The organism is Cupriavidus mimosae (assembly GCF_023952485.1).
GTDB lineage: Bacteria > Pseudomonadota > Gammaproteobacteria > Burkholderiales > Burkholderiaceae > Cupriavidus > Cupriavidus taiwanensis_C.
The window spans coordinates 278,881-334,984 of sequence record NZ_JALHRY010000005.1 but is presented as its reverse complement, the minus strand read 5'-3'; the positions used below and the strand labels follow the sequence as shown (position 1 = coordinate 334,984).

52 protein-coding genes and 1 tRNA gene (2 of these 53 running past the window's edge) are annotated in these 56,104 nt (G+C 68.7%); 28 read left to right on the top strand and 25 right to left on the bottom strand.

Annotated features, from left to right (window positions below; all coding sequences use genetic code 11):
- Window positions 1–313, top strand: the end of a protein-coding gene (locus MKD50_RS12220; protein WP_252667223.1) for an efflux transporter outer membrane subunit. Its footprint begins 1,187 nt before the window's first position; 313 of the gene's 1,500 nt are visible here — the last part of the coding sequence; the start codon falls outside the window, past its left edge; the stop codon is at window positions 311–313.
- Here the strand turns inward: MKD50_RS12220 and MKD50_RS12215 are convergent.
- Window positions 310–1,212, bottom strand: coding sequence for a LysR family transcriptional regulator (locus tag MKD50_RS12215; protein ID WP_252667222.1), 903 nt, complete (start codon window positions 1,210–1,212; stop codon window positions 310–312). The two genes, MKD50_RS12220 and MKD50_RS12215, sit on opposite strands and share 4 nt — an antisense overlap.
- A gap of 108 nt (window positions 1,213–1,320) precedes the next feature.
- Between MKD50_RS12215 and MKD50_RS12210 the strand changes: the two genes are divergently transcribed.
- The 7 genes from MKD50_RS12210 to MKD50_RS12180 all read left to right on the top strand — a co-directional run bounded on the left by MKD50_RS12210 (window position 1,321) and on the right by MKD50_RS12180 (window position 8,053).
- Window positions 1,321–1,785: a PACE efflux transporter gene (locus MKD50_RS12210; protein WP_240073784.1), complete on the top strand. Its 465-nt coding sequence runs from the start codon at window positions 1,321–1,323 to the stop codon at window positions 1,783–1,785.
- A gap of 223 nt (window positions 1,786–2,008) precedes the next feature.
- Window positions 2,009–3,262 carry a flavin-dependent oxidoreductase gene (locus tag MKD50_RS12205; protein WP_252667221.1) on the top strand — a complete coding sequence of 418 codons (1,254 nt, stop codon included), beginning with the start codon at window positions 2,009–2,011 and terminating at the stop codon, window positions 3,260–3,262.
- A 43-nt stretch (window positions 3,263–3,305) separates the two neighbouring features.
- Window positions 3,306–4,457: an ABC transporter substrate-binding protein gene (locus MKD50_RS12200; RefSeq protein ID WP_115706038.1), complete on the top strand. Its 1,152-nt coding sequence runs from the start codon at window positions 3,306–3,308 to the stop codon at window positions 4,455–4,457.
- Complete coding sequence (locus tag MKD50_RS12195; protein ID WP_115706037.1) at window positions 4,454–5,041, top strand: MarR family winged helix-turn-helix transcriptional regulator; 588 nt, start codon at window positions 4,454–4,456, stop codon at window positions 5,039–5,041. The genes MKD50_RS12200 and MKD50_RS12195 overlap by 4 nt, the downstream gene beginning before the upstream one ends.
- 51 nt (window positions 5,042–5,092) lie before the next feature.
- On the top strand, window positions 5,093–6,706 hold the full coding sequence (gene dacB, locus MKD50_RS12190) for a D-alanyl-D-alanine carboxypeptidase/D-alanyl-D-alanine endopeptidase (protein ID WP_252667220.1): 1,614 nt from the start codon (window positions 5,093–5,095) through the stop codon (window positions 6,704–6,706).
- Window positions 6,707–6,893: 187 nt separating this feature from the next.
- The gene (locus MKD50_RS12185; protein WP_115706035.1) at window positions 6,894–7,730 is read left to right on the top strand and encodes an AzlC family ABC transporter permease; all 837 of its coding nucleotides are present in this window, start codon (window positions 6,894–6,896) and stop codon (window positions 7,728–7,730) included.
- Window positions 7,727–8,053, top strand: coding sequence for an AzlD domain-containing protein (locus MKD50_RS12180; RefSeq protein WP_115706034.1), 327 nt, complete (start codon window positions 7,727–7,729; stop codon window positions 8,051–8,053). Before MKD50_RS12185 ends, MKD50_RS12180 begins: the two co-directional genes overlap by 4 nt.
- Window positions 8,054–8,101: 48 nt before the next feature.
- Here the strand turns inward: MKD50_RS12180 and MKD50_RS12175 are convergent, their stop codons facing one another.
- The 7 genes from MKD50_RS12175 to MKD50_RS12145 form a co-directional block, all read right to left on the bottom strand.
- Window positions 8,102–9,091 carry an L-threonylcarbamoyladenylate synthase gene (locus MKD50_RS12175; RefSeq protein ID WP_115706033.1) on the bottom strand — a complete coding sequence of 330 codons (990 nt, stop codon included), beginning with the start codon at window positions 9,089–9,091 and terminating at the stop codon, window positions 8,102–8,104.
- Window positions 9,092–9,130: 39 nt separating this feature from the next.
- Complete coding sequence (locus MKD50_RS12170; protein ID WP_252667219.1) at window positions 9,131–10,375, bottom strand: 5-(carboxyamino)imidazole ribonucleotide synthase; 1,245 nt, start codon at window positions 10,373–10,375, stop codon at window positions 9,131–9,133.
- A 41-nt stretch (window positions 10,376–10,416) separates the two neighbouring features.
- On the bottom strand, window positions 10,417–10,914 hold the full coding sequence (gene purE / locus MKD50_RS12165; protein WP_115708286.1) for a 5-(carboxyamino)imidazole ribonucleotide mutase: 498 nt from the start codon (window positions 10,912–10,914) through the stop codon (window positions 10,417–10,419).
- Window positions 10,915–11,081: 167 nt separating this feature from the next.
- On the bottom strand, window positions 11,082–11,990 hold the full coding sequence (locus MKD50_RS12160; RefSeq protein WP_115706028.1) for a phosphoribosylaminoimidazolesuccinocarboxamide synthase: 909 nt from the start codon (window positions 11,988–11,990) through the stop codon (window positions 11,082–11,084).
- Between the two features lie 163 nt (window positions 11,991–12,153).
- Complete coding sequence (fba, locus tag MKD50_RS12155; RefSeq protein WP_018008879.1) at window positions 12,154–13,218, bottom strand: class II fructose-bisphosphate aldolase; 1,065 nt, start codon at window positions 13,216–13,218, stop codon at window positions 12,154–12,156.
- 50 nt (window positions 13,219–13,268) lie between these two features.
- Window positions 13,269–14,705 (bottom strand): pyruvate kinase, encoded by a 1,437-nt coding sequence (pyk, locus tag MKD50_RS12150; RefSeq protein ID WP_115706026.1) that lies wholly within the window; start codon window positions 14,703–14,705, stop codon window positions 13,269–13,271.
- A gap of 91 nt (window positions 14,706–14,796) precedes the next feature.
- On the bottom strand, window positions 14,797–15,993 hold the full coding sequence (locus MKD50_RS12145; protein ID WP_252667218.1) for a phosphoglycerate kinase: 1,197 nt from the start codon (window positions 15,991–15,993) through the stop codon (window positions 14,797–14,799).
- Between the two features lie 413 nt (window positions 15,994–16,406).
- On the opposite strand from MKD50_RS12145, the gene MKD50_RS12140 reads away from it, so the two are divergent.
- Both MKD50_RS12140 and MKD50_RS12135 read left to right on the top strand, forming a co-directional pair.
- On the top strand, window positions 16,407–17,510 hold the full coding sequence (locus MKD50_RS12140; protein ID WP_115706022.1) for a helix-turn-helix transcriptional regulator: 1,104 nt from the start codon (window positions 16,407–16,409) through the stop codon (window positions 17,508–17,510).
- Window positions 17,511–17,609: 99 nt separating this feature from the next.
- Window positions 17,610–18,749 carry a helix-turn-helix transcriptional regulator gene (locus tag MKD50_RS12135; protein ID WP_252667217.1) on the top strand — a complete coding sequence of 380 codons (1,140 nt, stop codon included), beginning with the start codon at window positions 17,610–17,612 and terminating at the stop codon, window positions 18,747–18,749.
- A gap of 28 nt (window positions 18,750–18,777) precedes the next feature.
- Here the strand turns inward: MKD50_RS12135 and MKD50_RS12130 are convergent, their stop codons facing one another.
- A complete protein-coding gene (locus MKD50_RS12130; protein WP_252667216.1) occupies window positions 18,778–19,794 on the bottom strand; it encodes a Bug family tripartite tricarboxylate transporter substrate binding protein in 1,017 nt (338 codons plus the stop codon).
- 183 nt (window positions 19,795–19,977) lie between these two features.
- Window positions 19,978–22,974, bottom strand: coding sequence for a DEAD/DEAH box helicase (locus tag MKD50_RS12125; RefSeq protein WP_252667215.1), 2,997 nt, complete (start codon window positions 22,972–22,974; stop codon window positions 19,978–19,980).
- A 196-nt stretch (window positions 22,975–23,170) separates the two neighbouring features.
- Between MKD50_RS12125 and MKD50_RS12120 the strand changes: the two genes are divergently transcribed.
- The 6 genes from MKD50_RS12120 (at window position 23,171) to MKD50_RS12095 (ending at window position 27,744) form a co-directional block, all read left to right on the top strand.
- Window positions 23,171–24,091, top strand: a complete 921-nt coding sequence (locus MKD50_RS12120) for a branched-chain amino acid transaminase (RefSeq protein ID WP_111518487.1) — start codon at window positions 23,171–23,173, stop codon at window positions 24,089–24,091.
- A gap of 95 nt (window positions 24,092–24,186) precedes the next feature.
- Entirely contained in the window at window positions 24,187–24,381 is a 195-nt protein-coding gene (locus MKD50_RS12115; RefSeq protein WP_010812205.1) for a zinc-finger domain-containing protein, read from the top strand.
- A gap of 118 nt (window positions 24,382–24,499) precedes the next feature.
- The gene (gene waaF / locus MKD50_RS12110) at window positions 24,500–25,522 is read left to right on the top strand and encodes a lipopolysaccharide heptosyltransferase II (protein ID WP_115706016.1); all 1,023 of its coding nucleotides are present in this window, start codon (window positions 24,500–24,502) and stop codon (window positions 25,520–25,522) included.
- Between the two features lie 31 nt (window positions 25,523–25,553).
- Complete coding sequence (locus MKD50_RS12105; protein WP_012351840.1) at window positions 25,554–25,994, top strand: YybH family protein; 441 nt, start codon at window positions 25,554–25,556, stop codon at window positions 25,992–25,994.
- 40 nt (window positions 25,995–26,034) lie between these two features.
- The gene (locus MKD50_RS12100) at window positions 26,035–27,114 is read left to right on the top strand and encodes a YheT family hydrolase (protein ID WP_115706015.1); all 1,080 of its coding nucleotides are present in this window, start codon (window positions 26,035–26,037) and stop codon (window positions 27,112–27,114) included.
- Between the two features lie 39 nt (window positions 27,115–27,153).
- Complete coding sequence (locus MKD50_RS12095; protein ID WP_115706013.1) at window positions 27,154–27,744, top strand: DUF2946 family protein; 591 nt, start codon at window positions 27,154–27,156, stop codon at window positions 27,742–27,744.
- Between the two features lie 11 nt (window positions 27,745–27,755).
- Here the strand turns inward: MKD50_RS12095 and MKD50_RS12090 are convergent, their stop codons facing one another.
- Window positions 27,756–29,579 (bottom strand): beta-barrel assembly-enhancing protease, encoded by a 1,824-nt coding sequence (locus tag MKD50_RS12090; RefSeq protein ID WP_252667214.1) that lies wholly within the window; start codon window positions 29,577–29,579, stop codon window positions 27,756–27,758.
- Between the two features lie 118 nt (window positions 29,580–29,697).
- On the opposite strand from MKD50_RS12090, the gene moaC reads away from it, so the two are divergent.
- The 3 genes from moaC (at window position 29,698) to MKD50_RS12075 (ending at window position 31,375) form a co-directional block, all read left to right on the top strand.
- Window positions 29,698–30,177, top strand: coding sequence for a cyclic pyranopterin monophosphate synthase MoaC (gene moaC, locus MKD50_RS12085; protein WP_252667213.1), 480 nt, complete (start codon window positions 29,698–29,700; stop codon window positions 30,175–30,177).
- 233 nt (window positions 30,178–30,410) lie between these two features.
- Window positions 30,411–30,845 (top strand): hypothetical protein, encoded by a 435-nt coding sequence (locus MKD50_RS12080; RefSeq protein ID WP_252667212.1) that lies wholly within the window; start codon window positions 30,411–30,413, stop codon window positions 30,843–30,845.
- Window positions 30,846–30,859: 14 nt separating this feature from the next.
- The gene (locus tag MKD50_RS12075; protein ID WP_115706007.1) at window positions 30,860–31,375 is read left to right on the top strand and encodes a hypothetical protein; all 516 of its coding nucleotides are present in this window, start codon (window positions 30,860–30,862) and stop codon (window positions 31,373–31,375) included.
- A gap of 1 nt (window position 31,376) precedes the next feature.
- On the opposite strand, the gene MKD50_RS12070 is transcribed toward MKD50_RS12075, so the two are convergent.
- The 8 genes from MKD50_RS12070 to recA form a co-directional block, all read right to left on the bottom strand.
- Window positions 31,377–33,194 carry a PglL family O-oligosaccharyltransferase gene (locus MKD50_RS12070; RefSeq protein ID WP_252667211.1) on the bottom strand — a complete coding sequence of 606 codons (1,818 nt, stop codon included), beginning with the start codon at window positions 33,192–33,194 and terminating at the stop codon, window positions 31,377–31,379.
- Between the two features lie 93 nt (window positions 33,195–33,287).
- On the bottom strand, window positions 33,288–33,803 hold the full coding sequence (locus MKD50_RS12065) for a pilin (protein ID WP_115679445.1): 516 nt from the start codon (window positions 33,801–33,803) through the stop codon (window positions 33,288–33,290).
- Window positions 33,804–34,120: 317 nt separating this feature from the next.
- Complete coding sequence (locus MKD50_RS12060) at window positions 34,121–34,816, bottom strand: TerC family protein (RefSeq protein ID WP_252667210.1); 696 nt, start codon at window positions 34,814–34,816, stop codon at window positions 34,121–34,123.
- Window positions 34,817–35,052: 236 nt separating this feature from the next.
- Window positions 35,053–35,934 (bottom strand): succinate--CoA ligase subunit alpha, encoded by an 882-nt coding sequence (sucD, locus tag MKD50_RS12055; protein WP_062796940.1) that lies wholly within the window; start codon window positions 35,932–35,934, stop codon window positions 35,053–35,055.
- Between the two features lie 88 nt (window positions 35,935–36,022).
- Complete coding sequence (gene sucC / locus MKD50_RS12050; protein WP_115706001.1) at window positions 36,023–37,189, bottom strand: ADP-forming succinate--CoA ligase subunit beta; 1,167 nt, start codon at window positions 37,187–37,189, stop codon at window positions 36,023–36,025.
- Between the two features lie 89 nt (window positions 37,190–37,278).
- A complete protein-coding gene (locus MKD50_RS12045) occupies window positions 37,279–37,986 on the bottom strand; it encodes a DUF2889 domain-containing protein (RefSeq protein ID WP_240073767.1) in 708 nt (235 codons plus the stop codon).
- Window positions 37,987–38,305: 319 nt separating this feature from the next.
- Window positions 38,306–38,773, bottom strand: coding sequence for a recombination regulator RecX (recX, locus tag MKD50_RS12040; protein WP_252667209.1), 468 nt, complete (start codon window positions 38,771–38,773; stop codon window positions 38,306–38,308).
- A gap of 107 nt (window positions 38,774–38,880) precedes the next feature.
- Window positions 38,881–39,945, bottom strand: a complete 1,065-nt coding sequence (gene recA, locus MKD50_RS12035; RefSeq protein WP_252667208.1) for a recombinase RecA — start codon at window positions 39,943–39,945, stop codon at window positions 38,881–38,883.
- A 236-nt stretch (window positions 39,946–40,181) separates the two neighbouring features.
- Here recA and MKD50_RS12030 point away from each other — a divergent pair, with 236 nt between their 5' ends.
- From MKD50_RS12030 to MKD50_RS12010, 5 genes are all read left to right on the top strand, one after another.
- Window positions 40,182–40,871 (top strand): response regulator, encoded by a 690-nt coding sequence (locus MKD50_RS12030; protein WP_012351826.1) that lies wholly within the window; start codon window positions 40,182–40,184, stop codon window positions 40,869–40,871.
- A gap of 48 nt (window positions 40,872–40,919) precedes the next feature.
- Entirely contained in the window at window positions 40,920–42,464 is a 1,545-nt protein-coding gene (locus tag MKD50_RS12025) for a sensor histidine kinase (RefSeq protein WP_252667207.1), read from the top strand.
- Window positions 42,461–42,799, top strand: a complete 339-nt coding sequence (locus MKD50_RS12020; protein WP_115705993.1) for a DUF4212 domain-containing protein — start codon at window positions 42,461–42,463, stop codon at window positions 42,797–42,799. Before MKD50_RS12025 ends, MKD50_RS12020 begins: the two co-directional genes overlap by 4 nt.
- A gap of 246 nt (window positions 42,800–43,045) precedes the next feature.
- Entirely contained in the window at window positions 43,046–44,743 is a 1,698-nt protein-coding gene (locus MKD50_RS12015) for an MFS transporter (protein ID WP_115705991.1), read from the top strand.
- 133 nt (window positions 44,744–44,876) lie between these two features.
- Window positions 44,877–44,953, top strand: a tRNA-Met gene (locus MKD50_RS12010).
- Window positions 44,954–45,071: 118 nt separating this feature from the next.
- On the opposite strand, the gene mepK is transcribed toward MKD50_RS12010, so the two are convergent.
- The 4 genes from mepK to MKD50_RS11990 form a co-directional block, all read right to left on the bottom strand.
- Window positions 45,072–45,659, bottom strand: a complete 588-nt coding sequence (gene mepK, locus MKD50_RS12005) for a peptidoglycan L,D-endopeptidase MepK (protein ID WP_252667206.1) — start codon at window positions 45,657–45,659, stop codon at window positions 45,072–45,074.
- Between the two features lie 32 nt (window positions 45,660–45,691).
- The gene (locus MKD50_RS12000) at window positions 45,692–47,281 is read right to left on the bottom strand and encodes a L,D-transpeptidase family protein (RefSeq protein WP_252667205.1); all 1,590 of its coding nucleotides are present in this window, start codon (window positions 47,279–47,281) and stop codon (window positions 45,692–45,694) included.
- Window positions 47,282–47,383: 102 nt separating this feature from the next.
- A complete protein-coding gene (locus MKD50_RS11995) occupies window positions 47,384–48,010 on the bottom strand; it encodes a response regulator transcription factor (RefSeq protein WP_115705985.1) in 627 nt (208 codons plus the stop codon).
- 189 nt (window positions 48,011–48,199) lie between these two features.
- Complete coding sequence (locus MKD50_RS11990) at window positions 48,200–49,267, bottom strand: CaiB/BaiF CoA transferase family protein (RefSeq protein WP_115705983.1); 1,068 nt, start codon at window positions 49,265–49,267, stop codon at window positions 48,200–48,202.
- Window positions 49,268–49,615: 348 nt separating this feature from the next.
- Here MKD50_RS11990 and MKD50_RS11985 point away from each other — a divergent pair, with 348 nt between their 5' ends.
- Entirely contained in the window at window positions 49,616–50,056 is a 441-nt protein-coding gene (locus MKD50_RS11985; protein ID WP_115705981.1) for a universal stress protein, read from the top strand.
- A gap of 46 nt (window positions 50,057–50,102) precedes the next feature.
- Here the strand turns inward: MKD50_RS11985 and MKD50_RS11980 are convergent, their stop codons facing one another.
- Together MKD50_RS11980 and MKD50_RS11975 are read right to left on the bottom strand one after the other, a co-directional pair.
- The gene (locus MKD50_RS11980) at window positions 50,103–51,161 is read right to left on the bottom strand and encodes a serine/threonine protein kinase (protein WP_252667204.1); all 1,059 of its coding nucleotides are present in this window, start codon (window positions 51,159–51,161) and stop codon (window positions 50,103–50,105) included.
- A gap of 18 nt (window positions 51,162–51,179) precedes the next feature.
- The gene (locus tag MKD50_RS11975) at window positions 51,180–52,727 is read right to left on the bottom strand and encodes a DEAD/DEAH box helicase (RefSeq protein ID WP_252667203.1); all 1,548 of its coding nucleotides are present in this window, start codon (window positions 52,725–52,727) and stop codon (window positions 51,180–51,182) included.
- A gap of 309 nt (window positions 52,728–53,036) precedes the next feature.
- On the opposite strand from MKD50_RS11975, the gene MKD50_RS11970 reads away from it, so the two are divergent.
- From MKD50_RS11970 to miaB, 3 genes are all read left to right on the top strand, one after another.
- A complete protein-coding gene (locus MKD50_RS11970; RefSeq protein ID WP_252667202.1) occupies window positions 53,037–54,722 on the top strand; it encodes a ClcB-like voltage-gated chloride channel protein in 1,686 nt (561 codons plus the stop codon).
- Between the two features lie 131 nt (window positions 54,723–54,853).
- Complete coding sequence (locus MKD50_RS11965) at window positions 54,854–55,249, top strand: hypothetical protein (protein WP_252667201.1); 396 nt, start codon at window positions 54,854–54,856, stop codon at window positions 55,247–55,249.
- 91 nt (window positions 55,250–55,340) lie between these two features.
- A protein-coding gene (gene miaB / locus MKD50_RS11960; protein ID WP_252667200.1) for a tRNA (N6-isopentenyl adenosine(37)-C2)-methylthiotransferase MiaB crosses the window boundary here: on the top strand, window positions 55,341–56,104 show its 5' portion. The gene runs 589 nt beyond the window's last position; the window shows 764 of its 1,353 coding nt (coding positions 1–764); its start codon is at window positions 55,341–55,343; the stop codon falls past the right edge of the window.

The window sequence follows — 56,104 nt, the reverse complement described above, 5'->3', positions numbered from 1 at the left end:
CGCCGCGCAGCGGTTGCTGGAACAGGAGGCGGTGGTGCAGAACGACGCGCTGCGCTCGGCGCGCGAGGCGCTGGCGCTGGTGAACAACCGCTACCGCGCCGGCACCGCCGGCCTGCTCGACGTGCTGACGGCGCAGACCAGCGCCTACACCGCCGAGCGCACCGCGCTGTCGATCACCGGCCGGCAGTACACCGCGGCGGTGGTGCTGATCAAGGCGCTGGGCGGCGGCTGGCACGCGCAGCCCGCAGATAGTAGCGGCAGCGCGAATACCAGCGTGCCAGCCGCCGCCCCCGCCACCGTCGGCCAGCGCTAGGCGCCGCGCTGCGGCGCATTCGGCAGCGGCTGCGCGCAGATGCGTTCGCGCAGCCAGGTGGCGGCCTTGCCCAGCGGCCGCTGCTTGTGCCACACCAGTTCCATCGCCACCGGCCAGTCCTGCTGCTGGAACGCCAGCGGCGGCGACACCAGCTGTGCCGCCGCCGGCGAATTGGCGACCACGTGCCAGGGCACGAAGGCCCAGCCCAGGCCGCGTTTGACCAGCTCGACGATCACCCACTGGCTTTCCACCCACCACACGTCGGCGGCCACGCGCAGGCGCATCTTTTCCTCGCTGTCGGTGCGGGTCGCGACCATCAGCTGGCGGTAACGCTTGAGCTCTTCCCAATCCACCCGCTGCGACGCCAGCGGATGGTCGGGCGCGCACAGGATCTGCATCGGCATCCAGCCGAGCGCATGGAAGCCCAGCTCCGGCGGCAGCACCTCCTGGCGCCACATGATGCCGAGGTCGGCGCCGCCCTCCAGCACCAGCCGGCTGACGTCCTCCATCAGCGGGAACAGCAGTTCCAGCTCCACCGCCGGGAAGCGCCCGGAAAACTCCACCAGCAGCGCGCCCAGCGTTTCTTCCGGATAGAGCTCGTCGACCGCCAGCACCAGCCGCGTCTCGACGCCCTCGCCCAGGCTCTTGGCGACGCCGCGGAAATGCTCGCAGCGCTCCAGGATCACGCGCGCCTCGGCCAGCAGGCGCTCGCCGGCCGGGGTCAGCACCGGGTAGCGGCCGCTGCGGTTGAACAGCGCGTTGCCGGCATCGATCTCGAGGTTGGACACGGCCGCGCTGACCACCGACTGGGCTTTGCCAAGCCGGCGCGCGGCGGCCGAGAACGAGCCGGTGTCAGCCGCCGCGACAAAGGCCTGCAACTGCTCCAAAGAGAGACTCATACGTAACCCCACCCCTACATCCATCTATTAGGGCGATAGTATCCAACTTGGCAATCCCTGCCCAGCAGATAGACTAGGCCCCATCGTCTTTGCCCGCAAGGAGAAACCATGCGCAAAACCTGGGACCGGATCCGCCATGCCGTTGGCTTCGAGGTGGTCGGCCTGCTGATCTTCGCCCCGCTGGCGAGCTGGGCCTTCGGCTATGAACTGCACCAGATGGGGCTGATCGGCGCGGTCGCCTCGCTGATCGCCACCGGCTGGAACTACCTGTACAACGTGCTGTTCGACAAGGGCATGCTGCGTATCACCGGCCAGCTGCGCAAGTCGGTGCCGGTGCGCGTGCTGCACGCGCTGCTGTTCGAACTGGGCCTGCTGGTGGTGTTCCTGCCGTCGCTGGCGTGGTACCTCGATATCAGCCTGGTCGACGCGCTCATCATGGACATCGCCGTGGCCGGCTTCTACATGGTCTACGCGCTGGTCTACAACTGGCTGTACGACATCGTGTTCCCGGTGCCGGCGCTCAAGGCGCAGTCCGCGGCCCCGGCCAATCCGGAAAACGCCGCGCTGGGCTGAGCACGGGTTTTTTCACTACCCTGACACGTCGTTCCCGCCTTCGCGGGAATGACGGTAGTGATTGGCACGCTACCTGTACTTCCTATCAAACCCGCTCCCCGCGGGTTTTTCCTTATCTGCAGGGTATTCGGTCGAATTGTTATACTCAATAACAAATTCAATTCGACCGGATGCAAAGCGCCCGCGCTTGCGTACCGGCGCGACCTGCACGCGGGGAGACACCATGAAGATCGCAATCGCCGGGGGTGGCATCGGCGGCCTGACGCTGGCGCTGCTGTGCCACCGCCACGGCATCGAGGCCGAGGTCTGGGAGGCCAGCGAAACGCTGCGCCCGCTGGGCGTGGGCATCAACCTGCTGCCGCACGCCGTGCGCGTGCTGTCCGAGCTGGGCCTGCGCGATGCGCTGGCCGCGATCGCCGTCGAGACCTCGTCGCTGTCGTACTACAACAAGCTGGGCCAGCGCATCTGGCATGAGCCGCGCGGGCTGGCCGCCGGCTATGACTGGCCGCAGTTCTCGATCCATCGCGGCGAATTCCAGATGCTGCTGCACCGCACCGTGGTCGAGCGCCTTGGCGCCGGCGCGGTCCATACCGGCCACAGCTTCGAGTCCGTGCTGGATACCGGCGCGCGCGGCCAGGCGCGCTTCGTGCTGCGCCGCCGCGCCGACAACGCCGCGGTCGAGTCGGGCGCCGACGTGCTGGTCGGTGCCGACGGCATCCATTCGGCGGTGCGCCGCCATTTCTATCCCGTTGGCGACCTGCCGCGCTTCTCGCGCCGGCTGCTGTGGCGCGCGGTCACCGAGGCGCCGCCCTGCCTGGACGGACGCTCGATGTTCATGGCAGGGCACCAGGACCAGAAGTTCGTCGCCTACCCCATCTCCGAACCGCTGCGCCGCCAGGGCCGCTCGCTGGTCAACTGGATTGCGGAACTGCGCGTGCCCGACAGCGTGTCCGACACCCCGCCGCGCAGCGACTGGAACAAGCAGGTCGACAAGTCCGTGTTCCGCGCCGCGTTTGCCGACTGGCGCTGGGACTGGATCGACATCCCCGCGCTGATCGACGGCGCCGACGCCATCTACGAATTCCCGATGGTCGACAAGGACCCGCTGCCGCGCTGGACCTTCCACCGCGTCACGCTGCTGGGCGACGCCGCGCACCCGATGTACCCGATCGGCTCGAACGGCAGTGCCCAGGCCATCCTCGACGCACGCTACCTGGTCGACAGCCTGCTCGGCAGCCGCGACACTGCTTACGCGCTGCGCGAATACGAGGCCGAGCGCCTGCCGCGCACCGCCGGCATCGTGCTGCGCAACCGCATGAACGGGCCGGAGCAGGTGATGCAGCTGGCCGAGGAACGCGCGCCACAGGGGTTCAGCGATATCGACCAGGTGATCCCGCGCGCGGAGCTGGAAGCGATTTCGCTGCGCTACAAGCAACTGGCGGGTTTCGACCGGCAGTCGATGCAGGGCAAGGCGTAAGCTTGAAAACACATAAGATCATTCAGCTTCGAGGAGAACAACCATGGCGTCCCACACCCCTGCCAGGCGCACCCCCCTCGCACTCGGCATCGCCCTAGCCTTCACCGCCACCACCGCCCTCGCCGACATCACCGTCGGCGTCAGCCTGTCGACCACCGGCCCGTCCGCTTCGCTGGGCATCCCGCAGAAGAACTCGCTGGCCTACCTGCCGCAGCGGATCGGCGGCGAGCCGGTGCGGTACATCGTGCTGGACGATGCTTCCGATCCCACGCAGGGCGCCAAGGCGGCGCGCCGCTTCGTTGCCGAGGACAAGGTCGACATCATCCTGGGCTCGTCCGCGGTGGCACCGTCGATCGCCATTGCCGAGGTGGCCGACGAAGCCCAGACCGTGCAGCTGGCGTTCTCGCCGATCGAGCTGAAACCCGGGCGCGGCGCATGGACCTTCCGGCTGGCGCAGCCGGTGCGGCTGATGGCCAATGCCGTGGCCGCCACCGCCAAGACCAACGGCGTCAAGACCATGGGCTTTATCGGCTTTGCCGATGCCTACGGCGAAACCTGGCTGAAGGACTTCACCACCGCCGCCACCGCCAACGGCATCCGCCTGATCGCCACCGAGCGCTACGGCCGCGCCGACACCAGCGTGACCGCGCAGGCGCTCAAGCTGATCGCCGCCAGGCCCGATGCCATCCTGATCGCCGGCGCCGGCACCGGCGCGGCGCTGCCGCACACCACGCTGCGCGAGCGCGGCTACGGCGGCACCCTCTACCAGACCCACGGTGCGGCCACCAAGGACCTGATCCGCATCGGCGGGCGCCTGGTCAACGGCGCGATCCTGCCCGCCGGCCCGGTGATCGTGCCGGAGCAGCTGCCCGCCGGCGATCCGGTGCGCAAGCCCGGGCTGGACTATGTCAGCCGCTATGAAAAGCAGTACGGGGCCGAGACCCGCACGCAGTTCGGCGCCCATGCCTACGATGCCGGGCTGGTGCTCGAGCGCATCGTGCCGGTGGCGCTGAAGCAGGCCCGCCCCGGCACGCCGGCCTTCCGCCAGGCGCTGCGCCAGGCGCTGGAGACCGAACGCGACATCGTGGTCTCGCACGGCGTGCTGAACTTCAGTGCGCAAGACCACTATGGCTTTGACCAGCGTGGTCGGGTTATGGTGACAATAGAGAACGGCAACTGGAAACTGCTCAAATGATTCCCGACGCATCCGGCACCCCGCCCGCCACCCCCGCGCGGCGGGCCCGCACCGCCGCGGCGCCCGCGCGGCGCAGGACGCGCGATGCGCTGGCGCCCGACCCGGCCGCCGGCGACAGTACCGATGGCGGCTTCGACCCCCATGTGCCGAACATCGACTACGGCGTGCTCGACAACCTGGTCGGCTATGCCATCCGGCGCGCGCAAATCCGCATCTACGAAGACTTCGTGCACTCGCTGGCGCAGTGGCAGATCACCCCGCCGCGCTTCTCGGCGCTGGTGATCATCTCGCGCAACCCGCACCTGAAGCTGACCGAACTTGCGCAGATCCTGGGCATCGCGCGCTCCGGCGCGGTGCTGCTGGTGGATGCGCTCGAGGCCATGAAGCTGGTGGCGCGGCGCCCCGCCGCGGGCGACCGGCGCGCCTACAGCCTGGTGCTGACCCCGGCCGGGCGTCGCACACTGGAAGCCGCCACGCAGGCGGTGGTGGCGCACGACGCCCACGTCAGCTCGGCGCTCAGCGAAACCGAGCAGGCCACCCTGAAAGCGCTGCTGGCACGGCTGGCGCCGCCGCGCGCCGGCTGAACCGCCGCACCGGCGGAGCTGTCATCCGCTTGCGGGCGGCCATGCGTTAACATGGCCGCCATGCCAAGAACCCTCGCCGCGCCCACCGCAGCGCGACCCGGCGCGCTGCTGCGCCGCCTGTCGCCGCTGCTCTCGCCCCTCCTTGCCGCCGTGCTGCTGGCCAGCGGTCCGGCACTGCCACCGGCCTACGCCAAGCCGCCCGCCAAGACAGTCAAGGCGGCCAAAGCTGCCAAGCCCGCCAAAGCACCGAAAGCCGCCACCAGGGCCGCCGCCGATCCGGCGCTGCTCAGCGCCGGCGTGCCCGCCCCGGTGGCCGCGGCCCTGCGCCGCGCGGGGGTGCCGGCCGCCGCGGCCAGCTTTTACGTAGTGCGGCTGGGCGACAGCACCGCGCGCGCCAGCTGGAACGCGCAGCAGCCGATGAACCCGGCGTCGACCATGAAGCTGGTCACCACCTTCGCCGGGCTGCAGCTGCTCGGCCCCGACTACCGCTGGCAGACCTCGCTCTACGCCGACGCGCAGCCGGGCTTCGACGGCACCGTCAACGGCAACGTCTACCTGCGCGGCCACGGCGATCCCAAGCTGGTGCCCGAGGAAATGGCCAAGCTGGTGGCGCGGGCGCGCGCCGCCGGCGCCAACACAATCAACGGCGACCTGGTGCTGGACCGCAGCTACTTCGCCGATGGCCTGGACGGCAACGGCACCATCGACGGCGAGGTGCAGCGCGCCTACAACGTCGGCCCCGATGCGCTGCTGTACGCCTTCAAGACCCTGTCGTTCACGCTCACACCGGACCCGGCCACGCAGACCGTGGCGGTCAGCGTCACGCCGGAGCTGGCGCAACTGAAGCTGGACAACCGCCTCACGCTGACCAACGGCCGCTGCGGCGACTGGCAGAGCAGCGCCAGCCCGACCGTGCTGCCGCAAGCCGATGGCACCGTGCTGGCCTCTTTTTACGGCGACTATGCCAGCGACTGCGGCGAGCACGTGCTCAATATCGCCACGCTGTCGCATGCGGAATTCACCTGGGGCGGCTTTGTCGCCGAGTGGCAGCGCGCCGGCGGGCGCTTTGCCCGCCTGCCGGCGCTGCGCAGCGGCAAGGTCCCGCGCGGCGCGGTGCTGCTGGCGCGCCACTACGGCCTGCCGCTGGCGGACATCGTGCGCGACATCAACAAGTTCTCGAACAACGTGATGGCTCGGCAGCTGTTCCTGACCCTCGGCGCCGAGATGGACCGCGGCGGGCCCGCCAGCACCGGGCGCTCGATCCGCGTGGTGCAGCGCTGGCTGGCGCGCCAGGGGCTGGACATGCCGGAGCTGGTGCTCGACAACGGCTCCGGCCTGTCGCGCGCGGAACGCATCAGCGCCTTTGACATGGCGCGGCTGCTGCAGCAGGCCGCGGCCAGCCCGGTCGGCCCGGTGCTGATCGACTCGCTGCCGGTGCTGGGCGTCGACGGCACGCTGCGCAACCGCCTGACCCGCGCCAGCGCGGCCGGCAGCGGCTACCTGAAGACCGGCACGCTGGCCGATGTGCGCGCGCTGGCCGGCTACGTCGATGCCGCCGAGGGCGGCCGCTACGTGGTGGTGAGCATGATCAACCATGCCAACGCCGCGCAGGCGCAGGAGGCGCACGACGCGCTGCTGCAGTGGGTGTACCGCGGGGCACCCTGATGCCGCTCGGGCCGGGCCCGGCCACGGCGTCGTGGCCTGGCGCCAACGCTGCGGCGGCATTTTGTTAAGCGCTCGCTTACCAGCCCGCCATCCCACCCTATAATGCCTGGGTGCCGGCGCGTCCTGCGGCGGCAGCCTTCCGGGCCGGCCTTCGGCCCCGGGCCGCATCGCCCCCGCTTCCTCTGACATGACTTCCCCACAACCCCCGGTGTGGTTGCGCCTCTGGCATCGCTTCGCGCCCGCCGAACGCGCCGGCTTTATCGACGGCGCGCGCCGCTTTGCCCCGTCCCTGCCCGCGGTATTTTCCTGGGGCCTGGTCACCGGCGTGGCCATGAGCAAATCCGTGCTGACCGTGCCCGAGGCCATCGGCATGTCGCTGCTGGTCTACGCGGGCTCGGCGCAGCTGGCGGTGCTGCCGCTGTTCGCCGCGGGGCTGCCGCTGTGGACCATCTGGCTGACCGCGGCCATGGTCAACCTGCGCTTCGTCATCTTCAGCGCCGGCATGCAGCCTCATTTCAGCTACCTGACGCTGGCGCGGCGCACGGTGCTGGGCTTCTTCAACGGCGACCTGCACTTCGTCTACTTCCTGCAGAAGTACAGCACGCCGGGCTATGAGCCCGGCAAGGAAGGCTACTTCTGGGGCATGGCCCTGACCAACTTCTGCATGTGGCAGGTGTCGTCGATCATCGGCATCGTGCTGGCGAGCCTGTTCCCCGACAGCTGGGGCCTGGGGCTGGCGGGCACCATGGCGCTGATCCCGGTGATGATTGCCACCATCAACTCGCGCTCGACGCTGATGGCGGTGGTGATCTCCGCGGTGCTGGCGCTGCTGTGCTTCGACCTGCCGTACCGGCTCGGGCTGGTGGTGGCCGTGGTGGGCGCGATCGCCGCCGGCATGGCCAGCGACGAACTGGCCGCGCGCGCCGCGTTGCGCGGCATCCAGCGGCGCAGGCAGGCACCGCTGGCCAAAGCCGGTTCCAAGCCAGCGCCGGAGCCGGCGGACGTACCGGGAGACCGCGCATGAGCCATACCGAAGTCTGGATCGCGCTGGTCGGCATGGCGGCAGTCACCGTGATCACGCGCGCGCTGTTCCTGATGGCGGGCGAGCACATCACCGTGCCCGACCGCATCCAGCGCGCGCTGCGCTATGCGCCGGCGGCGGCGCTGGCCGCCATCATCCTGCCGGACCTGATGACCTGGCAGGGGCATTTCACCGTGGCGTTGTCGAACTACAAGCTGATGGCCGGGGTGGCGGCGACGGTGTTCTACCTGCTGACCAGGAAGATGGTGGGGATGATCGTGGTGGGGATGGCGGTGTATACGGCGTTGCGGGTGCTGGGGGGGTAAGGGCCGGCGTATCGACCAGGTCAGGCCAGCGGCAAACCCCTGTCCGCCCTAGCCCCCAAACGCCGCCGCCGCCCGCTCCAGCCGGTCGCGCACTCCGGCCCAGTCCTGCCCTTCGGGCAACACCTCGAACACCAGCTGCGTGTACCCCTGCCGGTCGAGCTTGCGCAGCAGCCGGTACAGCTCCTGCGCATAGGCGACGGCATCGGCAGGCGCCTGCACCCAGGTGCAGCGCTGGTCCGCCAGCGGCGCGCGCCCGACCCATGCCACGCGGGCATCCGCCGGCAGCCGCTCCAGGCGCGCGGCGGCGGCCTGCGCATCGGCCAGCAGCAGCGGCGTGTGCGGCGCGTAGTGGGCCTTCAGGGTTCCCGACGCGCGCGGCGCGGCGGCGTCCGGCGGCAGCGGAGCCTCGCCCAGCACCTGCGCGAGCATCCCCACCGTGACCGCGCCCGGGCGCAGCAGCACCGGGCCGATGCCCTGGTCCAGCCGCGACAGGTCGACGATGGTCGATTCGATGCCGACCTCGACGCCGTCGCCTTCCAGCACATAGACCGCGTCGCCGAATTCCTCGCGCACATGCTGCGCGGTGGTCGGGCTGACCTGGCCGAACTTGTTGGCGGATGGCGCGGCAATGCCGCCGCGGCCGCGCTTGAAGCGCGACAGCAGCGCCTGCGCCACCGGATGCGACGGGCAGCGCAGGCCAATGCTGTCCTGACCGCCGGCGACGGCGGCATCGATATGCGCGGCGCGCTTCAGGATCAGCGTCAGCGGGCCGGGCCAGAAGGCGTCGATCAGCTGCTGCGCGGCCGCGGGGACGTCGTCGGTCCAGTAGCCGATGTCGGCGCCGTCGACCACGTGCACGATCACCGGATGGTTCGACGGCCTGCCCTTGAGCGCGAAGATGCGGCCGACGGCCGCGGGGTTCTCGGCATCGGCGCCAAGGCCGTAGACGGTCTCGGTCGGAAAGGCGACCAGTTGCCCGGCCTCGAGCAGGCGGACGGCTTCATCCAGTTCGGCGGCCGTGGGCGTGCGCGGCGACATCGTGTTCCTTCAAAGGGTGGCGTGGCGGTCGGCGGAAACTCAGAGCGGGATATGCAGCGCCTGCGCGGCCGCGGCGAAGGCCGAGTCGGCGGCCTCGGCATGCTCGCCGATGCAGTTGACGTGCCCCATCTTGCGCGACGGGCGCGCATCGCTCTTGCCGTACAGGTGCAGCTTGGCGCCGGGTTGCGCCACCACTTCGTCCCAGGCGGGGGTGCGTTCCAGCCCGAACTCGAACCACACGTCGCCCAGCAGGTTCAGCATCTTGCCGGCCGAATGCTGGCGCGTGCTGCCCAGCGGCAGCCGCGCCATGGCGCGCACCTGCTGCTCGAACTGGCTGGTCTCGCACGCGTCCATGGTGATATGGCCGGAATTGTGCGGGCGCGGCGCCATTTCATTGGCGACCAGCGAACCATCGGTCAGCACGAAGAACTCGATGCACAGCACGCCGACATAGCCCATTTCCGTGGCAATCGCGGCGGCGGCGGCGCGCGCGCGCTCGGCGATCTCGGGCGAGACGCTGGTCGACGGCATCTCGGTCGAAAACAGGATGCCGTCGCGGTGCACGTTCTCGGCCAGCGGCCAGGTGGCGGTGGCGCCGTCCGCGCCGCGCGCGGCCAGCACCGACACCTCGTACGCCAGCGGCAGCATCTGCTCCAGCACGCACGGCAAATGCTGCATCGCCTTCCACGCGGCACGCACGTCGTCGCGCGTCTTCACGCGCGCCTGGCCCTTGCCGTCATAGCCCATGCGCGCGGTCTTGAGGATGCCGGGCAGCACGTGGTCGGGCAGCTGGTCGACGTCGGCGTCGTGCTGGATCACCCAGTGCGGCGCGGTCGGCACGCCGGTGCGCTCGGCGCAGGCGGCAAAGAATTTCTTCTCGCCGATGCGGTTCTGCGCGATCGACACGCAGTAGCCGCGCGGCGCGACAAACGCGCCCAGCTGCTCGAGCCGGTCCAGCGACAGCGACGGCACGTTCTCGAACTCGGTGCTGACCGCCTGGCACAGCTTGCCCATCTCGGCCAGCGCGGCCTCGTCGGTGTACTGCGCGCAGATATGCTTGTCGGCGACCACGCCGGCCGGGCTGTCCTGGTCGGGATCGAGCACGCATACGCGATAGCCCATCGCCTGCGCCGCATGCGTGAACATGCGGCCGAGCTGGCCGCCGCCGAGCATGCCCAGCCACGCGCCGGGCAGGATGGGCGCGTCGGGACGGTCGACGCCGAACTCGGCGCGCGATTCCGGCGTGTGGGCTTCGGAGAGGTAGGGATGGATATCGGTAGGCATTGCTCGGTTCCGTGTCGGTCCGGAGAGTTACAGCGGCAGCATTACAGCGGCAAGGTCATGGCGCGCGCGGCTTCGGTCTGCTTGGCGCGGAAGGCTTCCAGCGCAGCAGCCAGCGCGTCGTCGGTAGTGGCCAGCGTGGCGATGGCGTGCAGCGCGGCGTTGGCCGCGCCCGCCTCGCCGATGGCGAAGGTGGCGACCGGCACGCCCTTGGGCATCTGCACGATCGACAGCAGCGAGTCCTCGCCGCGCAGGTACTTCGACGGCACCGGCACGCCGAACACCGGCACGATGGTCTTGGCGGCGATCATGCCCGGCAGGTGCGCGGCCCCGCCGGCACCGGCGATGATGGCGCGCAGGCCGCGGCTGCGCGCGCTCTCGGCATAGCGGAACATGTCGTCGGCCATGCGGTGCGCGGACACCACCTGGGCTTCGAACGGCACGCCGAAATCCTTCAGCATCGCCACGGCGTGCTGCATCACGTCCCAGTCGGAGCTGCTGCCCATGACGACGCCGACCAATGGCTTATCTTGCTTGCTCACGTTTGATCCTTGCTTGTTTGCTCCCCTCTCCCGCTGGCGGGAGAGGGGCGGGGGTGAGGGCCGGGCGGCTCTCGACGCGTGGTGCCTTGCCAAACCACCCCTCACCCTACCCTCTCCCCATGAGGGGAGAGGGAAACACCGTCGGCTTGCGGGAAGCCGGGGGAAACTTACTTCAACTCTTCGCCCGTCAGGCGCGTCAGCGCCTCGCGGTACTTCGCCGCGGTCTTCTCGATCACGTCGTCCGGCAGCTGCGGCGCCGGCGCGGTCTTGGGCCAGGGCTTGCCGTCGATGCGCACCGCCTCCAGCCAGTCGCGCACGAACTGCTTGTCGAACGACGGCGGGTTGGTGCCCACCTGATACGAATCGGCCGGCCAGAAGCGCGACGAGTCGGCGGTCAGCACTTCGTCCATCAGCGTCAGCACGCCGTTGTCGTCCAGGCCGAACTCGAACTTGGTATCGGCGATGATGATGCCGCGCGTGGCGGCGAACTCGGCCGCTTCCTTGTACAGGCGGATCGAGATCTCGCGCATCTGGCGCGCCAGCGCGATGCCGATGCGGGCCTCGACCTCGGCAAACGAGATGTTCTCGTCGTGCTCGCCCATCTCGGCCTTGGCGGCCGGGGTGAAGATCGGCTCGGGCAGCTTCTGCGCGTTCTGCAGGCCCGGCGGCAGCTCGATGCCGCACACCTTGCCGGTGGCCTGGTAGTCCTTCCAGCCGCTGCCGGCAAGATAGCCGCGCACCACGGCCTCGACCAGGATCGGCTTCAGGCGCTTGACCACCACCGCGCGGCCCCTGACCTGCTCCACTTCATCCGCGGCCACCACGGTCTCGGGCGCGATGCCGGTCTCGTGGTTCGGCACGATGTGGGCGAGCTTGCGGAACCAGAAGTCCGCCATCTGGTTCAGCACGCGGCCCTTGTCGGGGATCGGCTCGCCCATGATGACGTCGAACGCCGACAGGCGGTCGGTGGTGACGATCAGCAGCTTGTCGTTGCCGACGGCGTAGTTGTCGCGCACCTTGCCGTGGCCCAGCAGCGGCAGCGAGTTGATGGAGGACTGGTAGAGAGCGTTGGTCATGATGGTTCCGATCGAACGGAGGTAAAGCACAGCGTCTGCAAAAAACACTGACGCTCAAAAATGCGTCGTCCCCGCGGAGGCGGGGACCCAGTGACTTTTGCCTTTGGTCAGCGCCGCGTTAAAGACGCTGGGTTCCCGCCTGCGCGGGAACGACGATTAAAACTTACTGCACGACCTGCGCCAGCTTGCCCGACTTGTACTGCTGCGCGATCTCGCTCAGCGCCACCGGCTTGATCTTGCCGGCCTGGCCTTCGCAGCCGAACGCCAGGTAGCGCGCCTTGCACACCTGCTTGGCGGCTTCGCGGGCCGGCTTCAGGTATTCGCGCGGGTCGAACTTGCTCGGGTTCTCGACGAAGAAGCGGCGGATCGCGCCGGTCATGGCCAGGCGGATGTCGGTGTCGATGTTGATCTTGCGCACGCCGTACTTGATCGCTTCCTGGATTTCCTCGACCGGCACGCCGTAGGTTTCCTTCATGTCGCCGCCGAACTTGCGGATCTCTTCCAGCAGTTCCTGCGGCACCGACGACGAGCCGTGCATCACCAGGTGGGTGTTGGGGATGCGGGCGTGGATTTCCTTGATGCGGTTGATCGCCAGGATATCGCCGGTGGGCTTGCGGGTGAACTTGTAGGCGCCGTGCGAGGTGCCGATGGCGATCGCCAGCGCGTCGAGCTGGGTGGCCTTGACGAAGTCGGCGGCCTGCTCGGGATCGGTCAGCAGCATCGAGTGGTCCAGCTTGCCCTCGGCGCCGATGCCGTCTTCCTCGCCGGCTTCACCGGTTTCGAGCGAGCCCAGGCAGCCCAGCTCGCCCTCGACGGTCACGCCGATGGCGTGCGACAGCTGCACCACCTTGCGGGTCACGTCGACGTTGTATTCGTAGTCGGCCGGGGTCTTGCCGTCTTCGCGCAGCGAGCCGTCCATCATCACCGACGAGAAGCCCAGGTCGATCGCGGCCTGGCAGATCGCCGGCGACTGGCCGTGGTCCTGGTGCATCACCACCGGGATGTGGGGATAGGCTTCGACCGCGGCCTCGATCAGGTGGCGCAGGAAGTGCTCGCCGGCGTATTTGCGGGCGCCGGCCGAGGCTTGCATGATCACCGGAGCGTTGACCTCGTCGGCCGCCTGCATGATGGCCTGCACTTGCTCGAGGTTGTTCACGTTGAAGGCCGGCAGGCCGTAGCTGTTCTCGGCTGCGTGGTCCAGCAGCTGGCGCATCGAAACGAGTGGCATGTCTAACTCCTAAATGAAAATGGGATGTCTCGGTATTCTTCTGTCGGCGCTCAATGCCCCACCCTGACGATCTTCAGGGTGTTGGTACCGCCCGGCTGCCCCATCGGCTCGCCGATGGTCAGCACGATGAAATCGCCCCGCTGCACCACGCCCTGCGCCAGCAGCAGTTCCTCGGCCTGCTCCAGCGCGGTATCGCGGTCGGTGCTGGATTGCAGCGGCAGCGGCACCACGTTGCGGTAGAGCTGCATCTTGCGCTGCGACGCCAGGTTGGGCGTCATCGCGTAAATCGGTACATGGATGCGGTGCCGGCTCATCCACAGCGCGGTAGCGCCGGAATCGGTCAGCGCCGCGATCGCCTTCACCTGCAAATGATAGGCGGTGAACAGCGCCCCCATCGCCACCGACTGGTCGATGCGCGAGAAGGTCTGGTTCAGGAAATCGGTGTCGAGCTGCACCACCTCGGACTTCTCGGCCTCGATGCAGACCGCGGCCATGGCCTCGACGGTCTCGACGGGGTAGCGGCCGGCGGCGGTCTCGGCCGACAGCATCACGGCGTCGGTGCCATCCAGCACGGCGTTGGCCACGTCCGAGACCTCGGCGCGGGTCGGCACCGGGTTGACGATCATGCTTTCCATCATCTGCGTCGCGGTGATGGTGAGCTTGTTGGCCTCGCGCGCCAGCCTGATCATGCGCTTCTGCAGCGCCGGCACGGCGGCATTGCCGACTTCCACGGCGAGGTCGCCGCGCGCCACCATGATGCCGTCGGAGGCCTGCAGGATTTCTTCCAGCACGCCCGGATGGATGGCCTCGGCCCGCTCGATCTTGGCGATCATGCGGGCCCGGTGGCCGTGCGGCTGGCCGGCCACGGCGGCCAGCTGGCGCGCCATTTCCATGTCGGTGGCGTTCTTGGGAAAGCTCACCGCGAGGTAGTCCGCGCCCAGCGCCATGGCGGTCTTGATGTCCTCCATGTCCTTGGCGGTCAGCGCCGGCGCCGACAGCCCGCCGCCCTGGCGGTTGATGCCCTTGTTGTTGGACAGCTCGCCGCCCACGCGCACGGTGGTGAAGATCTCGTTGCCCAGCACGCGGTCGACCACCAGCACGATCAGGCCGTCGTTGAGCAGCAGCAGGTCGCCCGGGCCCACGTCGCGTGGCAGGTCCTGGTAGTCCAGGCCGGCGCGCTCTTCGTTGCCGAGCTTGCAGTTGGAATCGAGGATAAAGGGCTCGCCCGCCTTGAGCAGGACCTTGCCGTGCTCGAACTTGCCCACGCGGATCTTGGGACCCTGCAGGTCAGCCATGATGGCGACCTCCCGCCCGCATGCCTGCGCCGCCTCGCGCACCAGCCGGGCACGGTCGAGATGGTCCTGGGCGGTGCCGTGCGAAAAGTTCAGCCGCACCACGTCGACCCCCGCCGCGATCATGCGCGTCAGAATTTCCAGCGAGCTGGAGGCGGGGCCGATGGTGGCGACGATCTTGGTGGAACGGGTCATGCGGGGTTTCCTGGTTTCAGCGCTCGATGGCCCGACGGCCGGTTGGCGCGACCGGCGGGCCCACGGCTCCGCCAGGCGCGGGGCGGATGCGTCAGCCTGCGGCGCGCTGCTCCAGCACTTCGAAGGCGGGCAGCGTCTTGCCTTCCAGGAATTCCAGGAACGCGCCGCCGCCGGTGGAGATATAGCCCACGCGGTCGGCAATGCCGTACTTGGCGATGGCGGCGAGCGTGTCGCCGCCGCCGGCGATCGAGAACGCCTTCGACTCGGCGATGGCCTGCGCCAGCACCTTGGTGCCGTTGCCGAACTGGTCGAACTCGAACACGCCCACCGGGCCGTTCCAGACGATGGTGCCGGCGGCCTTGAGCTGCTCGGCCAGCATCGCGGCGGTCTTGGGGCCAATGTCGAGGATCATGTCGTCATCAGCCACGTCCTTGACGTCCTTGACGGTGGCCGCGGCGGTCGCGCTGAACTCCTTGGCACAGACCACGTCGACGGGGATGGGCACCGAAGCGCCGCGCCCGGCCATGATGTCGATGATGGCCTTGGCGTCGCCGACCAGGTCCGCTTCGGCCAGCGACTTGCCGATCTTCAGGCCGGCGGCCAGCATGAAGGTGTTGGCGATGCCGCCGCCGACGACCAGGTTGTCGACCTTGTCGGCCAGCGACTTCAGGATGGTCAGCTTGGTCGAGACCTTGGAGCCGGCCACGATCGCCACCAGCGGACGTGCCGGCTGGCCCAGGGCCTTGCCCAGCGCGTCGATCTCGGCGGCCAGCAGCGGGCCGGCGCAGGCGATCGGCGCGTACTTGGCGATGCCGTGGGTGGTGGCTTCGGCGCGGTGCGCGGTGCCGAAGGCGTCGTTGACGTAGACGTCGCAGAGCTTGGCCATCTTCTGTGCCAGTTCGTCGCTGTTCTTCTTCTCGCCCTTGTTGACGCGGCAGTTTTCCAGCAGCACCACCTGGCCGGGCGCCACCTCGACGCCGTCGACCCAGTTCTGCACCAGCTTGACCGGCTTGCCAAGCAGTTCGGACAGGCGCGCGGCGATCGGCGCCAGCGAGTCTTCGGGCTTGAACTCGTCCTCGGTGGGGCGGCCCAGGTGGGACGTGACCATCACCGCAGCGCCGGCGCCCAGGCAGGCCTCGATGGCGGGCACGGAGGCGCGGATGCGGGTGTCTTCGGTGATGTTGCCGGCGTCATCCTGCGGCACGTTCAGGTCGGCACGGATGAACACACGCTTGCCGGAGAGTTTGCCTTGGGAAATCAGATCGGAAAGACGCAGGACAGAGGTCATGACGGTGGATGGCGCGAGATTTCGCTACGGACTCGGGGAAACCGGCATTTTACCTGAACGCGATCGGGGCTTTGCCGAATCCGGACCGTCGGCGGCCATGATGCGCCCCGCAAGGCACAAAGCGGCCCGCCAGCCAGTGCCGATGCGCGCCCCGCCGCCCTGACTCCCCACCAAAGAAGGGGCGCGCGCGTTTTCCGCGAGACCCCCAAGTGCGGTAATGTACGCAACGTTTGCTACAACAGACGCAATCACGCCAGAGCCGGTTTACAAACGGCCAGGACAAGCGGCAGACGACAACAGGCTGACAATACGGCCCGCCGCAAGCCGCCAAAAAAACAAAGCATGCCGGGGTGCGAGCGGACGCACCACCGGCGCCGCGCATTATTTTGTCGCGAATGCAAGGGGTAAGTCAGATGAATGAAGCCGACATGCACGGAGCGATCCGCGGCTTGTACGAGGGCATTCTGGATCCGGGAGCCTGGCAGGACAGCCTGCGCACCCTGACCGGGCTGGCGGGGGCAGCACATGCCTCGATGATGGTCTGGGATACGGTGCGCGACCAGATCAGCGTCAACGAGATCATCAACCCGGTGGTCGAGCTGTTCACCGAATACGAATCGGATTACCAGGCGATCGACCCGGCCAAGCAGTTCGCGCCGGCCCTGCGGCCGGGCGACTGGTATATCGACGCGCGCGAACTGGGCGAAGGCACCATGGCGCGCCATCCGTTCTACCGCGACTTCTTCCACCGCTATGGCCTGCGCTCCTACGTGGCCTGCCTGGTGGAGCGGCAGCCCCATTACGAAGTCTATTTCTCGATGCAGCGCGGGCGCCGGCAGCCGCTGTTCTCGAGTGTCGACACCGGCGGCCTGGACTGGGTCATCCCGCATATGCGCAGCGCCATGGCGATGCGCGATCGCACGCTCGGGCTGACGGTGCTGGCGCGGCTGTCGACGCAGCTGGTGGAGCGGCTCAATTTCGCCCTGCTGGTGTTTTCGCCGCAGCGCCACGTACTGTTGTGCAACCGCGCCGGCGAACGCTGGGCGCGGCGGCTGGACCCGGCCGGCAAGGTTTCGGACTGGACCCTGTCGCGCTCGTTCCCCGACATGGTCCAGGCCGCCTGCGACCCGCGCCACGCCGTGGCCGCGCAGGCGGCGCGCGCCACCAGCGGCGACGCCAGCGCGCAGGTCATCGTGCTGCCGCTGCCGCCGTCGCACGCCTTTGCCGCGCAGTGGCAGGAACCGGCGGCGCTGGTGATCGTGCACGAGCAGGATCGCGCGCCGCTGTTGCTCGGCCCGGTGCTGCGCGATCTCTACGGGCTGACGCCGGCCGAGACCCGGCTCAGCGTGCAGCTGGCCCACGGCCAGGGCCTGCCCGAAGCCAGCCAGCAGCTGGGTATCCGCCACGAAACCGCGCGCACGCAGCTCAAGGCGGTATTCCACAAGACCGGCTGCAACAGCCAGGCCCAGCTTACGCATCTGCTCTCGCGCCTGGGCGCGGCGCTGGAACAGGACTGAACACGCAAGCCTTGCAACGGGCCGGCGCCGCGCCGGCGGCACGTGCACTGCCACGCGGGTAAAGTACTAAAAATACAAGAAGTAAAAAGAAGGGAAGCCATGAGCGACACACAGATGCACGAGACCATTCGCGCGCTGTACGAGGGGATTTTCGACGCCGATGCCTGGCAGCGCAGCCTGAGCGCACTGTGCCAGGCCAGCGGCAGCAGCCACGCGCATCTGCTCGTGCTCGACACCGTGCATGAGCGCGTGCTGGTGCACCAGGAGGTCAATCCCATGCCCGAGGCCGTGGCCGCCTACCGCGAACAGTTCGCCGCGATCGACCCGGCGCTGCCGTTCGCGCGGCGCATGGCAGTGGGCAGCTGGTATATCGATTCGCGCGAGCTGGGGCCGCAGGTCATGCGGCAGTCGCCCTTCTACGGCGAGTTCCTGCGCCCGATCGAACAGTCGTCGGTGATGGCCTGCCTGATCGAGCGCCAGCCGCACTACGACGTGTTCCTGTCGCTGCAGCGCCCGCATGGCCACGACCATTACTCGCCCGAGGACGCGCGCGCGCTCGACTGGGCCATCCCGCACGTGCGCCAGGCCATGGCGCTGCGCGAGCGCACCCACCAGGTGTCGGCGCTGGCCCATGCCTCGTCGCAGCTGATGGAGCGGCTGCCGTTCGGCGTGATCGTGTTCCGCGACGACGGCAAGCCGCTCATGGCCAACAGCATCGGCGAGACCTGGGTGCGCCGGCTGCTGCCGGCGGTGTCGATCGAAACCAGCGCCGCGGCGCCGCTTGCCGCCGTGCGCGACGATGGCGGCTGGACCCTGTCGCGCCCGTTCGCGGAGGCGCTGCGCGCGGTGAGCGACCCGGCCAGCGCGCAGCCGGCGCAGGCGCTGCGCGCCGTCGACAGCGCCGGGCGGCAGGCGCAGGTAATCCTGATGCCGCTGCCCCCGGCCCATCACCTGGCGCTGGACTGGCAGCGCCCCAGCGTGCTGGTGGCGATCCACGAACCGGGCGCCGCGCCGATGACGCTGCCGACCGTGTTGCGCGATCTCTACGGCCTGACGCCGGCGGAGATCCGGCTGGCGCTGCAATTGTCTTCGGGCATCGGCCTGCCCGAGGCCTGCGAGCTGATCGGCATCCGGCGCGAGACCGGGCGCACCCAGCTCAAGGCGATCTTCACCAAGACCGGCACCGGCACGCAGGCGCAGCTGGCGCACGTGCTGACGCGGCTGGGCGTGCGCCCCTAGCGCCGCAGGCGCTGCCGCTGGCGGCGCATCAGTCGATCGACGCACCCACGGTCTTGACCACGCCCGCCCACTTCTGGCGGTCGGCCTTCACGGTGGCCTTGAACTGGTCCACGGTCTCGACCCGCGGCGTGTTGCCGGCGTCGATCAGCTTCTGGCGGATCGCCGGCGTTTCCAGCGCCACCTTGACCGCGTCATTGACCTTGCGCGCGATCTTCGGGTCCAGCCCCCTGGGCCCGAACAGGCCGAACCAGATGGTGCTGTTGAAGCCGGGCAGGCCGCTTTCGGCAATGGTCGGCACGTCGGAGATCACCTGCACGCGCTGTTTGGTGGTCACGCCCAGCAGGCGCACCTTGCCGGCGCGAAACTGCGGCAGCACGCTCTGCACCTGGTTGAAGATGCAGCAGACCTCGCCCTTCACCACCGCCTGCAGCGCGTCGGGGCCGCCCTTGTAGGGCACGTGCACCATGTCCAGCCCGGCGCGCGCATTGAATTCGGCAAACGCCAGGTGCGTGCCGGTGCCATTGCCGGTGGAGGCAAAGTTGTACTTGCCCGGATTGGCCTTGACCTTCTCGATGAACTCCTTGACCGACTTGACGTCGAGCACCGCCGGGTTGACGGTCAGCACGTTGGAGACCTCGACCAGCGGCGCGATCGGGGTGAAATCGGCGTCGGCATCGAACGGCAGGGTCTTGTACAGCGCCGGGTTGATGCCGTGCGTGGCGGCGGTGCCCAGCAGCAGCGTGTAGCCGTCCGGCCTGGCATGGGCCACCACCTCGGAGGCAACGTTGCCGCCGGCGCCCGGCCGGTAGTCATAGACGATGGTGGTCTTCAGCGACTTCTGCAGCGATTCCTGCAGCGTGCGGCCGACGATGTCGACGCCGGAACCGGCGGTAAAGCCCATCAGGATCGTCACCGGCTGCGTCGGCCATTCGCCCTGCGCATAAGCGGGCAAGCTGGCCGTGCCGGCCACGGCGGCGCACAGCGCGGCCACGCGGAAGGCGGAACGGAAGGACAAGCGCGGAAGCAGGCGGGACGAATTGGGCATGGGGGCACCGTCGGTGAATGTCACAAGGAAGCGGCCCGGCGCGGCGGACCTGAGCGTTGGCCGGGATCTGAGCCCCGGGCCAGCGCAACAAGATAGCAAGGTTCCTGCCAAAACCAAACGACTGAGTTTGCCTGAAGGTATGCCGTGCGGGCATATGGCAACCACCTCGGCGCGCGCTGCGCTTCAGCGCCGCAGCAGCCCCACCAGTTCGTCGACATCGGGCAGCGGCGCGCCGGTGCCCGCGGCGTTGTCGTCGTCGGCTTCCAGAAGGCCGTCGGCGAGCGCGCGCTTGTCGCGGTGCAGCTCGACGATGCGCTCCTCGATGGTGCCCGCATTGATCAGCCGGTACACCGTGACCGGGCGCTGCTGGCCGATGCGGTGCGCGCGGCCCATGGCCTGGTCCTCGGCGGCGGGGTTCCACCACGGGTCGGCGATGATCACGTAGTCGGCCGCGGTCAGGTTCAGGCCGAAGCCGCCGGCCTTCAGGCTGATCAGGAAGACATCGCCCTCGCCCGCCTGGAACGCGGCCACGCGGCGCGTGCGCTCGGCCGCGGGGGTGGCGCCGTCCAGGTATTGCAGCGCCAGCCCGGCACGCTCCAGCCCGTGGCGCAGCAGCTGCAGGAAATCGACGAACTGGCTGAACACCAGGGTCTTGTGGCCGCTGGCGGCCAGCCCGCTGGCCAGCTCGGCGAAGGCGCGCACCTTGGCGCCCTCGCCGCCCTGGTCGCCCAGCTGGCCGCTCACTTCCGGCGTGACCAGGCGCGGATCGCAGGCGGCGCGGCGCAGCCGCATCAGCTGCGCCAGCACATGCAGGCGCGCCTGCGCCCGGGCGCCGGCGAGCGCATCGCGGGTGGACTTGCGCCCGGCTTCGACGCGTGCCAGCGCGGCCTCGGCCTCGGTCTGGGCCTGGCGGCGCAGCGCCTCGTAGTGCGCGGCTTCGACCGGCCCGGGCTCGACCCGGATCACCAGCTCGGTACGCGGCGGCAGCTCGTCCAGCACCTGTGCCTTGGTCCGGCGCAGCACGAACGGCGCGACCATGCGGCGCAGCCGCAGGCGTGCCTCGCGGCTGCCGGCGCGCTCGATCGGGTTGGCAAAATGCTCGTTGAAGCGGGCCAGCGAGCCCAGCAGTCCCGGATTGCAGAACCGCATCACCGACCACAGCTCGGCCAGCCGGTTTTCCACCGGCGTGCCGGTCAGCGCCATGCGAAAGTCCGACGGCAGCGCAAACATCGCCTGCGCCCGCCGCGTAACCGCGTTCTTGAAGGCCTGGGCCTCGTCGGCCACCACGGTATGCCAGGCGCGCGCGCAGAAGTCCCGGCTGGCCTGCTGCAGCAGCGTGTACGAGACGATCACCAGGTCATGCGGCCCCGCCTGCGCCAGCAGCGCGTCGCGATCGCCCTCGGCATAGACGTGGACGTTGAGCGTTGGCGCAAAGCGCCGCGCCTCGGCGGCCCAGTTGCCGCACACCGAGGTCGGCGCGATCACCAGCGCCGCGCCGCCGGCGGCGCGCGCGACCAGCACGGCCAGCGCCTGCAGGGTCTTGCCCAGGCCCATGTCGTCGGCGAGGCAGGCGCCCAGGCCGGCGGCGGCCAGCGTCATGGCCCAGCGGTAGCCGGCTTCCTGGTAGGGGCGCAGCTCGGCCGCCAGCATGGCCGGCAGCGCGATCTCGCTCTCGCGCGCGGCGCGCAGCCGGGCGATGCGCGCGCGGAAATGCGCGTCGGGATCGACGCCCGCGCCGGCAAGCACGTCGTCCAGCCACGGCGTCGCCATCTGCGGCACGCGGATGCCATCGCGGGTGCCATCGGTAAAGCGCTCGCCCACGCCGGCAAGATCGCGCAGCCGGCCGCGCAGCACCTTCGTCAGCGCCACATAGACCCCCTGCCCCATCGGCACGAAGCGCCCGGCATGGCTGCCGGTCCAGTCGATCAGCTTGCCCAGTTCCAGCACCAGCCCCTCCGCCACGCGCAGCTCGCCCGCCAGCCGGTACCACGCGCCGCGGCTCTCGATCTGCACCCCCAGCTGCGGCAGGTCGGCGGGCAGCACGCGCAGTTCCTTGCCGCGCGGCCATTCGACCGCCTGCACCGCGGGCAGCGCCGGCAGCGCCTCGACCACCGCGAGCGCATCCTCGGGATCGTCCAGCGTCCAGGTATACTCGCCGCCCGGCGGCGACAGCGCCACCAGCTGCGGCAGCGCGGCGAAGACTTCGGCCACGCTGGCCAGCTCGGCGTCGAGGTCGCGCTGCGTCGACAGGGTCTCGCCGCGCACCGTCGCCATCAGCCGTGCGCGCCCGGCGCCGGGCGCCAGCCGCGGCCCGAGCGGGCCCAGCGGCGTCACCACCAGCCGCAGCGAGATGCCGCGTCCCACCGGCGCCACTTCGGCGCGCAGCCGTGCCTCGGTCTCGACCGCGCGCGAGCCCGCCGCGGCATCGGCCTGGATCTGGAACTGGCCGGCCAGCGCGCGCAGGGTCTGGTCGAGCCGGGCGTGGCCTTCCTCGGGAATCGCCAGGCCGTTGCCGATCAGCCGCGCGGCCTCGAACTGCGCCGGGGTATAGCGGACCAGCCGCAGCCGGTGCGGGCCGTCGCGCAGCAGCGTGAACTGGCGCAGCGCCTCGGCCTCCTGCCGCGCGGCGGCGGGCAGCAGCGCCTCCAGCGCCGGCGCCTCGCGCACCGGCGGGAACAGGCGCAGCACGTAGCGGCCGGCGCTACGCACGGCCTCCAGCGCGGGGGCGTCCTCGACCACGTCCAGCGTCTGCGTGGGCGCGTGGGCCAGCACCACGCCCGGGTGCCCGGCCAGCGCCATCAGCGCCATGGCGCGGTCGAGCACGTAGCGGCGGTGGTGCGAGGCATCGCGGCGAATGGCGCGCGCCACGCGCGCATCCCATGGCTCGAGCCGCTCGTCCTCGGCGATGCGCGCCAGCGACACCGGCCGGGGCTTGCCCCAGCCCTTGGGGCCGCGCACCTGCTCGAGCGGCTCGATCGTGCCGGGCGCGCCGTCGGCGTCCAGCGTCAGCGCCCACAGCAGGCGCCGGGCCGGTGCCGCCGCACCTTGAGCGGCGGCCGGATCGGTGCCGGCAAGAGCGCGCAGCGCGTCCAGCGCCTGCTGCCAGTCAGGTAGCGGCGGTTCAATGGACGCTGCTGACTCTGGCGACGATTTGGAGGCGGCGTGTGTAGTCAGGGGCACAGCATGATTCGATGGAACGAGGGTTCAACCGCCACCGTCATTCCCGCCTGCGCGGGAACGACGAGCGGTTAACTGAACGGAATCGCCATAAAAAGAGGCATTCTAGACCGCCGCGGCGCCCGCGCCGCGTTGTGACCCATGCCCCCCGGGCTTACAATATCGTTTTTGCTATTTCCACGGCGCAGGGAGAACAGACATGTCGATGGCGGATCGCGACGGCAAGATTTGGATGGACGGCAAGCTGATCGAGTGGCGCGACGCCAAGATCCATGTGCTGACGCATACCCTGCACTACGGCATGGGCGTGTTCGAGGGCGTGCGCGCCTACAAGACCCCCGCAGGCACCGCCATCTTCCGCCTGAAGGAGCACACCCGCCGCCTGTTCAATTCCGCCAAGATCTTCCAGATGGCGATGCCGTTCGACGAGGCCACGCTCGAAGCCGCCACGCGCGAAGTGGTGCGCGCCAACAACCTGGAATCCTGCTACATCCGCCCGATCGTGTGGATCGGCTCGGAAAAGCTGGGCGTCTCGGCCAAGGGCAACACCATCCACGTCGCCATCGCCGCGTGGCCGTGGGGCGCCTACCTGGGCGAGGAAGGCATGGAGCGCGGCATCCGCGTGAAGACCTCGTCGTTCACCCGCCACCACGTCAACGTGTCGCTGGTGCGCGCCAAGGCCAGCGGCTACTACATCAACTCGATCCTGGCCAACCAGGAAGCGACCGGCCTGGGCTACGACGAAGCGCTGCTGCTCGACACCGACGGCTACGTCAGCGAAGGCTCGGGCGAGAACGTCTTCATCGTGCGCAACGGCGTGATCTACACCCCGGACCTGGCCTCGTGCCTGGACGGCATCACCCGCGACGCCACCCTGACCATCGCGCGCGACCTTGGCATCGAAGTGCGCGAGAAGCGCATCACCCGCGACGAGATGTACTGCGCCGACGAAGCCTTCTTCACCGGCACCGCCGCCGAAGTCACGCCGATCCGCGAGCTGGACGACCGCATCATCGGCGAAGGCCGCCGCGGCCCGGTGACCAAGCAGATCCAGGACGCATTCTTTGCCGCCGTCGGCGGCACCGACGAAAAGTACAAGAAGTGGCTGACGCTGGTCTGAGCACCGGCCGCCGGCCCGCGCGCCAGTCGCCCGCCCGTGCGGGCGCGGCACGGCCCTTGTTTTGACGAACAATAAGTTTTATTCCCTGCAACACCATGACGCAAACCGCGACCATCATCGAAATCGGCGCCGAAGACATTCCGCTGCACTGCCCGACCGCCAACACCCCGGCCTGGAATTACCATCCGCGCGTGTTTCTCGACGTGGCCGACACCGGCGAAGCCAAGTGCCCGTACTGCGGCACCGTGTACAAGCTCAAGCCGGGCACCGTGCTGAAGGGCCACCACTGACCCGAGCCGCCTGCCATTGCACCTCCCTGACGCTCCGGGCCGCCCACTGGCGCCCCGGAGCGTTGGCGTTGCCGGCGCCAGCGCCGCTGCGCCCGTGCCGGCTCCTTGCGCCCCTTCCATGAAGAAAGCCCTCGTCATCGCCCCCAACTGGATCGGCGACGCCCTGATGGCGCAGCCGCTGTTCGCGCTGCTCAAGGCGCGCCATCCGCGCCTGGTCATCGATGCCCTCGCGCCCAAGTGGGTCGCGCCGGTGCTCGCGCGCATGCCGGAAATCGGCCGCGTGTTCCCTTCGGACCTTGCGCACGGCAAGCTGCAGCTGTCGGCGCGGCTGATGTTCGCGCAGCAGCTGAAGAACGAAGGCTATGACCTCGCCTACGTGCTGCCGAACTCGCTCAAGTCGGCGCTGATCCCGTGGCTCGCCGGCATTCCGCTGCGCATCGGCTACCGCGGCGAAGCGCGCTTCGGCATGCTCAACGTGCGCCACGCCAATCCACCGCGCGACCACCGCCCGCCGATGGTGGAGCACTACGCCCGCCTGGCGCTCAAGCCTGGCGCGCGCCTGCCCGAGAACCTGAGCGAGCCGCGCCTGCGCGCGGACCCGGCGCGCGTGGCCGCCACCGCCGAGCGCTTCGGCCTGGCCCCGCACACGCGCGTGATCGCGTTCTGCCCGGGGGCCGAGTTCGGCCCCGCCAAGCGCTGGCCCGCGGCGCATTTCGCCAAGCTGGCGCAGATGCTGCGGCGCTCGTATCCGTACGCGCAGATGATCGCGCTGGGCTCGGCCAAGGATGCCGAGATCGCCGCCCAGATCGTCAGCGAGGCGCCGTTCGTGCGCAACCTGTGCGGCCAGACCTCGCTCGACGACGCGGTCGACCTGCTGGCGCTGGCCGAAGCCGCGGTCTGCAACGATTCGGGCCTGATGCACGTGACCGCGGCGCTGGGCCGGCCCCAGGTGGCGGTGTACGGCTCGAGCGACCCGCGCCACACGCCGCCGCTGTCACAGGCAGCGAGTATCATGTGGCTGCAGCTGGAGTGCAGTCCGTGCTTCAAGCGCGAGTGCCCGCTGGGCCACCTGCGCTGCCTGAAAGAGATCGAACCGGAAATGGTGTTCGTCGAGCTGCGCAAGCTGCTGCACCGGCCCTGACCTCCCCGCCCTAGCCACGTCCATTGCCAACATGCCTCGCTTTGCCCGCCTGTTCGATTCCGCCGAAGACATCGTCGACGCTTTCCGCGAAGCGCTGAAGCTGCGCGACGCCGAAGGCGCGCTGCGCCTGTGGCTGGACGAAGACTCGATCACCTGCGTGCTGCCCGACGGCCAGCGCCTGATCGGCCACGAACAGCTGCGCCAGGCATTCTCGCAGCTGCTGGAAGAACAGCCGGTGCTGGTCGACGCCATCGAGACCAGCAGCCATGCGTCGATGGCCGTGTCGATCTTCGACGTGACCGAGGCGCTGCGCTTCGGCAGCGATCGCGTCGAGGCCGACCTGTACGTGCACACCACCTACGTGCTGATGCAGAACCACGAAGGCTGGCGCCTGGCCCACATCCACTGCAGCCCGGCCAACGCGGTGCAGGTTGCCGCGGTGGCCGCCACGCCGGGCCAGGCGCTGCACTGAACCCGCGGCCGCGCAGCGGCCTGCTGCAACACAAGCCGGCATGACGCAGCTTCCGCACCACCGACTGCCCTACGCAGTCCAGGCAGATCCCGCCAGCGCGCATGGCTACGGCGAGGGCACGCCGATGCCCTGGTGGCTGCGCGGCGGCCACGCGCAGACCATCATCCCTGCGCGTTTCACGCGCCGCCCGCCGCGCGTGGGCTTTCGCCGCGAACGCTGGGCCACGCCCGACCAGGACTTCATCGACCTCGACTGGACCACACATGCGGTGCAGGCGCAGACGCCGCTGGTGGTGATGTTCCACGGCCTCGAGGGCGATTCCGGCAGCCACTACGCGCAGGCGCTGATGCATGCGCTGTCGCTGCGCGGCTGGCAGGGCGTGATCCCGCATTTCCGCGGCTGTTCCGGCGAACTCAACCTGGCGCCGCGCTTCTACCATTCGGGCGATTCGGCCGAGATCCGCTGGGTGCTCGAGCGCATGCGCCAGCACCACTGCGCCGGCGGCCGCAAGCTGCTGGTGGTGGGCATCTCGCTGGGCGGCAACGCCTTGCTGCGCATGCTGGGCGAAGACGGCAGCACTGCCGGCCACGTGCATGCGGCCGCGGCGATTTCCGCGCCGCTGGACCTGGCCGCCGGCGGCGCGGCGCTGTCGGCCGGTTTCAACCTGGTCTACACGCGCATGTTCCTGCAGACGCTCAAGCGCAAGTCGCTGGCCAAGCTGGAGCAGTTCCCGGGCCTGTTCGACCGCGACACCATGCTGGCCAGCCGCGACCTGTACGCCTTCGACAATGTCGTCACCGCGCCGCTGCACGGCTTTGCCGATACCGACGACTACTGGCGCCGCGCCGCCAGCAAACCCGTGCTGCGCGAGATCGCCGTGCCCACGCTGGTGCTCAACGCGCGCAACGATCCCTTCCTGCCCGCGCGGCACCTGCCCGGCCCGGCCGACGCCAGCCCGCAGGTCTGGCTGGAACAGCCCGAGCACGGCGGCCATGTCGGCTTCCTGACGCCGCCGGCGGACTGGCGCCGCCACCTGCCGCTGCAGGCCGACGGACGCTTCGGCGGCCATATCGAATGGCTGCCGGCACGGATCCTGCGATTTTTCGACAGCATGATGTAAGGCGGGCGCCGGTCCCGACAGCCCGCCGGGGAGACCGAGATGGACGACATCGTCAGGCAGGCCATGGCACGCTGGCCCAACGTGCCCAATGCCTATGGCTGGCTCACGCTGGACCGCCGCGGGCAGTGGCGCCTGCGCAATGAGTACGCGCAGCAGCACGGGCTTTCGGGCGACCCGATCCGCCATGAAGCGCTGATCGGCTTTATCGAGCGCAACTACCAGTGCGACGAACGCGGCTGCTGGTACTTCCAGAACGGGCCGCAGCGGGTGTTCGTGACGCTGGGCTATGCGCCGTGGATCGTGCGGCTGCACCAGGGCGCGCTGCAGACCACCACGGGGCAGGCCTTCACGCTGCAGGCCTGCTTTGCCGACGAGCACGGCAACGTGGTCCTGGCAGGCACCGTCGCCGGCATGGCGCCTGGCACCGCGCCGGCCTTGCAGGCGGCGCTGCTGCACGACCACGACCTGGAGCAGTTCAGCGGCGCCAGCACCTGGCATGGCGAAGCCTGCGGCGCCGACCTGGGCGTGTTCCGCCACGATGGCCGCGACCTGGCAATCGAGCCGATCGCGGAGAGCGAGGTGCCGAAGCGCTTCGGGTTCGTGCGCCAGCCGGCGGCGCCGGCGGGCTGAGCGCGCGAACCTCAGTTCGGCATGCCCTTGTTGTCCTGCTTGTCCTCGCGGTACTGGCGCTCGAGCTGGTGCAGGCGCGCATCGACCTCCGACAGCGCATAGAAATCGCCGTCGCCGGCCTTGCGCGCGATCTGCAGCTGTTCGATGGCGGCCTGGTAGGCGCCATCCATCGCGTATTTCTCGGCCAGTGCCTGATGTTGCTGCAGCCGCTTGCCCTGGCCGGCGTACGCGCGCGCCAGCATCTCCCACCATTCGCTGCGGCCGGTCTCCTGGCGCGTGCGCTCGCGCAGGAAACGCACCGCCTCGTCATGGCGGCCGGAGCCGACCAGGGTCTCGGCGTAGGCCACCGCCACCGCGTGCGACAGCGGGAAGGCCTTCATCGAAGCGCTGGCCTGCGACAGCGCCTCGGGCACGCGGCCCTGCGCCCGCGCCAGTTCCACCGCCATCACGTCGAGCATCGGGCTGCCGGAGCTGGCGCCGGGGATATTGCCGTACAGGCGGCGGGCTTCGGCCAGTTCCTGTTCGGCCGCCGGATAGCGGCGCAGGCGCTGCTCGACGAACGCCAGCGCGTAGTGCACCGCCGGCGCGCGCAGTGCGGACGCACCCGCCAGTTGCGTGCGCAGCGCCGCGCGCAGGTTCTGCAGGTCGCTCGGCGACGCTTCCTGGATCACGCGGGCGCGCATGCGCGCGAACTCGTACTCGGGCGTGTTGGGCACCTTGCGCTGGCTGGCATGGCTGACGCGGTCCTGCATGTCGGCGATGCGCTCGGAGGTGAGCGGGTGGGTGCGTACATAGGACGGCACCGAATTTTCGGCGGTGCCCGCGGCGCGTTGCAGCCGCATGAAGAAATCGGGCATGCCTTGCGGATCGAAGCCCGCCGCGGTCAGGATCTGGAAGCCGACCCGGTCGGCCTCGCGCTCCGCGCCGCGCGAGAACGACAGCTGGTTGGCAATGGCGGCGCCCTGCCCGCCCATGGCCAGCGCCGCCGCCGCATCCGGGCTGCGCGTCGCGGCCAGCCCGGCCAGCACCATCGACGCCAACGCGATCCACATCGACTGGTCCTGCTGGGTGATGCCGCGCGCGATATGCCGCTGCATCACGTGGCCGATTTCGTGGCCCAGCACCGAGGCAAGTTCGGATTCGGTATCGGACTGCACCAGCAGCCCGGTGTGCACGCCGATATATCCACCCGGCAGCGCAAAGGCGTTGATGCTGCGATCGCGCACCGCGAACAGGTCGAAGCCGGTGGCGAAGGTGCCGGCGCCGGTCGAGCCGGAGATGTTCTGGCGCCGCGCCGCCTGCACCAGCCGGTAGCCGAGCGCGTTCAGGTAGTCGGACAGCAGCGGATCGGGCACGTACAGCGGATCGCGCCGGATATCGCGCATGATGCGGTCGCCCAGGCGTTTCTCCATGTCGGGTGACAGCGACGCGGTGGACGGGTCGCCGAGGTCCGGCAGTTGCACGCCGCCCGCCTCCACCACCGCATTGTTGGTGCGCAGGCCGAACTCGGATTTCTGGCCCGCCTTGACGCTGCGATTCAGGTTGTCGTAGACCTGGTCGGCCGCCTCGGCCGAGGTGGCCGGCGCCGGCGCTCGGGGCGCAGCCACCGGCGCCGCTGGCGCCGCTGCCGGGCGCGGCGTACCCTGTGGCCAGGCCGGTGCCGCGAATGTCAGTGCCAGCAGCGCCGCCAGCGGCCGCCGCCATGGCGCCCAGGCGCCGCCGGCGCGGCGGTGGCTGCCGGCTTCGCGATGTGACGCGGAACCGGCAGGAACGGCATCCGCCACGGCGCCACGGCCATATGCGGCAGACCTGCGAAGCGATGGGTGTTTTGGCATGTTGCTATGATAGCGGCCTCCCGTGGCCGTTCCCATCGGACGCGTCGGTCGGACCTTTCGGGGCGACACTGGCAGCACCGGCGGCCCCATGCATGCAGTTCGCCCGAAGCTCCCGCTCATGACCCAGCTCACCCATTTCGACACCGCCGGACAAGCCCACATGGTCGACGTCGGCGACAAGGCCAGCACCCATCGCGTCGCGGTGGCCACCGGCACCATCACCATGCAGCCCGCCACCTTCGCCCTGGTGCGCGACGGCAGCGCCAAGAAAGGGGATGTGATCGGCATCGCCCGCGTGGCGGCGATCATGGCCACCAAGCGCACCGCCGACCTGATCCCGCTGTGCCACCCGATCGGCCTGACCAAGGTGGCGGTCGAGTTCGTGCTGGACGAGGCCACGGCTACCGTCGCCTGCACCGTGCGCACCGAGACCCGCGGGCAGACCGGCGTGGAGATGGAGGCACTGACCGGCGTGCAGGTCGCGCTGCTGACGATCTACGACATGTGCAAGGCGGTGGACCGGGGCATGGTGATCGGCAACGTGAAGCTGCTGGAAAAGCATGGCGGCAAGTCGGGGGATTGGGCTGCGGCGGGTTAATCGCTTTCCTCGCGACACAGCGTACGTGACGTGCGCAGTACGCCGGGCCAGGGCGGACGTTGCCTCGTCTTACGCCATATTCCTTCCCTGGTAATAAAGGTAACGCCGCATTTCCACACACGCCGTCCCCACCATCCGCGCGCGACAATTTGGTATTCAATATGATTGCGGGCCGCCAAGGATTGCGGCCGGCTGACCCTGTCCGCGACGCGCGCGGGGATGAGGTGGACACCATGAACGGGCGCATGCTCTGCCAGATCGCCCTGGCATTCGCGGCCACGGCCGCCAGCGGCGCCGCCCTAGCCGGGCGGGCCGATCTCCACGATGCCGCCTGGCGTGGCGGCGATCTGCGCGACGGCATGGTGAAGACGCGCACCAGCGTAGGCGTAGGCATCTATCTCGGGCCCGGCGCGTTCTACGGCGGCTATCCCTACGGCTACCCCGCGCCGTACTACTATCCGCCGGCCGCGGTCGCGGTGCCCGCGGCGCCGCCGGAATACATCGAGCAAGGCCCGAACGGCCCGGTGCCCGCCCCCGGCCCGGACGGCGTCATGCCGCAGCAGGGCTGGTGGTACCACTGCAGCCAGCCCGAAGGCTACTACCCTTACGTCGCATCCTGCCCGGGCGGCTGGCAACGCGTGCCGGCACAGCCGCCCGCCAATTCCTGACACGGGGTGACACCATGCATGCCCTGACCCGCGCCACGCTGGCCGTGGCCACCCTCGCCCTCGGCGCCTGCGCCGTGCTGCCCTCCGGTCCCAGCGTGATGGCGCTGCCCGGCACCGGCAAGAACTTCGACCAGTTCCGCGCCGACGACTACAACTGCCGGCAGTTCGCCTTCGGGCGCGTCGGCGGCGTGTCTTCGGCCCAGGCGGCCAACAATGCCGCGCTTGGCAGCGCGGTGGTCGGCACCGCGCTGGGCGCTGCCGCGGGGGCGGCCTTCAACGGGGGATCGGGTGCGGCGGTGGGCGCGGGCGTCGGCCTGCTCACGGGTGCGGCGGTCGGTGCCGGCAATGCGCAATACGCCGGCTATGGCACGCAGCAGCAATACGACGCCGCCTACGTGCAGTGCATGTACGCCAGCGGCAATCGCGTGCCCGTGCCGGGGCAAGTGGCCGCCGTCCCGGCGCCGGCGCCGCGGTACTACTATCCGCCGCCTCCGCCGCCGGTCTACTACAGCCCGTACCCGTACTACTAGGTCAGTCCCGGCCCAGTTCGGCAAGTCGCCGCGAGCGGTCGAGCACCCAGCCGCAGAACGCCTGCGGGCGCGCTTCCGCCTTGACGCCGCGGCACGCCTGCGCGATCGTCGCGTACTGCGCGGCCTCGTCGCCAAGGTAGTACCAGCGCAGGCGCTCCATCCACTGGCGACCTTGCGCGGCATCGCCCGTCAGCGCCAGCAGCCATGCCGTGCGCGCGATCATGGTGGGAGTCGGCAGCAGGTGCACCGCCGCGACATGCGCAGGCAACAGTGACGCGGCATTCTCCGGCGTGATCGCGGCCTGCCCCGCCGCATCGGCCTGCGCATGCTGGCGGAACCAGAAGCGCGGCATCGGCAGCGCCTGGCGGCCTTCGCTGCTGGCATACTCGCGCGCTTCCGCGCGGCGATAGTCCTGCCACATGGTGCCCAGCACCACCGCGGCCACCGCGACAAACGCCAGCGCCAGCCCCCGCGCCACCGGCAACGGCACCCGCCAGCGCCCAAAGCCCGATGGCTCCAGCCACCCCAGCATGAAGCAGAACGGCAGGAAGAAATACAGGTAATGCAGCGGGTATTCCAGCATCGAATGCGCGCACAGCATCGCCAGCCAGGTCAGCACCAGCACCGTCTGCCTGCGCTCCTCGGCATCGCCATGCCACAAGCGCGCCCGCACCACCCGCCACAGCCACGCCAGCAGGATCACGCCGACGCCCGCGGTGCCAACGATCCCAGTCTTCGCCAGCAGATCGAGAACCGCGTTGTGCGCGTGCAGGGACATCTCGACCTTCACGCCCACCTGTTCCAGCTGCTGGAACTGCGCCCAGCCGAACTCGCCCCAGCCGACGCCAAACCACGGATGGGCGCGGAACATCGCCATGGCGTGCGCCCACAGCGCGCCGCGCGCGGAAATCTGGTCTTCGGCTTCGAGTTGGGCGACGGTGTCGAACAAGCGCCAGTCAAAGGCCTGCCCGGCCGCCTTGATCGTGGGTTGCAGTATCAACAGCATCGCCACCATCGCAACGGCAGCGACCACGAGCCCAACCGGGCGCTGCATCGGATCCGCTCCGCGTCGCTCGCCCCGCGCCAGCCATGCCGCAATCAACGCGTAGCACGCGGCAAGGCCCACATGCAGCACGCCGGTACGCGAACCGGACAGCACGATGCCGCTTTCCAGCAGGGCCACCGCGGCCAGCCACATCGGGAAACGCAAGCGGCCACGCGAGGCCAGCCACACTGACGCGACCAGTGCCAGGCCGTGTACGGTGGCCTGGTGGTTGGGCTGGTTCAGGTTGCCCCAGAGGCGGCGGTTGGTGTCGTAGAAATAGGTGGAGACGAGGCCGAAGGAGCGGGGTTCTAGGTGGAAGAGCTGGACCCATTGCGACACGGTACCCAGCAGGCCCGCGATCAGGAGCGCAACGGCAAGGGCGTCACCAGTATCCGATTCGCTGCCAGCCTGCGTGCTGCGGTACCACCATGCGGCAGATGCCACGGCGGTGCCGACCAGCAACGTGAGAACAGTCATCAAGCGGCTGCCGGAAACGTCGGCGTGGCCCTGGATCGCGAAGATCAGGCTGACGACGACAAGCCAGATAAATAGCAGCGAGATTAGCGGTAGCGATGCGGAGGGGGCGTCAGTCGACGTCACCGGTCTTCGGACCGCTTGAAAAGCAACTGCGGCGACCGCGGCAATGCTGCACAGCGCGGCGGCCCATTCGCCGTAGAACGTCGCTAGCGGCAGCGTGTGCCGGGAGACCAGCAGCGGGATGATGATTGCTGCGACGAGAACTGCCGACGGGAGGTTTGGCCGGGAAGGCGGCATGCGGCGCCTGGGTTGGGAAAAGGCGCATGATAGCTCGGGCGCTAGGCAAAGAAAAAGCGCCCGAAGGCGCTTTCTCATACGTTCGCAGAACGATTAGGTACGGCAGCTAACCGGTGAGACGTTCCCCGGGAGAGTCGCAGCTGCTGCCGGTGCCGGGCCAGGAGCGGGCAGAGTAGAGGCCGCCTTTGCCGCCGAAAAGCACTCCCAATCCACAGAGCCGCCAGCCGGCGGAGTACCTGCTACAAGCGCTGCGCCGCCGGAAGACGGCACCAGTACGAGCGTACCGTTGCCCGCACGGGCGGCATAAGTAATGGTGACTTGACCGTTCGCCGCAATTGCAATGCCCGTAACGTTTTGCGTGGCCGCAGGAGCAGCCCAACCGTTTGCAAGTGCGACACCGTTCGCGGCATTCTCGGTAACAGAAGTCTTTGCTGAATCAGCCAGCGTCAGACCTTCGGTAACGCGAGCGCGAATCACGTAGTCTTGGTAAGCGGGAATCGCAATCGCCGCCAAAATACCAATGATCGCTACCACGATCATCAGTTCGATCAGCGTAAAGCCCTTCTGGACGCGGCGGCCCAGCTTCTTCAGTTGTTGTACCCGTTGCATGATTTGACCCCTCGAAGAGATTTTGGTTAAGCGTTGCACGTCTTCGGTTTCGTGACGCGGGGACGATTGAGCAGCAAGTGTGCCAGCGGCATCCCCCATCCGTAGGGGGTGAAAAGCGACAAATTTCGTCACCCGTGGGGGTGGTGCTTGCCGGTTGCGCCAAAAATTGTCACCCGGGACCGCTAACACAGGCAAGCGCGACAAAAAGTGCGATCACTCACATGAGTTAGTGGGCATGGGCACCGACACACCTGGCGCAGCCCCCAATGAAAAAGGGCGGCCAGCTGGCCGCCCTTTCGCGCATGCGCTGATTGCCGTCAGGCCGTCTGTGCCGACCGGCGGCTCAGCAGCTTGCCGATGATCACCACCAGGATCGCGCCGGCGGCGCCGAAGACCAGGTGGGCGTGCGGCACGTGGACTTCGAACCAGGCGGCGTCGACCGGGTCGCTGACCAGCATCTCGCCGGCGAGATAGCCGAGCAGCGCGGCGCCCAGCACGATGATGACGGGGAAGCGCTCCATCACCTTGAGCAGGATGGTGCTGCCGAACACGATCAGCGGGATCGACAGACCCAGGCCGACGATCAGCAGCAGCAGCTGGCTGCCTTCCGGGCCCTTCTGCGCGGCGGCGGCCACGGCGACCACGTTGTCCAGCGACATCACCAGGTCGGCGATCAGGATGGTGCGGATCGCGGCCCAGATATTGTCCTTGGCGTCATGGCCGTCTTCGTCGTCCTCGCCGGTCAGCAGTTGCACGCCGATGTAGACCAGCAGCACGGCGCCGATGATCTTCAGGTAGGGCAGGCTCAGCAGCTTGACCGCGGCCACGGTCAGCACCACGCGCATGATGATGGCGGCGGCGCTGCCCCAGAAAATGGCCCTCTTCTGCTGGGCCGGCGGCAGGTTGCGCGAGGCGAGCGCGATCACCACCGCGTTGTCGCCGGACAGGACGATATTGGTCAGGATGATCGATCCCAACGCAATCCAGAAAGTGGTGGAAGACAGCAGTTCCACGGGGAGGCTCCTCGAGTTTTATGTGATGGCGCGCCCCGTCATGTGACGGGATTTCGGATGTCTGAAGGCGCAGACATGACTGTTTAACCGATGAACCTTTCGATTAGATTTCAATCTCGTAATGTTCGGGGTCATCATGGCGCCTGGATCACTCCCCGCAAAAGACAATGCCCCCGCCGAAGCGGGGGCATTGAGGGAACGGTCGATCCCGCTGTCGCGGGAAAGTCGGCCAGGGCTTACAGCATTGCCTTCAGCAGGCGGCCCATTTCCGACGGGTTCTTGGTCACCTTGATACCGCAGGCTTCCATGATTTCCAGCTTGGCCTGGGCGGTGTCGGCACCGCCCGAGATCAGCGCGCCGGCGTGGCCCATGCGCTTGCCCGGAGGCGCGGTCACGCCAGCGATGAAGCCGACCACCGGCTTCTTCATGTTGTCCTTGATCCAGTTGGCCGCATTGGCTTCGTCCGGACCGCCGATCTCACCGATCATGACCACGGCGTCCGTTTCCGGATCGTCGTTGAACATCTTCATCACGTCGATGTGCTTCAGGCCGTTGATGGGGTCGCCACCGATGCCGACAGCCGACGACTGGCCCAGGCCCAGCGCGGTCAGCTGGCCCACGGCTTCGTACGTCAGGGTGCCCGAGCGCGACACCACGCCGATGCGGCCCTTCTTGTGGATGTGACCCGGCATGATGCCGATCTTGATCTCGTCCGGCGTGATCAGGCCCGGGCAGTTCGGTCCCAGCAGCAGGGTCTTCTTGTTCTCGCGGCGCATGCGGTCCTTGACTTCCATCATGTCGCGCACGGGGATGCCTTCGGTAATGCAGACCACCAGGTCCAGGTCGGCGTCAACGGCTTCCCAGATCGCGGCTGCGGCGCCTGCGGGCGGCACGTAGATGACCGACACGGTGGCGCCGGTCTGGGCCTTGGCGTCCTTGACGCTGGCGTAGATGGGAATGCCTTCGAAGTCTTCGCCGGCCTTCTTCGGGTTCACGCCGGCGACGAACGCGTTCTTGCCGTTGGCGTAGTCACGGCAGCCACGGGTGTGGAACTGGCCGGTCTTGCCGGTGATGCCCTGGGTGATGACCTTGGTGTCTTTGTTGATCAGAATCGACATGCTTTCGTCCTTTGCTTGACTCGGGCAGCGCGGGCAAAGGCCACGCGCGCTGCCGAAGTTCGCTTGTATTGGGTAACGGCGCCTCGGCTTACTTGCCGGCGGCGGCAGCCACGACCTTCTGGGCGGCTTCTTCCATCGTGTCGGCCGAGATGATCGGCAGGCCCGAGTCAGCCAGCATCTTGCGGCCCAGCTCTTCGTTGGTGCCCTTCATGCGCACGACCAGCGGCACGTTCAGCGACACGGCCTTCGAGGCCGAGATCACGCCTTCGGCGATCACGTCGCAACGCATGATGCCGCCGAAGATGTTGACCAGGATGGCCTGGACGTTCTTGTTGCTCAGCATCAGCTTGAAGGCTTCGGTCACCTTCTCGGTGGTGGCACCGCCGCCCACGTCGAGGAAGTTGGCCGGCTCGCCGCCGAACAGCTTGATGGTGTCCATGGTCGCCATGGCCAGGCCGGCGCCGTTCACCAGGCAGCCGATGTTGCCGTCCAGCGAGATATAGGCCAGGTCGAACTTCGAGGCTTCGATTTCGTTGGCGTCTTCTTCATCCAGGTCGCGGTAGGCGACGATTTCCGGATGACGGAACAGCGCGTTCGAGTCGAAGTTGAACTTGGCGTCCAGCGCGATCACCTTGCCGTCGCCCGTCAGGATCAGCGGATTGATTTCGGCCAGCGAAGCGTCGGTGTCATAGAACGCCTTGTACAGGCCTTGCAGGGCCTGGCGGGCTTGCGCCACGCTCGCGTCGGGCACGCCGATCTTGCGGGCGATGTCATCGGCGTCGGCGTCGGTCAGGCCGGTCGACGGCTCGACGATCAGGGTGTGGATCTTTTCCGGGGTGTGGGCAGCGACTTCCTCGATGTCCATGCCGCCTTCGCTCGATGCCATCAGGGCGATCTTCTGCGACACGCGATCCACCACCAGCGAAACGTACAGTTCCTTCTTGATGTCGGCGCCTTCTTCGATCAGCAGGCGGTTGACCTTCTTGCCTTCCGGACCGGTCTGGTGCGTGACCAGCTGCATGCCCAGGATGTTGGACGCGTAGGTCTTGACCTCGTCCATGCTCTTGGCAACCTTGACGCCGCCGCCCTTGCCGCGGCCACCCGCGTGGATCTGCGCCTTGACAACCCACACCGGGCCGCCGAGTTGTTCTGCGGCCTTCAGGGCCTCGTCAACCGAGAACGCGGGGATGCCGCGCGGAACCGGCACATTGTATTTGCGCAGGATTTCCTTGCCTTGATACTCATGGATATTCATGCGTGTTTCCTTTCGGGTAGGCGTAAAAGGTAGAAGGGAAGAATCTGAAAGAAGACGAACTCTCTCGTCGGGCTGGCCGATCCTGAGAATCAGCCGGAGGTGCCGGTCGGCCGGTCGGCCGGGACAGCGTCGTTGCCGTCGATTGCGTGACCACCGCGGTCGCCATTGGCCGCGGGCTGCTGCGCCTGAGGCGCGGATGCGACGGCAGGCGCGGCCTCGGCCCTTGCCTTGGGCGTCGGCTGGTGACCATACCAGCGCGGGTAAAACTGACGAACCACCTCGCCGTCAAAACGCAGGGCGTGGCAGCCGTTCAACTGATAGGGCGGTTCCGGATTCGGATCGTCCTCGCCGTTGTCGCGGATACTGATGACCTCGCCGGCAAAGGCCTGGATCGCGGTGCTGGGCAGCACCCCGGCGGCTTCGGTCAGGTGCGAGCAGCCGTGCATGCCGCCCAGGCGCTCGCGCACCGCCTTGCGAAAGCCCTTGCGAAGGTTCAGCCCGATCAGTTTGCGGTAAGCCTGGCCGATCGTGTCGCAATGGGACGGGTACGGCACCCAGTCCGAGCAGGCCTCGGCATCCAGCACCGTCATTTCCTCGTCGATGGTGATGCGCAGCCACAGGTCGTGCAGCGGCTGGCCTTGCGGGCGGATGCGGTCGCCGGCCAGTTCGATGTCGCGGGGCTTGGTGTCGGTCAGGCGCACCTCGATGTCCCACAGGCCGTCCTCCCTCTGGTACGCCTCGGCCGCAATGGCACGGCGGTGACGCAGGGAGCGGTTGACGGGCTGGGACAGAGGCATGGCCAGGCTGGGGATACGGAAGATACGGAAGCTACGGAGAATCCGGGGGGCTGGGGCACCGTGGTGCCGCGAATAACCCGGGGAGTTTAACATGCCATGCCGCGTTGGCCGGGAACATCCTCGTGCGGCGACTGTCGGGCCCGGATTGTCGGCCGACCATGGCGCCGCGGCAGGCCGGGCGGCCTTGCCGCAATGCACCAGCAGGCACCGGCTCCCCGCCTCGACAAGAAACGGCGGCCGGCATGGCGCGATGACGCAACGCAGCGAAATACACATGACGGCAGCGCAGGTACTTCCCGAGGCTGCCTCGCCAGGCGGCTCAGTCCGCGTCGCCGTAGTCCTCGTCCGCGCCCTGGATGATCTTGCCGACCACCGCGCGCGAAAAGCCGCGTGCCACCATGAAGCGGATCTGCTTGGCCCGCGCCTCGGGCGTGTCGGGCGGCGTGCCGAAGCGCTTGCGCCAGACCTCGCGCGCGCGCTCGGCTTCGGTGGCGCGCAGGCGCTCCTGCAATTCGCCCAGCTGCTCGCTGTCGAGCTTGTGGGTCTTGGCCTCCTGCATCACGCGCGCGGTACCGTAGCGGGCACCGCGGCGATGCACCAGGCTGTCGGCAAAGCGCTGGTTCGACAACCAGTTCTCGCGCTCCAGCGCGTCCAGCAGCTGTTCCAACTGCTCGGGCGACTCGGCATGGGGCGCCAGCTTGCGCGCCAGCTCGGCGCGGCTGTGCTCGCGGCGCGACAGGTAGCCGACGGCGCGGGCCTTCAGCGACAGCGGGGAACGGGTTGCCATGGGTGACCGGGATCAGCGGTTGGAAGGATGGCGCCGCGGCCAAGCAAAAAGGCCGGGGCATCGGCGATGCCCCGGCCTTCAAGATGGCGCAGCGGCCGCCGGCGCGGTCAGTCTTCGACCGTTGCCGCGGTGGCCGCAGCGGTGGGGTTCATGGCCACCACGCCCAGTGCCGCGCGCACCTTGTTTTCGATTTCGGCGGCAATGTCAGGGTTCTCGCGCAGGTATTCGCGGGCGTTGTCCTTGCCCTGGCCGATCTTTTCGCCGTTGTAGCTGTACCAGGCGCCGGACTTCTCGACGATCTTGGCATCCACGCCCAGGTCGATGATCTCGCCCTGGCGCGAGATGCCCTGGCCGTAGAGGATATCGAAGAAGGCCTCGCGGAACGGCGGCGATACCTTGTTCTTGACCACCTTGACCTTGGTCTCGTTGCCGATCACGTCGTCGCCCTTCTTGATCGAGCCGATGCGGCGGATGTCCAGGCGCACCGAGGCGTAGAACTTCAGCGCATTGCCGCCGGTGGTGGTTTCGGGCGAGCCGAACATCACGCCGATCTTCATGCGGATCTGGTTGATGAAGATCACCAGGCAGTTGGTGCGCTTGATGGTGCCGGTCAGCTTGCGCAGCGCCTGGCTCATCAGGCGGGCCTGCAGGCCGGGCAGCGAATCGCCCATTTCGCCTTCGATTTCGGCCTTGGGCACCAGCGCCGCGACCGAGTCGATGATGATCAGGTCGATCGAGCCCGAGCGCACCAGCGCGTCGGTGATTTCCAGGGCCTGCTCGCCGGTGTCGGGCTGCGAGATCAGCAGGTCGCCGACATTGACGCCGAGCTTGGAGGCGTAGTTGACGTCCAGCGCGTGCTCGGCGTCGATAAAGGCGCAGGTGCCGCCCAGCTTCTGCATTTCGGCCACCACCTGCAGCGTCAGCGTGGTCTTGCCCGACGATTCAGGCCCGTAGATCTCGACCACGCGGCCGCGCGGCAGGCCACCGACGCCAAGTGCGATGTCCAGGCCGAGCGAACCGGTGGAAACCACCTGGATGTCCTTTTCGACCTCGCCGTCGCCCAGGCGCATGATCGAGCCCTTGCCGAACTGCTTCTCGATCTGGGAGAGCGCGGCGGCAAGCGCCTTCTGCTTCTCGGCGCTCACGCCGGCACCTGCCTTCTTGTCGTCCATGGTCGTCCTTGAATCAAATGGTGTATAAATAGGCCGCATGTGGCGCGGCACCGGCATTTGCCGGCATCAGCGCCGGCCCGGCTGTCTGCGCGGCCGCACTCCAGGGGGTCTCCCCGGGCGGCCCCAGCGGAACGTGCGGGTACTGTATAAAAAAACAGTATGCTTGGCAAGCCCCTTCGCGCCCCCGTGCCCGTTGCGCACCGGTGCCGGCTCTGCCGGCCAGGGTGGAGACAACCATGCGCATTCTGATCGCCGAAGATGACGACGTGCTGGCCGACGGCCTGACCCGCTCGCTACGCCACTCGGGCTACGCCGTCGACCATGTCGCCAATGGCCTCGAAGCCGATTCGGCGCTGTCGACCCAGACCTTCGACCTGCTGATCCTCGACCTGGGCCTGCCGCGCATGAGCGGGCTGGAGGTGCTCAAGCGCCTGCGCGCGCGCGGCGCGATGCTGCCGGTGCTGATCCTGACCGCGGCCGACAGCGTCGACGAGCGCGTCAAGGGCCTGGACCTCGGCGCCGACGACTACATGGCCAAGCCCTTCGCCCTGTCCGAGCTGGAAGCGCGCGTGCGCGCGCTGGTGCGGCGCGGCGCCGGCGGCGGCGCCACGCTGATGCGGCACGGGCCGCTGGCATACGACCAGGTCGGGCGCATCGCGTATCTCAATGACCAGATGCTGGACCTGTCCGCGCGCGAGATCGGCCTGCTGGAGATCCTGCTGACGCGCAGCGGCCGCCTGGTGTCAAAGGAACAGCTGGTGGACCACCTGTGCGAATGGGGCGAGGAAGTCAGCAACAACGCCATCGAGGTCTATGTGCACCGCCTGCGCAAGAAGATCGAGGTGGGCGGCATCCGCATCGCCACCGTGCGCGGGCTGGGCTACTGCCTGGAAAAATTCCAGCCGGCGGTGGCCGCGCCGCACTGATCCCATCACCGCAGGCCGCGTGACCGACCTGAGCGCAATCTCGCCCACATGAGCCTGCTGCGACTGCCCTGGCGGCGCGGGCCGCGCGCCGCGCCCCCACCTCCTTCCACGGACGCCACCGACCAGGACCTGGCCGACGCGCTGCCGCACCTGGAGGAAAGCACCGCCCATCCCGCGCCGCGCTCGCTGTTCGGCGAGATCCTGGACTGGATGCTGGCGCCGCTGCTGCTGCTCTGGCCGATGAGCATCGCGGTGACCTACCTGGTGGCCAAGTCGATCGCCAACGGTCCCTTCGACCGCGCGCTCGAAGCCAGCGCCATCGTGCTGTCGCAGCAAGTGCGCGAGGTCAATGGCCGCGTCACACTGCAGCTGCCGCTGTCGGCGCGCGAGATCCTGCGCGCCGACGAGACCGACAACATCTACTACCAGGTGGTCGGCAAGCGCGGCGAATATATCGCCGGCGACCAGGACCTGCCCTTGCCTTCCGAGGACGACCAGGGCCACGCCGGGCTGGTGTCGCTGCGCGATGACCGCGTCGCCGGCAACGACGTGCGCGTGGCCTACACCTATATCGAGCTGAAGCAGGTCAGCGGCACCCAGCCGGTGCTGGTACAGGTGGCCGAAACCCTGGACAAGCGCGCGCGGCTTGCCAACGAGATCATCAAGGGCGTGATCCTGCCGCAGTTCGTGATCCTGCCGCTGGCGGTGGTGCTGGTGTGGTTCGGGCTGTCGCGCGGGCTGGCGCCGCTGACCGCGATCCAGCAGCGCATCCGCGCGCGCAACCCCGGCGATACCAGCCCCATCGACGAACGCGCCGCGCCGCAGGAGATCACGCCGCTGGTGGGCTCGTTCAACGACCTGCTGGCGCGGCTGGACCAGTCGGTGCAGACCCAGAAGCGCTTTATCGCCGATGCCGCGCACCAGATGAAGACGCCGCTGGCGGGCCTGCGCATGCAGGCCGAGCTGGCGCAGCGCGAGCAGTCGCCGGAAGAACTGCGGCGCTCGCTGGCGCAGATCGCGGGCAGCTCGGAACGCACCGCGCACCTGGTCACGCAGTTGCTGTCGCTGGCGCGCATGGAAAACCTGGCCGGCACCGGCGGCATGGCCGCGCTGAACCTGGCTGCGCTGGCGCGCGAGGTGGTCAAGGACTGGCTGCCGCAGGCATGGGCGCGCGACATCGACCTGGGCCTCGATGCCGACGACCATCCGGTGATGGTCCAGGGCAACCGCCTGATGCTGACCGAGATGCTGAACAACCTGCTCGACAACGCCATCCGCTACACGCCGCGCGGCGGCCACGCCACGGTGCGGGTCAGCGCCGACGCCTTCGAACCGTTCGCCTACCTCGACGTGGAAGACACCGGCCCGGGCATTGCACCGTCGGAGCGCGAGCGCGTGATGGAGCGCTTCTACCGGGTGCTCGGCACCAACACCGAAGGCAGCGGCCTTGGCCTGGCGATCGTGCGCGAGATCGTGCAGCAGCACGGCGGCGACGTCCAGATCTCGGACCACGTCTACCAGCAATCGCCACGGCTGGCCGGCGCGCATTTCCGCGTGACGCTGCGCCGTCCCGAAAACTTTCCGCCCGCATGAACGACACCCCTGCATCCGGCAGCGCCGAGGCACGCCATCGCCTCGCCTGGCATCGCAACCTGCGCTGGATCTGCGGCCTGCTCGCGGTCTGGTTCACGGTCACCTTCGTGGTGGCGTGGTTTGCACGCGACCTGCGCTTCAACTTCTTTGGCTGGCCGTTCTCGTTCTGGGTCGGCGCGCAAGGCGCGCTGGTGGTCTATGTGCTGATGGCCGCGCTCTATGCCTGGCGCATGAACCATGACGACGCCGAGGCCGAAGCCAGCAGCGCCAAGGCGCCGCCGGCGGCAATGCCATCGCAAGGCGCCTCGCGCGGTCCTGGCGCGGATGCTGCATAGCCGCACGCCCGCAAGTCGCACAGCAGCGCGGAGCGCATGCGCCGAGGGCCCGCAGCGCAACATCCATAGCCCTGTGCGCGCCTAGCGTATACCCCGACGTTTTTTGCCGCCGGCACGCCGGAATCTGTCAGAACGCAGTAAGTTTCGCCACCCACAATCCTCTGCAACTCTGGGCATAGCGGCCAGCCGCGCGGCGCTTTCCGCGCACCACGCCCGCCCCAGATCCATTCCAGACGGAGGAGACAAATGGCAAACGTGCAAAACGTTGCGGTGCCCGGAGGGGGCGCGCAGAACGCACCGATGACTGCCGAAGAGCGCAAGGTGATCTTTGCCTCGTCGCTGGGCACGGTGTTCGAGTGGTACGACTTTTATTTGTATGGCTCGCTGGCGGCGATCATCGCCAAGCAGTTCTTTGCCGGGCTGGACCCGACCTCGGCCTTCATCTTCGCGCTGCTCGCGTTTGCCGCCGGCTTTATCGTGCGGCCGTTCGGCGCGCTGGTGTTCGGCCGCCTGGGCGACATGATCGGGCGCAAGTACACCTTCCTGGTGACGATCCTGATCATGGGCGTATCGACCTTCATCGTCGGCCTGCTGCCAGGCTACGCCACCATCGGCTGGGCCGCCCCGATCATCCTGATCGCGCTGCGCATGCTGCAGGGCCTGGCGCTCGGCGGCGAGTACGGCGGCGCCGCCACCTACGTGGCCGAACACGCCCCGCACGGCAAGCGCGGTGCGTACACGTCGTGGATCCAGACCACCGCCACGCTCGGCCTGTTCCTGTCGCTGATCGTGATCCTGCTGTGCCGCGAGGCGACCGGTCCCAACTTCGAGACCTGGGGCTGGCGCATCCCGTTCCTGGTGTCGATCCTGCTGCTGGGCGTGTCCGTCTATATCCGGCTGTCGATGAACGAATCGCCGGCGTTCCAGCGCATGAAGGCCGAGGGCAAGACCTCCAAGGCACCGCTGACCGAATCGTTCGGCCAGTGGCGCAACCTGAAGATCGTGATCCTGGCGCTGCTGGGGCTGACCGCCGGCCAGGCCGTGGTCTGGTACACCGGCCAGTTCTACGCGCTGTTCTTCCTGACCCAGGTGCTCAAGGTCGATGCCAAGACGGCCAACCTGCTGATCGCCGGCGCCCTGGTGATCGGCACGCCGTTCTTCATCTTCTTCGGCGCGCTGTCGGACAAGATCGGCCGCAAGTGGATCATCATGGCGGGCTGCGCGCTGGCCGTGCTGACCTACTTCCCGCTGTTCAAGGCCCTGACCCACTACGCCAACCCGGCGCTGGAGCGCGCCCAGCACAGCGCCCAGATCGTGGTGACCGCGGATCCGAAGCAGTGCTCGTTCCAGGGCAGCCCGATCGCCCGCGAGATCGACTTCCGCAGCTCGTGCGACATCGCCAAGCGCACCCTGGCGCAAGCTTCGGCCAGCTATGAAGTGGTCGAGGCACCGGCCGGCACCGTGGCCACCGTCAAGATCGGCGACAAGGAGATCAAGGCCTTCGATGCCAAGCTGGTGAATGGCCACAGCTTCGACGACGCCAGCAAGCAGCAGATCGCGGCGTTCAAGAAAGAGGTGGGCAGCTCGATGGCCGCGGCCGGTTACCCGACCAAGGCCGATCCGGCGCAGATGAACACGATCATGGTGCTGGTGATCCTGGTCATCCTGGTGATTTACGTCACCATGGTGTACGGCCCGATCGCCGCCATGCTGGTGGAACTGTTCCCGACCCGCATCCGCTACACCTCGATGTCGCTGCCCTACCATATCGGCAACGGCTGGTTCGGCGGCCTGCTGCCCACCATCTCGTTCGCGCTGGTGGCCCAGAACGGCAACATCTACTACGGCCTCTGGTACCCGATCATCATCGCCGCACTCACCTTCGTGGTCGGCGCGCTGTTTATCCGCGAGACCAAGGACGTGAACATCTACGCCAACGACTGAGCGGTCGTGCGGCATTAAGCAGAACGGCAGGCCCGCGGGCCTGCCGTTTTTTTATGCACGGAAGCCTCGTGCAAAATCTTCGCCGGAAGGTGTTGACAGTCGCGAAAGCCCAGGTATAATCTCAGTCTTCGTTGGCGAATTAGCTCAGTCGGTTAGAGCGACGGAATCATAATCCGCAGGTCCGGGGTTCGAGTCCCTGATTCGCCACCATCTATTTGAAAAGCCGCGTTCTCGCAAGAGAACGCGGCTTTTTGCTTTGGTGCTTGCGGACAAACGTTCCGCGCAACGACACAAGGCCGTCCATGCCGGACGGCCCCGCAGGCAACGCTTACCAGTAGCGCACGCGCCCGGTGTCGATATGCACGAACTGGTCGGTCTCGTAGTAGCCGACGCCGCCGCCCTGCAATGACTTGGCGGCATCGCGCACATCGGCCAGCGACACGCCGGCCAGCCGGATGTCGATGGCCTTGCCGTCCATATGCAGGCTGTGCTTTGCCACCCCGCCCCCGCGCGAATTGCGCAGGCGCGAATTGGTGGCCGGGCTGCGGTAGCCGGAGATGACCTGGAACGGCTTGTCGGTGCCGAGTTCGCGACGCACCTGGAACAGCAGGTCGAACAGCTGCGGATCGATGGTGCCGACCTTGCCGGAATAATGATCGCGCAGGAAGCCGTTGAGCGTGGTCAGCGCGTCGGGCACGAAACGGTCGCCCACGGCATAGACCAGCGATACGCGCTCGCCGGTGTGGGTATGATCGAAAGCCAGCGTGCGGGCGTCCGGCAGGCCGGCCAGCGCCTGGCTGGCGGGCAGGCTGGCCAGCGCGCGGCTTGGCGCCAGCGGCATCAGGCCTGCGGCGAGCGCCAGGGTTCCGGTGGTATGAAGAAAGCGGCGGCGTGCGTTGCGCGTCGCGTCAGTCATGGTACTTCCTCTGAATGTGCGGGGTGCGGCGCCTAATGGATGACGCCGGAGGCGCTTGCAACAGCGCGCGACTGGGGGCGGCCGTTGCGTTGACGCAGCGCCTTGTCCAGCAGTTTGTCGTGACCGTAGATGTCAGGCAGGAAGGATACACGACCATCGGCGCGGGCGATGACCGTGCCGTAAGCCAGCACCACCGGCAACGGCTGCTGCAGGCGCACCGTATTGGACTTGCGACGTTCCATCGCCTCGCGGATCCGGGTCTCGTTCCAGTCCGGCATATCGTGCAACACGAACTGCGCCAGCGCTACTGGGGCTTCCACGCGGATGCAGCCGTGGCTGAAGTCGCGCCGGTCGCGCTTGAACAGCTGCGGCGACGGCGTGTGGTGCAGGTAGATGTTCTCGTTGTTGGGAAACACGAACTTGATGTCGCCCAGCGCATTGAGCGGGCCAGGCCGCTGGCGGATGCGCAGGCTGCCATTCAGCACCGCCTCCAGGTTCTCCTCGGACAAGGTGGTCACGGCCTTGCCGTCACCGCCGACGAACTCCAGCCCCTGCCGGTTGAAATACCCCGGATCGCGGCGCAGCCGCGGCACCGTCTCGCGGCGTGCGATCGACGGCGGGATATTCCAGTACGGGCTGAATTCGATATAGCGCATGTCCTCCTCGAACAGCGGCGTGCGCGTATCGAGCGCCTTGCCGACGATCACCTTCATCTCCAGCTTGATGTCGAGCTTGCCGTCGCGGATTTCATAGGCACGCAGCATGAACTCCGGCACGTTGACCACGATCATGCGCGGACCGTCCAGCGGGGTCCAGCGCAGACGCTCCATGGTCAGTTCGATCTGCCGCACGCGCTCGGCGATGGGCAGGTTCAGCTGCGCCAGCGTGGCCGCGCCGATCACGCCGTCGGGCTGCAGCCCGTGGCGGGACTGGAAGGCCTTGACGCCATCGACCAGCGCGCCCTCGTAGCGTGCCGGCGGTTGCGTGTTGGCCGGCAAGTCGCCCAGCGCCACCAGGCGCGCGGCCAGTGCGGCGACGCCGCCCCACGGCTGGCCCGGCGTCAGCTTGCTGGCCGGCAGCGGCGGCAGCGGCTGTTGCCACACCGGCTGCCGCGCGATGTCGCGGTAGCGGGCCAGGGCCTGGCGCAGCGTGCCGTACAGCGGGAACGTCGGCGCCGCCTGGCGGATGGCATCGGGCAGGCGGTGCTGGGCGACCGCATCGCGCAGCCAGGTGGCGGCATCGAAAGCCCGTTCGGCCGGCGGCGCGAAATTGGCATGGACCGCGCGCGGATTGATGCGGCCGCCGTGCAGGTCGGACAGCATCCGCTCCATGGCGGCGCTCAGCGCCGCGTCGAGCCGGGCCGCGGCATCGGGGGGCAGCGCCGGGCCGTGGGTGGCCTGGGTCACGGCCTGGCGCAGGGCTTCGGCATCGTAGTCGCGGGGATCGAGGCCATCGGCGGCCACGGCGGCCAGCGCGTCCACCGCCTGGCGCGCCTCCGGCACTGGGCGGCCCTGCACGAACCACATCGGCTCGTTGGCGAAAGCCGGAACGGCCAGCCACGTGGCGCAGGCAATGGCGACGGCGCCGAGGCGGCGCACGGCAGCATTCAGGGTCTGGGGCATCGGGCGGATAGCTCGGATTCGTCACAGATGCCCACAGTCTACCCGCGATGGCCGATGGGCGCGGCAGAGGGCGCACGCCACGGCAAACCCGCCAGGTGACGTTCACCACACCAGCTGATGCCGGCGCGCGTAGTCCACCATCTCGACCAGCGAGCCCACATGCAGCTTGGCCATGATATTGGCCTTGTGCGTGCTGACGGTCTTGCTGCTGATCAGCAGCTGCGCGGCGATCGACTTGTTGGAATGTCCCCGCGCCAGGTATTGCAGGATGGTGATCTCGCGGTTGCTCAGCCGCGGCAGGCCGGCCTGCTGCTGCTCGCCGAGCTGGCGCACCGTCTCCAGCGTCTGCAGTGGAAACACCAGATAGCCGCTCAGCACGCCGCGCACGGCCTGCATCACTTCTTCGACGCCGCGCTGCTTGACCACGAAGCCGTGCGCGCCGGCGCGCAGCGCCCGCACCGGCGCCTGGGCGGTGTCGGTGCCGGACAGGACCAGCAGCGGCACGCCGGGCAGCGTGGCTACCACCCTGCGGACGAAGTCAATGCCGGGATTGCCGAAGCGTTCGACGTCGACCAGCACCAGGCCGGGCCGGTGCTCGCGGGCGAGGCGGTATCCCTCCCTGACTCCATCCGTTTCCAGGACCTCGTCGGCGTCGAACTCGGCGGCGAGTTCGGCGCATAACAAGGTGCGGAACCTCGAGGGTTCGTCGACGATCAGCGTTGGAGGCAATTCAGGGCTCCTTAACAACTGGCGGGGAATTGGCCAGGGACTGGCTATGCCAAGGTTAAGGGCCCTGAGGGGCCTTGATGCGCCGAATTCTCACTGCGCGAACGCAGCAGATTCTGCACAAGAGTCAGGCTTTTCCTTCGATGACGCGGCTGGCGTCAAGTGGCTGCAGCGCCGGTCATTCCGTCCCAGTCATTCCGTCCCGGCCGGCAGAAAGCGCGGCGCCGGCGCGGAGCGCGGCACCTCGCGCTCGCCCTGCTGATGGAGACGATACGTGCCCCGCGCCTGGTTGTGCGGATGGCGCGCGGCCTCGTCCAGCGTCAGCACGCGCGCGAAGCACACGTCGGTGCCGCCCAGCACGGACTCCCAATGCGTGCTCGGCCTGGCGGCAATCGCCGCGGCGATGCGGGCCTTCACCGCCGGCCACTGGGCGCGGTCGTACTGCGCGGCCGGGTCGATATCGGTCAGTTCCAGGCGCTCGAGCAGTTCACGGTAGAACTGCGGCTCGAGCGCGCCGAGGGTGATGGCGCGCCCGTCCGCGCACGGAAACACATCATAGAACGGCGAGTCGTGGAACGGACTCGGTTGCGGGCCGCCCAGCGTGCCGGCCGCGCGCGACACCTGCACCAGCGAGCCGAGCATGGCAACGATGTCAGTAATGGCGGCATCGACCACGCAGCCCTCGCCGCTGGCGCGCGCGCTGAGGATGGCGCTGGTGATGCCGAACGCCAGCCCGAGCGCGCCGGTGGCATCGCCCATCACGGTCGGCGGCACCATCGGCAGGCTGCCTTCGCGCGCGGCCATCGACAGCAGGCCGGTGAGCGCGATGTAGTTGAGGTCATGGCCAGCGCTTTGCGACAGCGGGCCGGTCTGGCCCCAGCCAGTCATGCGGCCGTAGACCAGGCGCGGATTGCGGGCATGGCAGGCCTTGGGGCCCAGCCCCAGGCGTTCCATCGCGCCGGGACGCAGACCCTCGATCAGCGCGTCGGCGCCGGCCACCAGGTCGAGCGCGGCGGCCACGTCTTCGGGCGCCTTCAGGTTCAGCTGCACCACGCGCTTGCCGTGCTCCAGCTCCATCTCGGCAGGCACCGACTGGCCGCGCAGGATGCGCCGCGCATCGGGCGCCACCGGGCGGGTCACCAGCGTGACCTCGGCGCCCAGGCCGGCCAGCATGGCGCCGCACAGCGGGCCGGGGCCGATGCCTTCGAATTCCACGACCTTGATACCGCGCAGGGGCTGCAGGTTGCCGCGCTCACTCATGATGGTTGTCTCCGGTTCGCCGCCTGCGCGCCTTGTGGCGGGAGGCGGCTTGCATTGGTGGTTGGATCGTCTGCCCTTGGCCGCACGGGGGCCATGCCTGCCGCGGGGCTCGGGAGCATGCTACGCGCCGCCGTGTTGACGGGGCAATGGCCAAATGCTTCAGCCGGAATGACGGAATACATCAACGAACCGGCTAACCGGTTATCGCACCAGCAAATCGGACAATTCCGATCCGACTTGATCTGAATCGCATCCTGGCGGGACACTAGGGGGCATGATGGTTCCAGATGGCGTTGCGGCCACATGGCCGCGGCGCTTGCCGACAGCCCCCATCCAGGAGATTCCGCCATGACCAATATCGTCCTCGCCACCGACGGCTCGGCCTTCAGCGACGCCGCAGCGCGCTTTATCGCCGAAGGCAGGCTGCTGCAAAACGGCTTCACCGTGCATGTCGTCCATGTCGCGCCGGAAGTCAGCGGCCAGGTGCGCGCCTTCGTCAGCAAGGAAACCATCGACGACTGGCACAAGGAAGCCAGCGACAAGGCGATGGCGGCGGTCTGCGACATTCTCGGCGCGGCCAATGTGCCGTTCGAGCGGCACCCGTTGCACGGCTTCGCGCCCGAGCGCATCGTCGCCTACGCGAATTCGGTCGACGCCGCGGCCATCGTGATGGGCACGCATGGGCGGGGCTCGTTCTTCGATGCCGTGATCGGTTCGGTGGCGGGCCGGGTACTGGCCCAGGCCGAGTGCCCGGTGGTGCTGGTCAAGACCCCGGAAAAGAAGGGATGAGCTCCCTGACGGGCGGTGCCGCAGCGGCGCCGCCTTGCGGCAGGCTTCAGGCGCCCCACAGGGGCGCTTCGTCCATCAGCGCGACCTGTTCGCGCAATTCCAGGATCCGGTCCTGCCAGTAGCGCGCGGTGCCGAACCACGGGAAGGCGGCCGGAAAGGCCGGGTCGGCCCAGCGGCTGGCCAGCCAGGCGCTGTAGTGCAGCAGCCGCAGCGTGCGCAGCGCTTCCACCAGCCACAGTTCGCGCGCCTGGAATTCGGCAAAATCCTCGTAGCCGGCGACGATATCGGCAAGCTGGCCTTGCATCGCCGCGCGGTCGCCCTCGAGCAGCATCCAGATGTCCTGGATCGCGGGGGCCATGCGGCTGTCGTCGAAGTCAACGAAGTGCGGGCCCGGCTCGCCATGGGCGCCGCCGCGCGCGTCTTCTTCGTCGATCCACAGCACATTGCCGCGATGGCAGTCGCCGTGGACGCGCAGCAGCTGCACGTCGCCGGCGCGCTCATAGCAGCGCTGCACGCCGTCCAGCGCCAACTGCGCCACCGACTTCCAGGCCGGCAGCAGATCGGCCGGAATACAGCCGCTGGCGAGCAGCCAGTCGCGCGGGGCAATGCCGAAGGTGTCGGGATCCAGCGCGGGACGCGCCTGGTAGGGCTGGGCCGCGCCCAGCGCATGGATGCGGCCGATGAACCGGCCGAGCCAGGTCAGCGTATCGGCACGGTCCAGCGCCGGCTCGCGCCCGCCGCAGCGGGGGAAGACGGCGAAGCGGAAGCCCGCATGATGCAGCAGCGTGCCGGCCTCGCCCGGCGCCAGCGCCATGGCGGGCACGGCGGGAATCTCGGCGTCGGCCAGTTGCTGCACGAACGCGTGTTCTTCCAGGATGGCCGCATCGGTCCAGCGGCCCGGGCGATAGAACTTGGCGATGACCGGCGCGGCGTCCTCGATGCCCACCTGCCAGACGCGGTTCTCGTAGCTGTTGAGCGCCAGCAGGCGCCCGTCGGGTCGCAGGCCGGCGCCCTCGAGCGCGTCCAGCATCAGCTCCGGCGTCAGGCCGGCGTATGGGACACCGGAGGGCACACCAGAGTCGGCGGGGGCGTCGGACGCGTGCATGGTGCCGCCGGTTCCGCGTTAGCGCGCCGGCTTGCGGTTGCCGCCCAGCAGCGCCGCCTGCGGCGCCGGACGGCGGTTGCGCGCCGGTGCCTGGGCGGCGTCATTGGGCTGGCGCGCGGGCTGGGCCGCGGCGCGTTGCGGGCGTGCCTGGTCCTGGCCGTCGCGGCGCGGCGCGGGGGTGCGCGCGCCGGCGGGCTGGACCGCACGGTTGCCGTTGGCGGCGCCGTTGCCGCGCTGGCCCTGGCTTTGGCCCTGGCGCGGCGCGCCCTGCGCCTGGCGGGCGGGACGCTGGCGCTGCGCGCCTTCGCCGTCGCCGGCCGGACGCGCCTCGGCCCGTCCGCGGCCCTGGCCCTGGCCGCCACCGCCACGCTGCTGGCGGCCCTTCTGGATCGGCTCGGGCGCGATACTGGGGTCGACCTCGAAGCCGGTCAGCACGGTCTGTTCGAGCTTGCGCTTGATCAGGCGTTCGATATCGCGCAGCAGCCCCAGCTCGTCCACGCACACCAGCGAGATCGCCTCGCCCTCGGCGCCGGCGCGGCCGGTGCGGCCGATGCGGTGGACGTAGTCCTCGGGCACGTTGGGCAGGTCGAAGTTGACCACGTGCGGCAGCTGGTCGATGTCGATGCCGCGCGCGGCGATATCGGTCGCCACCAGCAGCCGCAGGGTGCCGGCCTTGAACTCGGACAGCGCGCGCGTGCGCGCCGACTGGCTCTTGTTGCCGTGGATTGCCAGCGCCGACAGGCCGTCCTTGGTCAGCTGCTCGGCCAGCCGGTTGGCGCCATGCTTGGTGCGCGTGAACACCAGCACCTGGTGCCAGTCATGCTGGCGCACCAGGTGGGCCAGCAGTTCGCGCTTGCGTTCGCGGTCGACCGGGTAGACGCGCTGGTCCACGGTTTCGGCGGTGGTATTGCGCCGCGCGACTTCGATCGAGGCGGGATTGTTCAGCAGGCGGTCGGCCAGCGCTCGGATATCGTCCGAGAACGTCGCCGAAAACAGCAGGTTCTGCCGCTTGACCGGCAGCACGTTGAGGATCTTGCGGATATCGTGGATGAAGCCCATGTCGAGCATGCGGTCGGCTTCATCGAGCACCAGCAGTTCCACCTGCGACAGGTCGATGGTGCGCTGGGACACATGGTCCAGCAGGCGGCCGGGCGTAGCCACCACGATCTCCACGCCGCGCTTGAGCTGCTCGATCTGCGGGTTGATGCCAACCCCGCCGAACATCACCATCGAGCGCAGGCGCAGGTACTTGCCGTAATTGCGCACGCTCTCCTCGACCTGCGCCGCCAGCTCGCGCGTGGGCGTCAGCACCAGCGCGCGCACCGCCACGCGGCCGCCGCGCGGGGCGCCGCCGGCATGGCGGGCCGCGGTTTCGGACAGCAGCTGCAGCATCGGCAGGGTAAAGCCGGCGGTCTTGCCGGTGCCGGTCTGGGCGCCGGCGAGCAAGTCGCCGCCCTTGAGGATGGCGGGAATTGCCTGGGCCTGGATGGGAGTCGGGGTGGTGTAGCCCTGTTCGGCTACGGCACGCACAATCTTTTCGGACAAGCCGAGTTCAGAAAAAGACATGAATTGCTGCTTGGGCCATCGCTGCGCGCGCGGTGCGCCAGACGCCGGATGGCTCCTTGTAATCGATCGGAATCGGAACGCGAACGCCGGGAAGCCGGCGTGGCAGGCCACCGGCCCGCCCGCGAAGGAAAGAGCGGTAGTGTACCAGTCCGGCGCGGGCGGGTTATGCACCCGATCGGCACCCCACCGGCAACGAATGCGCGCCGGCGCACATGGGATCGGCGCGGGTGGCGCTGCGCTATCATGACGGCTCTCGGGCCGCCCGCTCGCCACCGCCGGCACGTCGCCCCGCCTGCCCGGAAAGCCGCCATGCGCTTGCGTTTCCTCGAAGACCAGGAAGTCACACTGCTCGCGGCCATCCCGGTCGGGATCGTCGCCGCCATCGCCACCACGCTGTTCAAGGAGGCGCTGGACGGCGCTGGCTTCGTACTGTTTGCCAGCCATGCCGATGTGGTCACGGTATTCGCGACGCTGGCGCTGGCATGGCGTGTGGTGGTGCCCGCCATCGGCGGCGCGCTCGCGGGCGGCCTGCTGGTGCTGGCCAACCGCCTGGCCAGCTCCCATCCGGGCGCCACCGACTACATGGAAGCGGTCGCCAACGGCAGCGGCCGGCTGCCGGTGCGGATCACGCTGTTGCGCGCGCTGTCTTCGTTCTTCTCGATCGTCAGCGGCAGCTCGGTCGGCAAGGAAGGCGCGATGATCCAGCTGGCGGCGCTGTGCGGGTCGCTGTTCCCTTCCACCCGGATCGAGCGCGGCGGCGGCTCCAACATGCGCCGCATGCTGACCGCCTGCGGCGCCGCGGCGGGCCTGGCCACCGTCTACCACACCCCGTTTTCCGCCGCGGTCTTTGTCGCCGAAGTCGTGTTCGGCGCGCTCGCGGTGCAGCGCCTGATGCCGCTGTTCCTGGCCTCGGTCGCCGGCGCCATGGTCAGCCAGTGGCACGGCGGGCTGCAGCCGCTCTATCCCGGCCTCGATATCGCCCCGGACCTGCGCCCGCAGGTCCTGCTGGCCGCGGCCGCGCTGGGCGTGGCCGCCGGCATCGCGGGCGCGCTGTTCCTGCGCGCGGCCGGCTTCGCGCGCAGCCGCTTCGCGGCGCTGCCGGGCGGGCCGGTGGCGCGGCTGGCGCTGGGCGGCGCGCTGGTCGGCGTGCTGGCGATGGCGGTGCCGGAAGTGGTCGGCAACGGCTTTTCCACCATCCAGACCCTGCTGCAGGAGCAGCCGCTGAGCGTGCCGGTGGCGGCCGTGCTGCTGGCCAAGCTGGCGGCGACGGTGATCAGCATGGGCTCGGGCGCGGTCGGCGGCGTGTTCACGCCGTCGCTGTTTGTCGGTGCGGCGCTGGGCCAGCTGCTGGCGCTGGGCATGCAGGGCACGGCGGCGGGCGCGGCGCCGCTGCTGCCGCTGGTGGGCATGAGCGCGTTCCTGGCGGCCACCAGCCAGGCGCCGCTGATGTCGGTGCTGATGGTGTTCGAGATGACGCTGGCGCCCGCGCTGCTGCTGCCGTCGATGATCGGCGCGGTGGCGGCATACTACACCGCGTCGCGCTGCCAGACGCTGTCGCTGTACAGCGTGATCGCCGAGCGCGCGCAGGCGTCGGCGGCCGCCGAGCATGCCCGCACGCTGACGCTGGCCGGCCTGTGCGACCCGACCGATACCGTGCTCGACCCCGGTGCCACGCTGGCCGCCGCCGCCGACAAGTTCGCCGAGACCGGCACGCGCTACCTCTACCTGGTGCAGGGCGACGGCCGCCTGCTGGGTGCGCTGTCGATCCATGCCTTACAGCGCGCGCAGCGCGAAGGCGCGCCCGACGATGTGCTGGCGCTGGCGGAACGCGAGTTCCCGGCGCTGACGCCGGACTCGCGCCTGCGCGACGCCCTCGCGGTATTCGCCGAGCACGGCATCAACCGGATCCCGCTGGTGCGCGACCCGGCCGGGCGCGAACTGATGGGCACGGTTTCCAAGCAGCGCGTGCTGCAAGAGGCATCCTGCCTGTTCTGACGCCCTTCCCTGCCACATTGCCTGCCACACCAAGGCGATCGCTGGCGAGGTAAAATGCGCGGTTGGCCGTCTTTCGGCCACGGCCCGCGGGCCATCCACCCACCGCATCGCCCTATTTGCCGGAGTTCCCCATGCCAGCAGGTCGTGATACGCGCCGCGAGGCGCCGGAGTCCGTGACACCCAGCCGCCTGTGCAAGCATTGGGCCGGGCTGGCGTGCGGCGTGGCGCTACTGCTGGGCGCGTCGGTCGCCGCGGCCCAGCCGGTGCGCGCGCTTCCGGGCGATGCCGTGGCGGCCAGGCTGGTCATCGACGCGCCGTCGGCGGGCGCGCCGCAGACCGCCACGCTCGACGGCAAGCGCGTGGGCGTGGCGCCGGGCCTGCGCCTGTTCGGCACCGACAACCAGTTGCTGGCCAGCGCCGCGGTGGCGGGCCAGAAGCTGCCGGTGCGGTACAAGCTGGACCTGTACGGCCAGCTGCTGACCGCGTGGGTGCTGAGCGAGGCCGAACAGCAGGCGCTGAAAAAATAACCACCCCCGAAGTGCGACCGGCGCTACCCCCCGCGCCGGCCGTGTTGTTGCAACACCCTGATGCCCCCAGGTCAACCACTGAGATCGGCATATGAAGAAAGTTTTCGTCAAGACGTACGGCTGCCAGATGAACGAGTACGACTCGGACAAGATGGTCGACGTCCTCAACGCCAGCCAGGGGCTGGAAGCCACCGACAACGTCGAAGACGCCGACGTCATCCTGTTCAACACCTGCTCTGTGCGCGAGAAGGCGCAGGAGAAGGTGTTCTCGGAACTGGGCCGGATGAAGGCGCTCAAGGCCGCCAAGCCCGACCTGGTGATCGGCGTGGGCGGCTGCGTGGCCAGCCAGGAAGGCGCCAGCATCGTCTCGCGCGCGCCCTATGTCGACGTGGTGTTCGGCCCGCAAACGCTGCACCGCCTGCCTGACCTGATCGCGCGCCGCCAGCGCACCGGCCAGTCGCAGGTGGACATCTCCTTCCCCGAGATCGAGAAGTTCGACCACCTGCCGCCCGCGCGCGTCGAGGGGCCAAGCGCGTTCGTGTCGATCATGGAAGGCTGCTCCAAGTACTGCAGCTATTGCGTGGTGCCGTACACACGCGGCGAGGAAGTGTCGCGCCCGTTCGAGGACGTGCTGGCCGAAGTGGCGGGCCTGGCCGACCAGGGCGTGCGCGAGGTCACGCTGCTGGGCCAGAACGTCAATGCCTACCGCGGCAAGATGGGCGACACTGCCGAGATCGCCGACTTCGCGCTGCTGATCGAATACGTAGCCGAGATCCCGGGCATCGAGCGCATCCGCTACACCACCAGCCATCCCAAGGAATTCACCTCGCGCCTGGTCGAGCTGTACGGCCGCTG

Excerpts from the sequence above, each read along its gene's own strand:
- MKD50_RS12065 (WP_115679445.1), bottom strand. The coding sequence starts at position 33,803 with ATGCAACGGGTACAACAACTGAAGAAGCTGGGCCGCCGCGTCCAGAAG.
- MKD50_RS12180 (WP_115706034.1), top strand. The coding sequence starts at position 7,727 with ATGAGCCATACCGAAGTCTGGATCGCGCTGGTCGGCATGGCGGCAGTC.
- MKD50_RS11980 (WP_252667204.1), bottom strand. The coding sequence starts at position 51,161 with ATGCACGCGTCCGACGCCCCCGCCGACTCTGGTGTGCCCTCCGGTGTC.
- MKD50_RS12215 (WP_252667222.1), bottom strand. The coding sequence starts at position 1,212 with ATGAGTCTCTCTTTGGAGCAGTTGCAGGCCTTTGTCGCGGCGGCTGAC.
- MKD50_RS12080 (WP_252667212.1), top strand. The coding sequence starts at position 30,411 with ATGAACGGGCGCATGCTCTGCCAGATCGCCCTGGCATTCGCGGCCACG.
- MKD50_RS12200 (WP_115706038.1), top strand. The coding sequence starts at position 3,306 with ATGGCGTCCCACACCCCTGCCAGGCGCACCCCCCTCGCACTCGGCATC.
- MKD50_RS12210 (WP_240073784.1), top strand. The coding sequence starts at position 1,321 with ATGCGCAAAACCTGGGACCGGATCCGCCATGCCGTTGGCTTCGAGGTG.
- MKD50_RS12030 (WP_012351826.1), top strand. The coding sequence starts at position 40,182 with ATGCGCATTCTGATCGCCGAAGATGACGACGTGCTGGCCGACGGCCTG.
- MKD50_RS12195 (WP_115706037.1), top strand. The coding sequence starts at position 4,454 with ATGATTCCCGACGCATCCGGCACCCCGCCCGCCACCCCCGCGCGGCGG.
- MKD50_RS12075 (WP_115706007.1), top strand. The coding sequence starts at position 30,860 with ATGCATGCCCTGACCCGCGCCACGCTGGCCGTGGCCACCCTCGCCCTC.
- MKD50_RS11970 (WP_252667202.1), top strand. The coding sequence starts at position 53,037 with ATGCGCTTGCGTTTCCTCGAAGACCAGGAAGTCACACTGCTCGCGGCC.
- MKD50_RS12015 (WP_115705991.1), top strand. The coding sequence starts at position 43,046 with ATGGCAAACGTGCAAAACGTTGCGGTGCCCGGAGGGGGCGCGCAGAAC.
- MKD50_RS12135 (WP_252667217.1), top strand. The coding sequence starts at position 17,610 with ATGAGCGACACACAGATGCACGAGACCATTCGCGCGCTGTACGAGGGG.
- moaC (WP_252667213.1), top strand. The coding sequence starts at position 29,698 with ATGACCCAGCTCACCCATTTCGACACCGCCGGACAAGCCCACATGGTC.
- MKD50_RS12095 (WP_115706013.1), top strand. The coding sequence starts at position 27,154 with ATGGACGACATCGTCAGGCAGGCCATGGCACGCTGGCCCAACGTGCCC.
- recX (WP_252667209.1), bottom strand. The coding sequence starts at position 38,773 with ATGGCAACCCGTTCCCCGCTGTCGCTGAAGGCCCGCGCCGTCGGCTAC.
- pyk (WP_115706026.1), bottom strand. The coding sequence starts at position 14,705 with ATGACCCGTTCCACCAAGATCGTCGCCACCATCGGCCCCGCCTCCAGC.
- MKD50_RS12100 (WP_115706015.1), top strand. The coding sequence starts at position 26,035 with ATGACGCAGCTTCCGCACCACCGACTGCCCTACGCAGTCCAGGCAGAT.
- MKD50_RS12025 (WP_252667207.1), top strand. The coding sequence starts at position 40,920 with ATGAGCCTGCTGCGACTGCCCTGGCGGCGCGGGCCGCGCGCCGCGCCC.
- MKD50_RS12000 (WP_252667205.1), bottom strand. The coding sequence starts at position 47,281 with ATGCCCCAGACCCTGAATGCTGCCGTGCGCCGCCTCGGCGCCGTCGCC.
- MKD50_RS11975 (WP_252667203.1), bottom strand. The coding sequence starts at position 52,727 with ATGTCTTTTTCTGAACTCGGCTTGTCCGAAAAGATTGTGCGTGCCGTA.
- MKD50_RS12105 (WP_012351840.1), top strand. The coding sequence starts at position 25,554 with ATGCCTCGCTTTGCCCGCCTGTTCGATTCCGCCGAAGACATCGTCGAC.
- MKD50_RS12045 (WP_240073767.1), bottom strand. The coding sequence starts at position 37,986 with ATGCCTCTGTCCCAGCCCGTCAACCGCTCCCTGCGTCACCGCCGTGCC.
- MKD50_RS11990 (WP_115705983.1), bottom strand. The coding sequence starts at position 49,267 with ATGAGTGAGCGCGGCAACCTGCAGCCCCTGCGCGGTATCAAGGTCGTG.
- MKD50_RS12170 (WP_252667219.1), bottom strand. The coding sequence starts at position 10,375 with ATGCCTACCGATATCCATCCCTACCTCTCCGAAGCCCACACGCCGGAA.
- mepK (WP_252667206.1), bottom strand. The coding sequence starts at position 45,659 with ATGACTGACGCGACGCGCAACGCACGCCGCCGCTTTCTTCATACCACC.
- MKD50_RS11985 (WP_115705981.1), top strand. The coding sequence starts at position 49,616 with ATGACCAATATCGTCCTCGCCACCGACGGCTCGGCCTTCAGCGACGCC.
- MKD50_RS12145 (WP_252667218.1), bottom strand. The coding sequence starts at position 15,993 with ATGACCTCTGTCCTGCGTCTTTCCGATCTGATTTCCCAAGGCAAACTC.
- recA (WP_252667208.1), bottom strand. The coding sequence starts at position 39,945 with ATGGACGACAAGAAGGCAGGTGCCGGCGTGAGCGCCGAGAAGCAGAAG.
- MKD50_RS12130 (WP_252667216.1), bottom strand. The coding sequence starts at position 19,794 with ATGCCCAATTCGTCCCGCCTGCTTCCGCGCTTGTCCTTCCGTTCCGCC.
- MKD50_RS12020 (WP_115705993.1), top strand. The coding sequence starts at position 42,461 with ATGAACGACACCCCTGCATCCGGCAGCGCCGAGGCACGCCATCGCCTC.
- MKD50_RS12090 (WP_252667214.1), bottom strand. The coding sequence starts at position 29,579 with ATGCCAAAACACCCATCGCTTCGCAGGTCTGCCGCATATGGCCGTGGC.
- MKD50_RS12205 (WP_252667221.1), top strand. The coding sequence starts at position 2,009 with ATGAAGATCGCAATCGCCGGGGGTGGCATCGGCGGCCTGACGCTGGCG.
- MKD50_RS11965 (WP_252667201.1), top strand. The coding sequence starts at position 54,854 with ATGCCAGCAGGTCGTGATACGCGCCGCGAGGCGCCGGAGTCCGTGACA.
- dacB (WP_252667220.1), top strand. The coding sequence starts at position 5,093 with ATGGCCGCCATGCCAAGAACCCTCGCCGCGCCCACCGCAGCGCGACCC.
- sucC (WP_115706001.1), bottom strand. The coding sequence starts at position 37,189 with ATGAATATCCATGAGTATCAAGGCAAGGAAATCCTGCGCAAATACAAT.
- sucD (WP_062796940.1), bottom strand. The coding sequence starts at position 35,934 with ATGTCGATTCTGATCAACAAAGACACCAAGGTCATCACCCAGGGCATC.
- MKD50_RS12185 (WP_115706035.1), top strand. The coding sequence starts at position 6,894 with ATGACTTCCCCACAACCCCCGGTGTGGTTGCGCCTCTGGCATCGCTTC.
- MKD50_RS12120 (WP_111518487.1), top strand. The coding sequence starts at position 23,171 with ATGTCGATGGCGGATCGCGACGGCAAGATTTGGATGGACGGCAAGCTG.
- MKD50_RS12160 (WP_115706028.1), bottom strand. The coding sequence starts at position 11,990 with ATGACCAACGCTCTCTACCAGTCCTCCATCAACTCGCTGCCGCTGCTG.
- fba (WP_018008879.1), bottom strand. The coding sequence starts at position 13,218 with ATGCCACTCGTTTCGATGCGCCAGCTGCTGGACCACGCAGCCGAGAAC.
- waaF (WP_115706016.1), top strand. The coding sequence starts at position 24,500 with ATGAAGAAAGCCCTCGTCATCGCCCCCAACTGGATCGGCGACGCCCTG.
- MKD50_RS12115 (WP_010812205.1), top strand. The coding sequence starts at position 24,187 with ATGACGCAAACCGCGACCATCATCGAAATCGGCGCCGAAGACATTCCG.
- MKD50_RS12070 (WP_252667211.1), bottom strand. The coding sequence starts at position 33,194 with ATGCCGCCTTCCCGGCCAAACCTCCCGTCGGCAGTTCTCGTCGCAGCA.
- MKD50_RS12140 (WP_115706022.1), top strand. The coding sequence starts at position 16,407 with ATGAATGAAGCCGACATGCACGGAGCGATCCGCGGCTTGTACGAGGGC.
- MKD50_RS12175 (WP_115706033.1), bottom strand. The coding sequence starts at position 9,091 with ATGTCGCCGCGCACGCCCACGGCCGCCGAACTGGATGAAGCCGTCCGC.